This is a genomic window from Pseudomonas sp. IT-P171, assembly GCF_949767765.1.
GTDB classification, from domain to species: Bacteria; Pseudomonadota; Gammaproteobacteria; order Pseudomonadales; family Pseudomonadaceae; genus Aquipseudomonas; species Aquipseudomonas fluorescens_B.
Genome location: NZ_CATKQN010000058.1, coordinates 288,063 through 343,901 on the forward strand (window position 1 = coordinate 288,063; position 55,839 = coordinate 343,901).

Annotated in this window: 55 protein-coding genes and 1 pseudogene (2 of these 56 running past the window's edge); 28 read left to right on the forward strand and 28 right to left on the reverse strand. The window is 60.7% G+C overall.

Features of this window, described 5'->3' with window-relative positions:
• The 8 genes from ACM6I5_RS27460 to gcbA form a co-directional block, all read right to left on the reverse strand.
• Positions 1-829, reverse strand: the 5' portion of a protein-coding gene (locus ACM6I5_RS27460; protein ID WP_414885056.1) for a DUF3426 domain-containing protein. The gene continues 404 nt to the left of window position 1, outside the view; only the first 829 of its 1,233 coding nucleotides appear in the window; it begins with the start codon at positions 827-829; its stop codon lies beyond the left edge, outside the window.
• A 30-nt stretch (positions 830-859) separates the two neighbouring features.
• On the reverse strand, positions 860-1,738 hold the full coding sequence (prmA, locus tag ACM6I5_RS27465) for a 50S ribosomal protein L11 methyltransferase (protein WP_414885057.1): 879 nt from the start codon (positions 1,736-1,738) through the stop codon (positions 860-862).
• A 327-nt stretch (positions 1,739-2,065) separates the two neighbouring features.
• Positions 2,066-3,424, reverse strand: a complete 1,359-nt coding sequence (gene accC, locus ACM6I5_RS27470) for an acetyl-CoA carboxylase biotin carboxylase subunit (protein WP_017336341.1) — start codon at positions 3,422-3,424, stop codon at positions 2,066-2,068.
• Between the two features lie 17 nt (positions 3,425-3,441).
• Positions 3,442-3,903, reverse strand: a complete 462-nt coding sequence (accB, locus tag ACM6I5_RS27475; protein ID WP_017336342.1) for an acetyl-CoA carboxylase biotin carboxyl carrier protein — start codon at positions 3,901-3,903, stop codon at positions 3,442-3,444.
• Between the two features lie 48 nt (positions 3,904-3,951).
• Positions 3,952-4,404, reverse strand: coding sequence for a type II 3-dehydroquinate dehydratase (gene aroQ, locus ACM6I5_RS27480; RefSeq protein WP_017336343.1), 453 nt, complete (start codon positions 4,402-4,404; stop codon positions 3,952-3,954).
• A gap of 132 nt (positions 4,405-4,536) precedes the next feature.
• Positions 4,537-6,276 (reverse strand): protein-disulfide reductase DsbD, encoded by a 1,740-nt coding sequence (locus tag ACM6I5_RS27485; protein WP_414885058.1) that lies wholly within the window; start codon positions 6,274-6,276, stop codon positions 4,537-4,539.
• Between the two features lie 165 nt (positions 6,277-6,441).
• Complete coding sequence (locus ACM6I5_RS27490; RefSeq protein ID WP_414885059.1) at positions 6,442-8,388, reverse strand: methyl-accepting chemotaxis protein; 1,947 nt, start codon at positions 8,386-8,388, stop codon at positions 6,442-6,444.
• Between the two features lie 52 nt (positions 8,389-8,440).
• Entirely contained in the window at positions 8,441-10,111 is a 1,671-nt protein-coding gene (gene gcbA, locus ACM6I5_RS27495) for a diguanylate cyclase GcbA (protein WP_017336346.1), read from the reverse strand.
• 326 nt (positions 10,112-10,437) lie between these two features.
• Here gcbA and ACM6I5_RS27500 point away from each other — a divergent pair, with 326 nt between their 5' ends.
• From ACM6I5_RS27500 to ACM6I5_RS27550, 11 genes are all read left to right on the forward strand, one after another.
• Positions 10,438-11,589, forward strand: a complete 1,152-nt coding sequence (locus ACM6I5_RS27500) for a DUF2515 family protein (RefSeq protein WP_414885060.1) — start codon at positions 10,438-10,440, stop codon at positions 11,587-11,589.
• Positions 11,586-12,269: a hypothetical protein gene (locus tag ACM6I5_RS27505; protein ID WP_017336348.1), complete on the forward strand. Its 684-nt coding sequence runs from the start codon at positions 11,586-11,588 to the stop codon at positions 12,267-12,269. The genes ACM6I5_RS27500 and ACM6I5_RS27505 overlap by 4 nt, the downstream gene beginning before the upstream one ends.
• 14 nt (positions 12,270-12,283) lie before the next feature.
• Positions 12,284-12,790 carry an Hcp family type VI secretion system effector gene (locus ACM6I5_RS27510; RefSeq protein ID WP_414885061.1) on the forward strand — a complete coding sequence of 169 codons (507 nt, stop codon included), beginning with the start codon at positions 12,284-12,286 and terminating at the stop codon, positions 12,788-12,790.
• Positions 12,787-13,263: a hypothetical protein gene (locus ACM6I5_RS27515; protein WP_414885062.1), complete on the forward strand. Its 477-nt coding sequence runs from the start codon at positions 12,787-12,789 to the stop codon at positions 13,261-13,263. The genes ACM6I5_RS27510 and ACM6I5_RS27515 overlap by 4 nt, the downstream gene beginning before the upstream one ends.
• 153 nt (positions 13,264-13,416) lie before the next feature.
• Positions 13,417-14,484: a DUF2333 family protein gene (locus tag ACM6I5_RS27520; RefSeq protein ID WP_017336350.1), complete on the forward strand. Its 1,068-nt coding sequence runs from the start codon at positions 13,417-13,419 to the stop codon at positions 14,482-14,484.
• 3 nt (positions 14,485-14,487) lie between these two features.
• The gene (locus ACM6I5_RS27525) at positions 14,488-15,036 is read left to right on the forward strand and encodes an NUDIX hydrolase (protein WP_414878214.1); all 549 of its coding nucleotides are present in this window, start codon (positions 14,488-14,490) and stop codon (positions 15,034-15,036) included.
• Between the two features lie 291 nt (positions 15,037-15,327).
• Positions 15,328-15,699: a translation initiation factor Sui1 gene (locus ACM6I5_RS27530; RefSeq protein ID WP_007947660.1), complete on the forward strand. Its 372-nt coding sequence runs from the start codon at positions 15,328-15,330 to the stop codon at positions 15,697-15,699.
• A gap of 218 nt (positions 15,700-15,917) precedes the next feature.
• Positions 15,918-17,831 (forward strand): arginine decarboxylase, encoded by a 1,914-nt coding sequence (gene speA, locus ACM6I5_RS27535; RefSeq protein WP_017336352.1) that lies wholly within the window; start codon positions 15,918-15,920, stop codon positions 17,829-17,831.
• A gap of 233 nt (positions 17,832-18,064) precedes the next feature.
• Complete coding sequence (locus tag ACM6I5_RS27540; protein WP_414885063.1) at positions 18,065-19,381, forward strand: type VI secretion system Vgr family protein; 1,317 nt, start codon at positions 18,065-18,067, stop codon at positions 19,379-19,381.
• Entirely contained in the window at positions 19,378-20,160 is a 783-nt protein-coding gene (locus ACM6I5_RS27545; RefSeq protein WP_414885064.1) for a DUF4123 domain-containing protein, read from the forward strand. The genes ACM6I5_RS27540 and ACM6I5_RS27545 overlap by 4 nt, the downstream gene beginning before the upstream one ends.
• An 18-nt stretch (positions 20,161-20,178) precedes the next feature.
• Positions 20,179-21,054 (forward strand): alpha/beta hydrolase, encoded by an 876-nt coding sequence (locus tag ACM6I5_RS27550; protein ID WP_031318341.1) that lies wholly within the window; start codon positions 20,179-20,181, stop codon positions 21,052-21,054.
• Here ACM6I5_RS27550 and ACM6I5_RS27555 read toward each other — a convergent pair.
• Both ACM6I5_RS27555 and ACM6I5_RS27560 read right to left on the reverse strand, forming a co-directional pair.
• Positions 21,048-22,397: an MATE family efflux transporter gene (locus tag ACM6I5_RS27555; RefSeq protein ID WP_414885065.1), complete on the reverse strand. Its 1,350-nt coding sequence runs from the start codon at positions 22,395-22,397 to the stop codon at positions 21,048-21,050. The genes ACM6I5_RS27550 and ACM6I5_RS27555 overlap by 7 nt on opposite strands.
• 202 nt (positions 22,398-22,599) lie before the next feature.
• A complete protein-coding gene (locus tag ACM6I5_RS27560; protein WP_017336357.1) occupies positions 22,600-22,893 on the reverse strand; it encodes a hypothetical protein in 294 nt (97 codons plus the stop codon).
• Positions 22,894-23,072: 179 nt separating this feature from the next.
• Here ACM6I5_RS27560 and ACM6I5_RS27565 point away from each other — a divergent pair, with 179 nt between their 5' ends.
• Genes ACM6I5_RS27565 through ACM6I5_RS27580 form a run of 4 tightly spaced genes read left to right on the forward strand, consistent with a single transcriptional unit; the run spans position 23,073 to position 25,360 of the window.
• A complete protein-coding gene (locus ACM6I5_RS27565; RefSeq protein WP_414885066.1) occupies positions 23,073-23,375 on the forward strand; it encodes a MazG-like family protein in 303 nt (100 codons plus the stop codon).
• A complete protein-coding gene (locus ACM6I5_RS27570) occupies positions 23,375-24,124 on the forward strand; it encodes a methyltransferase domain-containing protein (RefSeq protein WP_017336359.1) in 750 nt (249 codons plus the stop codon). Before ACM6I5_RS27565 ends, ACM6I5_RS27570 begins: the two co-directional genes overlap by 1 nt.
• A 12-nt stretch (positions 24,125-24,136) precedes the next feature.
• A complete protein-coding gene (locus tag ACM6I5_RS27575; protein WP_414878219.1) occupies positions 24,137-24,748 on the forward strand; it encodes a DUF4136 domain-containing protein in 612 nt (203 codons plus the stop codon).
• Between the two features lie 54 nt (positions 24,749-24,802).
• Complete coding sequence (locus ACM6I5_RS27580; protein ID WP_017336361.1) at positions 24,803-25,360, forward strand: DUF4136 domain-containing protein; 558 nt, start codon at positions 24,803-24,805, stop codon at positions 25,358-25,360.
• Between the two features lie 97 nt (positions 25,361-25,457).
• Here the strand turns inward: ACM6I5_RS27580 and ACM6I5_RS27585 are convergent, their stop codons facing one another.
• Together ACM6I5_RS27585 and ACM6I5_RS27590 are read right to left on the reverse strand one after the other, a co-directional pair.
• On the reverse strand, positions 25,458-27,446 hold the full coding sequence (locus tag ACM6I5_RS27585; RefSeq protein ID WP_414885067.1) for a sensor histidine kinase: 1,989 nt from the start codon (positions 27,444-27,446) through the stop codon (positions 25,458-25,460).
• Between the two features lie 280 nt (positions 27,447-27,726).
• Positions 27,727-28,098, reverse strand: coding sequence for a DUF6124 family protein (locus ACM6I5_RS27590; RefSeq protein WP_414885068.1), 372 nt, complete (start codon positions 28,096-28,098; stop codon positions 27,727-27,729).
• A gap of 491 nt (positions 28,099-28,589) precedes the next feature.
• Here ACM6I5_RS27590 and ACM6I5_RS27595 point away from each other — a divergent pair, with 491 nt between their 5' ends.
• Both ACM6I5_RS27595 and ACM6I5_RS27600 read left to right on the forward strand, forming a co-directional pair.
• Positions 28,590-28,997, forward strand: coding sequence for a DUF6124 family protein (locus tag ACM6I5_RS27595; RefSeq protein WP_414885069.1), 408 nt, complete (start codon positions 28,590-28,592; stop codon positions 28,995-28,997).
• 89 nt (positions 28,998-29,086) lie between these two features.
• Positions 29,087-29,413 (forward strand): hypothetical protein, encoded by a 327-nt coding sequence (locus tag ACM6I5_RS27600; RefSeq protein ID WP_414885070.1) that lies wholly within the window; start codon positions 29,087-29,089, stop codon positions 29,411-29,413.
• A 120-nt stretch (positions 29,414-29,533) separates the two neighbouring features.
• Here ACM6I5_RS27600 and ACM6I5_RS27605 read toward each other — a convergent pair whose 3' ends face one another.
• Positions 29,534-30,388, reverse strand: coding sequence for a MaoC family dehydratase (locus ACM6I5_RS27605; RefSeq protein WP_414885071.1), 855 nt, complete (start codon positions 30,386-30,388; stop codon positions 29,534-29,536).
• A 2-nt stretch (positions 30,389-30,390) separates the two neighbouring features.
• Positions 30,391-31,743, reverse strand: coding sequence for a 3-oxoacyl-ACP reductase (locus ACM6I5_RS27610; protein ID WP_414885072.1), 1,353 nt, complete (start codon positions 31,741-31,743; stop codon positions 30,391-30,393).
• Positions 31,744-31,907: 164 nt separating this feature from the next.
• On the opposite strand from ACM6I5_RS27610, the gene ACM6I5_RS27615 reads away from it, so the two are divergent.
• Both ACM6I5_RS27615 and ACM6I5_RS27620 read left to right on the forward strand, forming a co-directional pair.
• On the forward strand, positions 31,908-33,185 hold the full coding sequence (locus tag ACM6I5_RS27615; RefSeq protein ID WP_017336381.1) for an acetyl-CoA C-acetyltransferase: 1,278 nt from the start codon (positions 31,908-31,910) through the stop codon (positions 33,183-33,185).
• A 115-nt stretch (positions 33,186-33,300) separates the two neighbouring features.
• Entirely contained in the window at positions 33,301-34,092 is a 792-nt protein-coding gene (locus ACM6I5_RS27620) for an AraC family transcriptional regulator (protein ID WP_414885073.1), read from the forward strand.
• A gap of 152 nt (positions 34,093-34,244) precedes the next feature.
• On the opposite strand, the gene ACM6I5_RS27625 is transcribed toward ACM6I5_RS27620, so the two are convergent.
• Both ACM6I5_RS27625 and ACM6I5_RS27630 read right to left on the reverse strand, forming a co-directional pair.
• Positions 34,245-35,012, reverse strand: a complete 768-nt coding sequence (locus tag ACM6I5_RS27625; protein WP_390959830.1) for a methyl-accepting chemotaxis protein — start codon at positions 35,010-35,012, stop codon at positions 34,245-34,247.
• Positions 35,013-35,102: 90 nt separating this feature from the next.
• A pseudogene (locus ACM6I5_RS27630) lies at positions 35,103-36,191 on the reverse strand (cache domain-containing protein); the annotation flags it as partial.
• A gap of 446 nt (positions 36,192-36,637) precedes the next feature.
• Between ACM6I5_RS27630 and ACM6I5_RS27635 the strand changes: the two are divergent.
• Together ACM6I5_RS27635 and ACM6I5_RS27640 are read left to right on the forward strand one after the other, a co-directional pair.
• Positions 36,638-37,531, forward strand: a complete 894-nt coding sequence (locus ACM6I5_RS27635) for a PA4780 family RIO1-like protein kinase (protein ID WP_017336384.1) — start codon at positions 36,638-36,640, stop codon at positions 37,529-37,531.
• Positions 37,532-37,599: 68 nt separating this feature from the next.
• Complete coding sequence (locus ACM6I5_RS27640; protein WP_414885074.1) at positions 37,600-38,817, forward strand: MFS transporter; 1,218 nt, start codon at positions 37,600-37,602, stop codon at positions 38,815-38,817.
• Here the strand turns inward: ACM6I5_RS27640 and cueR are convergent.
• From cueR to ACM6I5_RS27655, 3 genes are all read right to left on the reverse strand, one after another.
• On the reverse strand, positions 38,771-39,184 hold the full coding sequence (gene cueR, locus ACM6I5_RS27645) for a Cu(I)-responsive transcriptional regulator (protein ID WP_017336386.1): 414 nt from the start codon (positions 39,182-39,184) through the stop codon (positions 38,771-38,773). The two genes, ACM6I5_RS27640 and cueR, sit on opposite strands and share 47 nt — an antisense overlap.
• Positions 39,181-41,574, reverse strand: a complete 2,394-nt coding sequence (locus ACM6I5_RS27650; RefSeq protein WP_414885075.1) for a heavy metal translocating P-type ATPase — start codon at positions 41,572-41,574, stop codon at positions 39,181-39,183. Before ACM6I5_RS27650 ends, cueR begins: the two co-directional genes overlap by 4 nt.
• Before the next feature lie 96 nt (positions 41,575-41,670).
• Entirely contained in the window at positions 41,671-42,054 is a 384-nt protein-coding gene (locus ACM6I5_RS27655; RefSeq protein ID WP_017336388.1) for a hypothetical protein, read from the reverse strand.
• Positions 42,055-42,201: 147 nt separating this feature from the next.
• On the opposite strand from ACM6I5_RS27655, the gene ACM6I5_RS27660 reads away from it, so the two are divergent.
• Positions 42,202-42,399, forward strand: a complete 198-nt coding sequence (locus tag ACM6I5_RS27660; protein WP_017336389.1) for a heavy-metal-associated domain-containing protein — start codon at positions 42,202-42,204, stop codon at positions 42,397-42,399.
• A gap of 133 nt (positions 42,400-42,532) precedes the next feature.
• Complete coding sequence (locus ACM6I5_RS27665) at positions 42,533-43,729, forward strand: multidrug effflux MFS transporter (RefSeq protein WP_017336390.1); 1,197 nt, start codon at positions 42,533-42,535, stop codon at positions 43,727-43,729.
• Positions 43,730-43,737: 8 nt separating this feature from the next.
• On the opposite strand, the gene ACM6I5_RS27670 is transcribed toward ACM6I5_RS27665, so the two are convergent.
• The 3 genes from ACM6I5_RS27670 to ACM6I5_RS27680 form a co-directional block, all read right to left on the reverse strand.
• Positions 43,738-43,908, reverse strand: a complete 171-nt coding sequence (locus tag ACM6I5_RS27670; RefSeq protein ID WP_017336391.1) for a hypothetical protein — start codon at positions 43,906-43,908, stop codon at positions 43,738-43,740.
• Between the two features lie 134 nt (positions 43,909-44,042).
• Positions 44,043-45,056 (reverse strand): zinc-binding alcohol dehydrogenase family protein, encoded by a 1,014-nt coding sequence (locus ACM6I5_RS27675; protein WP_414885076.1) that lies wholly within the window; start codon positions 45,054-45,056, stop codon positions 44,043-44,045.
• A 33-nt stretch (positions 45,057-45,089) separates the two neighbouring features.
• On the reverse strand, positions 45,090-45,383 hold the full coding sequence (locus ACM6I5_RS27680) for a putative quinol monooxygenase (protein WP_017336393.1): 294 nt from the start codon (positions 45,381-45,383) through the stop codon (positions 45,090-45,092).
• Positions 45,384-45,501: 118 nt separating this feature from the next.
• Between ACM6I5_RS27680 and ACM6I5_RS27685 the strand changes: the two genes are divergently transcribed.
• The 3 genes from ACM6I5_RS27685 to ACM6I5_RS27695 all read left to right on the forward strand — a co-directional run bounded on the left by ACM6I5_RS27685 (position 45,502) and on the right by ACM6I5_RS27695 (position 48,990).
• Positions 45,502-46,431 carry a LysR family transcriptional regulator gene (locus ACM6I5_RS27685; RefSeq protein WP_017336394.1) on the forward strand — a complete coding sequence of 310 codons (930 nt, stop codon included), beginning with the start codon at positions 45,502-45,504 and terminating at the stop codon, positions 46,429-46,431.
• A gap of 316 nt (positions 46,432-46,747) precedes the next feature.
• Entirely contained in the window at positions 46,748-47,482 is a 735-nt protein-coding gene (locus tag ACM6I5_RS27690; protein ID WP_017336395.1) for an ArsR/SmtB family transcription factor, read from the forward strand.
• Positions 47,483-47,607: 125 nt separating this feature from the next.
• On the forward strand, positions 47,608-48,990 hold the full coding sequence (locus ACM6I5_RS27695) for an MFS transporter (protein WP_414885077.1): 1,383 nt from the start codon (positions 47,608-47,610) through the stop codon (positions 48,988-48,990).
• 114 nt (positions 48,991-49,104) lie between these two features.
• Here the strand turns inward: ACM6I5_RS27695 and ACM6I5_RS27700 are convergent, their stop codons facing one another.
• Positions 49,105-50,058 (reverse strand): adenosine deaminase, encoded by a 954-nt coding sequence (locus ACM6I5_RS27700; RefSeq protein WP_017336397.1) that lies wholly within the window; start codon positions 50,056-50,058, stop codon positions 49,105-49,107.
• A gap of 192 nt (positions 50,059-50,250) precedes the next feature.
• On the opposite strand from ACM6I5_RS27700, the gene ACM6I5_RS27705 reads away from it, so the two are divergent.
• Positions 50,251-51,339, forward strand: a complete 1,089-nt coding sequence (locus ACM6I5_RS27705; RefSeq protein ID WP_414885078.1) for a calcium:proton antiporter — start codon at positions 50,251-50,253, stop codon at positions 51,337-51,339.
• Positions 51,340-51,400: 61 nt separating this feature from the next.
• Here ACM6I5_RS27705 and ACM6I5_RS27710 read toward each other — a convergent pair whose 3' ends face one another.
• The 3 genes from ACM6I5_RS27710 to ACM6I5_RS27720 all read right to left on the reverse strand — a co-directional run bounded on the left by ACM6I5_RS27710 (position 51,401) and on the right by ACM6I5_RS27720 (position 54,074).
• Positions 51,401-52,759 carry an 8-oxoguanine deaminase gene (locus tag ACM6I5_RS27710; RefSeq protein ID WP_414885079.1) on the reverse strand — a complete coding sequence of 453 codons (1,359 nt, stop codon included), beginning with the start codon at positions 52,757-52,759 and terminating at the stop codon, positions 51,401-51,403.
• Positions 52,760-53,011: 252 nt separating this feature from the next.
• A complete protein-coding gene (locus ACM6I5_RS27715) occupies positions 53,012-53,698 on the reverse strand; it encodes an SDR family oxidoreductase (RefSeq protein ID WP_017336400.1) in 687 nt (228 codons plus the stop codon).
• Between the two features lie 25 nt (positions 53,699-53,723).
• Complete coding sequence (locus ACM6I5_RS27720; RefSeq protein ID WP_414885080.1) at positions 53,724-54,074, reverse strand: MerR family transcriptional regulator; 351 nt, start codon at positions 54,072-54,074, stop codon at positions 53,724-53,726.
• An 85-nt stretch (positions 54,075-54,159) separates the two neighbouring features.
• Here ACM6I5_RS27720 and ACM6I5_RS27725 point away from each other — a divergent pair, with 85 nt between their 5' ends.
• The gene (locus ACM6I5_RS27725; RefSeq protein ID WP_414885081.1) at positions 54,160-54,585 is read left to right on the forward strand and encodes a hypothetical protein; all 426 of its coding nucleotides are present in this window, start codon (positions 54,160-54,162) and stop codon (positions 54,583-54,585) included.
• Between the two features lie 460 nt (positions 54,586-55,045).
• On the opposite strand, the gene ACM6I5_RS27730 is transcribed toward ACM6I5_RS27725, so the two are convergent.
• Both ACM6I5_RS27730 and ACM6I5_RS27735 read right to left on the reverse strand, forming a co-directional pair.
• The gene (locus tag ACM6I5_RS27730) at positions 55,046-55,627 is read right to left on the reverse strand and encodes an IMPACT family protein (protein ID WP_017336403.1); all 582 of its coding nucleotides are present in this window, start codon (positions 55,625-55,627) and stop codon (positions 55,046-55,048) included.
• A gap of 7 nt (positions 55,628-55,634) precedes the next feature.
• Positions 55,635-55,839 carry the final stretch of a TetR/AcrR family transcriptional regulator gene (locus ACM6I5_RS27735; RefSeq protein ID WP_017336404.1) on the reverse strand. The gene runs 446 nt beyond the window's last position, so the window shows 205 of its 651 coding nt (coding positions 447-651); the start codon falls outside the window, past its right edge — the gene reads right to left on this strand; its stop codon occupies positions 55,635-55,637.

Genomic DNA, 55,839 nt, shown 5'->3' on the forward strand with positions numbered 1-55,839 from the left:
GGTAGGCGATGTACTGGCCGACGAGCGCGCCGGCACCGAGCAGAATCAGCAGCAACCAGAGAAGCCGTCGACCCCAGGGGGATCGGCGTTTCTGCCAATCGAGTTGCAGCGGGTCGTCGGTCAGGTCTTGCAGAACCTCGGCACGCATCGCCGGCTCGCTGCGTTCGCGACGCTTGCGCAAGGGTTCGATCGAGGGCAGGTCGTCGTCGAACTCGTCAGTGGTGTCGGCCGCTGACAGGCGTTCGTGATGAAGCGGGGCGTCGAGCGGATCGTTCAGGCGTAGTTGCGGCGGCAGAGGCTCGTCGTCCAGTTCCACCGGCTCCAGGGACAGCGAGGGCTCGGTGCGCGAGGGTGTGCTCGGCTCGACGGTCGGTTCTGGCGTGATCGTGGCTTCGGCCGCTTCGGCGCGATCGGCAGCCGATTCGCTGAACAGGCTGTCGGACCAAGGCTCTTCGTCGGGCTCAGTGGTATCCCGACGGGCACTCAGATTGTCTTCGCGGTGGCGTCCGAACTCGGTAGTCGGCTGGATTTCCCGCTGTTCGAGCCGGGCGAGTTCTTCGTCCAGGTCCAGGCTGTCCAGGTCGAGTTCAGCGGCAGACCACTGCTTCTGGCTGATGGCCCGTGGTTCTGGCTCGGCGGTCTCGACGATGGCCGGAGCAACCGGGGGGATCACGTCCTTGCCTGCCTGCTCAAGCAACTGCTTGGCGGCGTTGAACACCTGCAGGCATGAGCCGCAACGAACCACCCCACGGGCCACGCTCAATTGAGCATGGCTGACGCGGAAGCTGGTTTGGCAATGCGGGCACTGGGTGACGAAGCTGTCGGTCATGCGGCGATCCGGATTATGCAGGCGCTCATTCTAGCGCCGACGGCCAGTGATGCGCACCCAGCCATCGCGATTGGCGATCGGGTCCAGATCGAAATCACGGGCGTAGGCGTTGGCAACCTCTTCGCCTTGTTCGGCAAGAATGCCGGACAGTGCCAGGCGGCCACCCGGCTTGACCAGGCTGGACAGTTGCGGCGCCAGGGACACCAGCGGGCCGGCGAGAATGTTGGCCACCAGTACGTCGGCCTGAACTTGCGGCAGGTCCTCGGGCAGATACAGCGGGAACAGCGCTTCGGCGATGTTGTTGCGCCCGGCGTTGTCGCGCGAGGCTTCCAGCGCCTGCACGTCGATGTCGGTGCCGACGGCTTGTTTGGCACCCAGCAGCAGGGCGGCAATCGCCAGGATCCCCGAGCCGCAACCGAAGTCCAGCACGTTGCAGTCTTTCAGGTCCTGGCCGTCGAGCCATTCCAGGCACAGCGCGGTGGTCGGGTGCGTGCCGGTGCCGAATGCGAGGCCCGGGTCCAGCAGAATGTTCACGGCGTCGGGTTCTGGGGCGGCGTGCCAGCTTGGAACGATCCACAGGCGCTGGCCGAAGCGCATTGGCTGGAAATCGTCCATCCAGGTGCGTTCCCAGTCCTGGTCTTCGATGACTTCGCTGTGATGCTCGGGCAGCGGGCTGCCGGTCAACAGCTGCAGATGCGCCAGTACGCTGGCCGCTTCGGTGCCACCTTCGAACAGGGCCAGCAGGTGGGTGTGCGACCACAGCGGGGTGGTATTGAGTTCCGGTTCGAAGATCGGCTGATCTTCGGCGTCCATGAAGGTCACCGACACGGCGCCCACTTCAAGGAAAGCGTCTTCGTAGGTTTCGGCTTGTTCTGGGCTGATGGCGAGACGGACTTGCAGCCAAGGCATGGCGGGCACCTTTGAAAAATATTGATTGCAGCCTAGCGGGCTGCGAGAAGCGCACAAGTTTACGCGAGCGCGACGCAGAAGACGACCGGGTTGCCAGGGTTCAGCGGTTAACAAATCACTTGTGGCGAGGGAGCTTGCTCCCGCTGGGGCGCGAAGCGGTCCCAAAATGGCCCAACCGGATCTGTCTGGCACCGCCCTGTTGAATGGTCCTTGCGGTCGCTGCGCAACCGAGCGGGAGCAAGCTCCCTCGCCACAATGGTTTTGCGTGGAGCATTCTGCAGAAACAACAAAGCCGCCCGAAGGCGGCTTTGTTGTTCGGGCTAAAGCTTAGTGCTTGTCGCCAGCCAGCTTGTGTTCCAGGTAGTGGATGTTGATCCCACCCTTGCAGAAGCCTTCATCGCGGACCAGATCGCGGTGCAGCGGGATGTTGGTCTTGATCCCGTCGACAACGATTTCGTCCAGCGCATTGCGCATGCGCGCCAGCGCTTCGTCACGGGTTGCGCCGTAGGTGATCAGCTTGCCGATCAACGAATCGTAGTTCGGCGGAACGGCATAACCGCTGTACAGGTGCGAATCGACGCGAACGCCGTTGCCGCCTGGGGCGTGGAAATGCTTGACCGTGCCTGGGCTTGGCATGAAGGTTTTCGGGTCTTCGGCGTTGATCCGGCATTCAAGTGCGTGACCGCGGATGACGACGTCTTCCTGGGTGTACGACAGCTTGTTGCCAGCGGCGATGCTGAGCATCTCCTTGACGATGTCGATGCCGGTGACCATTTCCGAAACCGGGTGCTCAACCTGAACGCGGGTGTTCATTTCGATGAAATAGAACGCGCCGTTCTCGTACAGGAACTCGAAGGTGCCCGCGCCACGGTAGTTGATGTCGATGCAGGCTTTGACGCAGCGTGCGAGGACTTCAGCCCGTGCTTTCTCGTCGATGCCCGGTGCCGGCGCCTCTTCGAGAACCTTCTGGTGACGACGTTGCAGCGAGCAATCGCGGTCGCCCAGATGGATGGCATGGCCCTGGCCGTCGGAAAGTACCTGGACTTCCACGTGACGTGGGTTGGTCAGGAATTTTTCCAGGTAGACCATCGGGTTGCCGAACGCCGCGCCAGCTTCGGAGCGGGTCAGTTTCGCCGAGGAAATCAGGTCTTCTTCTTTATGCACGACGCGCATGCCGCGACCACCACCGCCGCCAGCGGCTTTGATGATCACCGGATAACCGACTTCGCGACCGATGCGCAGAGCGGTTTCTTCGTCTTCCGGCAGCGGGCCGTCAGAGCCCGGAACGGTTGGAACGCCAGCAGCGATCATCGCGTGCTTGGCCGACACCTTGTCACCCATCAGGCGAATGGTGTCGGCTTTCGGGCCGATGAAGGCGAAGCCGGAGTTCTCGACCTGTTCAGCGAAATCAGCGTTTTCCGCAAGGAAACCGTAGCCTGGGTGAATGGCGGTAGCGCCAGTCACTTCAGCCGCGGCGATGATAGCCGGGATGTGCAGGTAAGAGTGGGCGGCCGAGGCCGGACCGATGCAGACGGATTCGTCTGCCAGGCCCAGGTGCATCAGCTCTTTGTCAGCCTTGGAGTAAACGGCGACGGTCTTGATGCCCATCTCTTTGCAGGCACGCAGAATCCGCAGTGCGATCTCACCGCGGTTGGCGATCAGAACTTTTTCCAACTTCGCAGTCATCAAAGTTTCTCCGCGGTTCAAACGATGGTGAACAGCGGTTGGTCGTACTCAACCGGCTGGCCGTCTTCGACGAGGATGGATTCGATCACACCGCTGGTTTCAGCTTCGATGTGGTTCATCATCTTCATGGCTTCGACGATGCACAGGGTGTCGCCTTTCTTCACGGTCTGGCCGACTTCAACGAAGGACGGCGAGCTTGGCGAAGACTTGCGATAGAAGGTGCCGACCATCGGCGAACGGGCAACGCTGCCGTTCAGGACAGGGGCGGCCGGGGCGGCAGGCGCGGCAGCGGCGGCAACCGGAGCAGCAGCAGGTGCTGGAGCCGGAGCGTGCATTGGAGCCGGTGCGTAGTACTGCTGAGCCGGGGTCTTGCTATGGCGGCTGATGCGTACGGACTCTTCGCCTTCCTTGATCTCGAGCTCGTCGATGCCGGACTCTTCCAGCAATTCGATCAGTTTCTTAACTTTACGGATATCCATGAATCATCAACTCCCAAGGGTCGGTCAGGGGCGTTTAACGCTTGTTGTTCAAGCCGTTGCCTGTCTTTCAAGCTGCTCTAGTGCGGCCTCCAGGGCCAGTCGATAACCGCTGGCGCCAAGGCCGCAGATCACTCCCACCGCTACGTCGGAGAAGTAAGAGTGATGGCGGAAAGGTTCGCGTTTGTGCACGTTAGACAAATGCACTTCGATGAATGGGATGCTCACCGCCAGCAGCGCGTCACGTAATGCGACACTTGTGTGCGTAAAAGCTGCTGGGTTGATCAGAATGAAGTCCACACCTTCGCTGCGGGCAGCGTGGATGCGGTCGATCAATTCGTACTCGGCGTTGCTTTGCAGGTGCAGCAAATGATGGCCGGCTTCACGAGCACGGCGTTCCAGGTCCTGGTTGATCTGCGCCAGTGTCGTAGCGCCATAGGTGCCCGGTTCACGGGTGCCGAGCATGTTCAGGTTGGGGCCGTGCAGAACCAATAGGGTCGCCATCTGCTGTTCCTTGTTATCCGCTGTGCATTTGTCAGAACCCGGCGACTATGCCGCAAAGCCTTTGTGACTGTCCAGTTCTATGCAATAGCCAGCACGATGGCCGATGTTTGCGCGAAATATGTGACCGGGTGATTAAATCCGGTCATTTGCTTTCGCGACACGTTCGGCGAAGTCCGTGGCGTTGATCTCGCCGATCACTCGCACCTCGGTGCGTTCGACACCGTCCTTGCCGAAAAACATCAGCGCCGGTGGGCCGAACAATTTGTAGCGGTCGAGCAGCGCACGTTGCTCGGCGTTGCTCGCAGTGATGTCGAAGCGGATCAGCCGATAGCCCTTGAGGCGTTCGACGACCTTCGCGTCGTTGAGCACTTCGTGTTCGATGACTTTGCAGCTGATGCACCAGTCGGCGTACCAGTCGAGCAGCAGTGGGGTGCCGGACGATCTGGCGTCCGCGAGGGCGCGATCCAGTTCAGCCGGGGTGGTGATGGTTTGCCAGTTGCCGGTGTGTTGCGGCTGCCCGTTGCCATTGACGATACGCGGCTGGCCGATGGGATTGAGCGGATCAGTCTGGCCGCTGAAGGCGCCATACCAACACGCCAGCGCATAAAACAGCAGGAACATGCCGAGCAATTGACCGACACGTTTTCGCGGCGGTTTGTAGACGAACTCCAGCGCACCCATGAACAGGCCGACGCCACCGGCCAGCAAGCCGATCAGCAGCAAGGTGATCTGCCCCGGCAACACCCGACTGAGCAGACCGATCGCCAGCCCCAGCAACAAAACGCCAATCGCGTTTTTCACGTAGACCAGCCACGGCCCGCTTTTCGGCAGCCAGGCTGCACCGCCGGTGGCCACCAACAATAGCGGGGCGCCCATGCCGAGGCCGAGCATGAACAGCTTCAGCCCGCCGCCCAGCGCATCGCCGCTGGCGCTGATGTACAGCAACGCGCCGGCCAGCGGTGCCGAGACGCAGGGCGAAACCAGCAGACTGGAAACCACGCCCAGCACCGCCGCACCCCATAACGAGCCACCTTCGGTGCGACCGGCGATGCGGTCCAGTCGGCTGCTGATCGCCTGCGGCAACTTGAGTTCGAAGACGCCGAACATCGCCAGGGCAAACACGGCAAAAAACATCGCGAACGGCACCAGCACCCACGCCGATTGCAGCCTCGCCTGAAGATTGAGCTGTGCGCCGAACAGCCCCATCAACGCACCGAGCAGGGCGAAACAGGCGGCCATCGGCAGCACATACGCGAGAGACAGATTGAAGCCGCGCAAGCCACCGACCTGGCCACGCAACACCACGCCGGACAGGATTGGCAGCATCGGCAATACGCAAGGGGTGAACGTCAGGCCCAGGCCGGCGAGGAAGAACAGCGCCAGTTCCCGCCAGCTCCAACTCGTGGTCGCGCCGCTGCTGCCATCGATACTCAGGCGTTCGGTTTCAGGCGGATAGCACAGGCCTTTATCGGCACAGCCCTGATACGTCACGGCCAGCGTAAAGGCGCGTTGATCGGTGCGTGGCAGTTCTATATCGAGGATCCCGTGGTAAACCTCGACATCGCCAAAATATTCATCGTGCTTTTGTTCACCCTTGGGCAATTGCGCCGTGCCGAGTGCGAGATCGGCGGGGTCGGCGCGAAACTGAAAGCGATGGCGGTAGAGGTAGTAACCCTCGGTGGCGACGAAACGCAGCTTTATCGATTGCGGCGTGCTTTCGACCAGACTGAGCTGAAAGGCTTCGCGCACCGGCAGGAAGTCGGCGCTGTTGTTGATCGAGCCCAGCGTGGCGCTTGGCCGACTCTCCAGCAGCCCGGCGGCGTTGGCCGGCAGGGCGAGAACAAAAAACAGCAGGCAAAGCAAACGGCGCATGACAATCTCGCGTATCGGAGGTGCGGGAATGATAGCGGAGTCGTCGCGGATGCGTATGTAGGCGCTGTCGAGTGAAACGAGGCTGCGATCTTTTGACGTTGATCCAAAAACCAAAATCAAAGATCGCCGCCTCGTTTCACTCGACAGCGCCTACAGGGAGTCTGGTCAGACGCGGAAGGCTTGAACGGCTGTATGCAACCGCCCTCCCAGCACCAACAAATGCTCCCCTTGCTCACGTCCCTCACCGATGCGCAGCAGGTTATCCCCACCCAGCTGGTGAATCCGCTCACTGTGATCGCGGATCTCGCTGACCGCGCCGCTTTGCTGAGCGGTGACATCGGCGATGCGTACGGCAGTGTCGGAAATGGTCTGGATCGCCCCGACGATTTTATCCAGCGCGCCGTCAGCGGCCTGGGCCTGATTGGCCGTTGCTTCAGCATGCTCAACCTGCGCACGCATGCCTTGCACCGATTGCTGCGCCGCCGTTTGCAATCCGGCGATCAAGACCTGAATCTCGGCCGTGGCGCCAGCGGTGCGTTGCGCCAACGAGCGAACCTCTTCAGCGACGACGGCAAAACCACGGCCCATTTCCCCGGCGCGAGCCGCTTCAATGGCTGCGTTCAAGGCCAGCAGGTTGGTCTGGTCGGCAATCGAGCGAATCACCGTCAGCACGCCGCCGATGGTGGCCGATTCCGAGGCCAGGTGTTCGATCATCTGTGCATTGCCTTGCACTTCATCGACCAGTGCGTGCAGCCCGGTGAGGCTCAGGCCGATGACTTTTTGCCCATGTTCCACCGCCAGCCCGGCATGGCGGCTGGCGTCGGCAGCCTGGCTGGCATCACCGGCCACTTGTTGAATGGTCGCTTCCAGTTCGCCGAGAGAATCACGGATGAGCGCCGTGTCACCCGCCTGATGCTCGGCGCCGCTGTGCAGGTCATTGCTCAATTCGGCCAGGGTGCGGCTGCTGCCGGCGACCTGTTCGGCGTTAAGGCGAATGGTCCCGACGAGATCGACGAGGTAGGCGCGCAGACGGTTGAGCGAGGCTTGAATGTCATGCAGCTCGCGATTGGTCTTGCCCAATTCAATGTCCCGGCTGAAGTCGCCTTCGGCCCAGGTCGAAAGCGCCGGCGCGAGGTTGGTCAGTGTTCGGGCCAGGCGTCGTTGCAGGGTGTCGATGAGCAACGCGATCAGCAGGATCAGGCCGATCATCACGCCTTGCATCAGCCGCACTTCGCTTTGGATCTGCCCATGCTGGGCGCGGACCACCGGTTCCAGCCCGGCGATGGTCTGTTGTACCGCAGCGATTTTCAGGTGAGTCGCGGCGCTGAGGTCGGTACGTTTCTGGATCTGCTCACGGGTGCGCGCAAGCTCCGCGGGATAGCGGGTTAGCAGGCTGTTGAGTTCGCGTTTGAGCCCGACGCCAGCATCTTCGGTCACGGTTTTTTCGGTGTTCTCCAGGCCCATCATCGCGGCGAAATCATCGGTGCCCGATTCACCTTTACTGGCAACGCCGAGTAGCGGCAGGGCATCCAGACGTTCTGCTTGAGCGCGGATGTTGGTGACTTCACGCTCAACATCCGCAGCCAGTTCGCTGCGACCGCTGCTGACCAGTTTGTCCCGGGCCAGCGACAGTTTGCCCAGGTGTTGGGATGCATTAAGCAGAGGCGTCAGATAAGTCGCGTTATCGCTGGCGTACTGGCTGAGCTGATCGAGGCTGGCACCGAGCTCGCGTTCGGCTTGCAGCAGCAGTGCCTGAGGATCTCCCGCGAGTTTGCCGGCGGCCAACAGGTCGGTTTTGCTGAACTCATCCAGGTTCGTCAGGCTGGGGCGCAAGGTGTCGGCCAATGCCGGCGGCAACTCCACGAGCTCCTTTTGCAATGCGTCTATGGCCTGGCTGGCGCTGCTCAGGCGCAAGGCATCACCGCTGGCGAGGTAATCCTCGACGTTGCGCGCCACTTCATTTTGAAACTGCTGTGACAGCCCCAGGTAACGCTCCATCAACAAATACGGGCGTTCCAGGGCTTTTTGCGACCACCAGAGCGTGGCGCCGAGGGCCACGCACACGGCGACTAAAAGGAGGGTGTTGAGATTGGTCAGCAGCTTCAGGCGCATCGCGGGACTACCAACGGCAGAATGGTAAGTCCCTGAAGTTATTGCGTTTCTGTTACAGGGTTATGACTGACTGGGTGGATTCCGATGAAAAGGTGGCATTTTGCTTTGATGCCCGCGCCGCCTGTACGCGGTTGCGCCCGGCGTGCTTGGCACGGTACAGAGCCTCGTCCGCCTGGCTGGCCATCATCAGGCCGTCGGAGTCTTCGCCCAGCTCGACCACCCCGGCGCTGAAGGTGCACCAGAGATCCTGCGGCTGCGCGGGGTAATGAATTTCCGCAAAGCGCTGACGGATTTCATCGAGGACGTTGTAGGCGGCTTCGATATCGGTGTCCGGCATGACGATGGCGAACTCTTCGCCGCCGTAACGGCCGATGAAGTCAGTCTTGCGCAGGCGTTGCTTGAGAAACAGCGCCAGGCTCTTGATCACGCGGTCGCCCATCGGGTGGCCGTGACTGTCGTTGACCCGTTTGAAGTGGTCAATGTCGAGCATCGCGAAGCTCAAAGGCTTGCTCTCGCGGCGGGCGCGAAACGAGCAGTCTTCGAGCAATTGCAGAATGTGCGTGTGGTTGTACAGCCCGGTGAGGCTGTCGCGGACCATCCGCGCTTTGAGATTGCGCGCGCGCGCTGCGCGGTTGCGCACCGTGGTGATCAGGTGGCGCGGCTTGATCGGTTTGGTCAGGAAGTCGTCGCCGCCCTCGCTCATGGCGTCGAGCTGCTTGTCCAGATCGTCTTCGGCGGACAGGTAAATGATCGGCACGCTGACGTAGCGGTCGTTGTGACGAATGACCTTGGCCAGTTCGGTACCGGTGCAGGTCGGCATGTACATGTCGAGGATGATCAGGTCGGGCTGGAAGTCCGCGAGTTCAGCCATGGCCTGGATCGGCTCGATCAAGGTCCGCGTGACGATTCCGGCGCTGTTGAGCAGGCGCTCGGTATGCAAGGCCTGTGCGCGGGAGTCGTCGATGATCAGCACTTTATAAGGTTCGTATTGCGCAACGCAGGTCAGGACTTCGATCTTTTCCAGCAGGCTCGAGGCTTCGAGGGTGCCGGTCAGGAACTCCTGGCCGCCGGCACGCACCGCCGCGAGGCGGGTCGGGGTGTCGGTTTCGAGCAGGCTGAAAAACAGCAGTGGCAACGGTTCATCCAGACCGACCTGGGCTTCGGCGGCCAGTTTCAGGCCGATGCCGGGACCGCTGAAGTCCACGTCCATGACGATTGCGGCGGGCAAGCGTTCGACCATCGACGAACGAAAGGCCGCCACGCTGTCGAGGGATTGGGCGCTGAGTCCAAAGAATTCAAGCTGCTTGGCCAGGCGCTCGGCACGGTCGTGATCCTGGAGCATCACGTAGATCGGCTTGCGCAGCGGCGGCAGGAAGGTTTGTTCGAGTTGATCGCCATGTCGCAGGCCGGTGCGCGACAAGCGCTGCATCAGGCGATTGAGATCAGTGATCAGGCCGCTGCTCAGGCGTCCGCGATTGGCATCGACGGCTTCCAGCGACTGGCCGATGTGGCGCGCCAGCTGGATGTGTTCCGGTTGTTCGAAACGCTCGGCGAAACGCTGCAGGCGCAGGTTGGCCTCGCTCAGTTCCGATAAATCGGTGACGGACCACTCGCTGCGTTGCAGGCGCTGCCAGATCTCAAGAATTTGACGTGCCTGATGAATTACCCGCTGGGCAAAGTGGTGCTTGAGGCGCTCACGGCTGGGGTCTTCTGGCTCGGTCATATCCTGACTACTAGTTAGGGTGCATGCTGAGATCGACTGGTGGCTCTATGCTAGCACCTCTTTTCGTTTGCATGAGTGTCGTACGTCAATAATCTGCAAAGCGACGTCATTCAGTTTCTGACTGGCTGGTCTGAAAATGCCTGAAGGTTATTCCGAAAGGCCCGTGGGCTGGGTGTCTCAGGGCACTTTTCGTGTTTTTGTGCGAAGCGTCCGTAAGCTTGGCGAGTGTTATTTGTCAGGGAGTTCTGGTTTTTGGCTTGCTGGATTCGAGCCGGGTTTTCGGCGTGTAGGGTGTCAGGGAAACCCTTAGACGCCATCCACGAATCATGACCCAGTGTTTCAAAGACCAACCCAGCGATCAGCAGCGCCTCAACCACAACAGCACCCCCATCGCTGACTGTGAATGCAAAGAGGAGCTGCTTTATGGCAGCAAGGCACTCATTACCGACGTGCCGATTCTTACTTGCGCCTGCCTATGGCGACACTACCAGCGCGAGGCGGAAGAGATTGTCGCACCCGGTGGGGTACTGATTGCCGACCCGGTAGAGCGCAACCGCGTGATCAACGCTGCCTACGCTCGCCTGTGGCTGCACGATTCAAGGTTTCAGTGGGCCGGGCTGGCGGCATTTGCCTCCAAGCAGGTCGGCTGCGGATTACTGCATGCGGCGGACAGTATCGACCTCATTCGCAAGGAGTACGAGGCGCGGCAGCGTGTGCGCGATAGCCGCAGCGAGTTCGGGTTGCTGACGCCAGACAAGATGGCCGAGCAGGCGGATGAGTTGCGTGGCTATAAGGAAGCGGATGCGCGTAATCCTGTGCCCTCTGTGGACTTTCGTTCAACGGGTGAGGACTTGTCGCTGGTGCAGCAGCAGTTCCGGCATGTGCACGACATGATGGCGCTGGGGAATACCACGCTGTTTCTGGATATTTATCCGTTGCATGAGTTTTATGCGAAGCGTGGGTTCAGAGAGTTGAAACAGTGCTTGGGAGCACGAGCGGGAATATTTGGGCATCCGAAGTTTCCGGTGCTGTGGCCGGTGGGGGAGGAAAAGCTCGAATTCGGGCTGGATTACACCGAGATTTTTCTGGGTTTTGAGGCGATAGAGGACGGAGATATTGCCGCAGGTGTTAAGCATTTGGCGCGGCATGAGCAGAAGAATATCCTCCAGCCAACGATTTACCAGGACCGCCAACTGGTAGCTTTGCTGCGTGCCAATCACGCCTCCTACGTTACGGGGTTTCCTTCAGGCGTTGCCCAGGCGATTGAGTTGACCCTTACCAGTCAGTGTCAGCGTGTCGGGGACGGGCGCACCGTCGATTTTGGCGACAACCCACTGGCGGACTTGTCCGACATCAATCAGCGAATGGCATTCGTGCTCCAGGCAGCGACACGCTTTGATCGGATGCTCGGTGACCACAACCGTTATGCATTGGAGCAGTCAATCAACGAGATCGCAGCAAGCGGTAGTAGTCAATGACTCTTCGATCACATTGGTTCGGCTGGCGCTGCGGCGCCTTTCTTCTTGTCCTGGCTGGCCTGACGTGGGCCGTCATACACCGCCTGACGCAACCTCTCTGGGATGAACCCGAAATCGTCGTGGAAATGGGGGGGACGTATGAAAACCTGCTCAGAAACTCTTCAGCTCCCTTTAGTCCGGAGATCCGTGACCGCATCTGGTTCGGCATTCCCATGACCGACGCACGATTGCGATTTGTTGATCCACAGTTCGGATTCACCACGCCGGCGGCGCGCTTTTTCACTGTCAATTTTGACGACAATGTCATTTCCGGTATCCGCATGTCCCCGCAGGTCGAACCGCTGCTAATCGATGATGCCCTCGAGGTAGTTCTCGATCTGCAAGACCAATGGCGTGAAAAAGGTTGGGTGGCAAAAGGGCTGCGAAACAATCCCACAATCTCCGATACCCCTGAGTGGCGGGCCTACTTGAGTAAAGGAATTCTCTCCGGACGATCCTATTGGCAGGCGGGCGACAAGTATCAGGCCATGCTGATAATGGGGCGTTTCGAGGATTATCGAAATCCGAGTCAGGAACGCTACCTCATCACCTTGGACCTCGGTAAAGCCTGGCGGCCCTTTGACGAAATCGAAGACATGTACGACGAGCCCAGTCACTTCCCCGCCCCACAACCCAAATAAAAAGGAGCCCCACCATGCCAACTCCCGCCTTCATGACCCTGCGCGGCGAACGACAGGGCCTGATCAGCGAAGGTGCCTTCACCGAGGCGTCGGTGGGTAACACCTTCCAGAAGGGACGTGAGGACCAGATCATGATCCAGGCTCTGAGCCACGGCATTTTCGTGCCGAAAGGGTCGGGTGCAGGTCGTCGGATGCACAAGCCCTTGATCATCACCAAGACCATCGACAAAGCGACACCGCTGATCAACAACGCTTTATGTTCTGGAGAATTGCTGAAAGTGTGCCGCGTCGAGTGGTATCGCACCTCGGCTCAGGGAATTCAGGAACACTTCTATACGATGGAGCTGGACGACGCGGTCATCATCGGCGCGGAAGTGCTCATGCCTCATTGCCAGGATCCCGGCACTGCCCACGTCACTCAACTGGAGAAGGTTCACTTCAGTTATCGCCGGATTTACTGGCGGCACGAAATCAGCAGAACCATGGGCGCCGATGAGTGGAGCACCGAGGTGCAAGAGTGAGGTTGGTCAACGAGTTCGAGCTGTCCGAGTGGGAGCGCCAACACGCCTGGCCCACTGAGCAGGCGCTGGAACTGGTGCGCCAGGCGCTGATGGATCGACAGCCTATCGATGGGCTGGACGAGTTGCGCATCGGGCTGGTGATCGACACTGACAGCGAAGTGCTTGACCAGATCGAGCGGGGAGAGTGGTGGTTGGTCAGGCCTGAAGCCGATTACGCTGACTGGGTCATGCCGGAGCGGAGCTTTGATCCTGCGATCATGGAGCTGATGCAAAATCCGCCCGCCCAGGCCACAAGATCGCCAAGGCTCTTTCGCCTCCTGGACAGCGTAACCGGTGAGCCGCTGGCGCAGCGTCACTATATTGCGACGTTGGATGGGGACACGGCGCCGCGCAGAACTGACGGAAAGGGCATCGCGCATCTTTTTCTATCGGCGGAGGTTCAGCCAATCTCAATGAAGGTCACTGGCGTTTAACACGGGCAGGGCGGCTCGGGTTCATGGACACGGTTTTCACCGCTACCTGACGGTAATTTACCCGGATAACCTGACGACGGGTGCCGGGCAAAGGCACGTTGTTGTATGGTTGTGGTCGAACCGATGAACTCAAGTGATTGAAAGGATATCGCCATGCTGGACTGGAAGAACCGCGCGGGCAGCGCGCCTGAACGTGCCGCCGAACCGAAATCGGCCACCCGCAGCTACATCGGCGGCCTGTTGTTCAGCCGGGCGCTGGCCACGTTGATCGGCCTCTACCTGATTGTGGCCGTTGCGCTTGGCTGGTACTGGAGCCAGGAGCCGGCGCTGTTCCCGGTTCAACAGAATGCCCAGGTGGCTGCCGAGAAAGAAGGCAAGCAGATGGTCATCGGCTACACCACGGTCGAAACCCTCAAGACGGTTGCCGACACCTTGTTGACCAAACCGGGCGGTTACATTTCCAACGATCGTTTCCCGCCGGGCCTCTGGATGGATAACACGCCGAGCTGGGAATATGGCGTGCTGGTCCAGGTCCGCGACCTGACGCGTGCGTTGCGTAAAGACTTCGCCCGTTCGCAATCGCAATCGGCGGAAGACTCCGATCTGGCGAAAGCCGAGCCGCGTTTCAACTTCGACAATAAAAGCTGGGTGCTGCCGTCCAGTGAGTCCGAGTACCTGGAAGGCATCAATTCCCTGAGCCGCTATCAGGCGCGCCTGTCCGATCCGACGCAGAAAAACGCGCTGTTCTATGCCCGCGCCGACAACCTCAACAACTGGCTGGGCGATGTGGGCACCCGCTTGGGTTCGCTGTCACAACGTCTGTCGGCCAGCGTTGGCCGGGTCAAACTGAACACCGCGCTGAAAACCGAAGTGGTCGCGCCGGGTCAGGTGCCACAGGTGGACGAGGAAGTCGTCGAAACACCGTGGATGCAAATCGATAACGTGTTCTACGAGGCTCGCGGCCAGGCCTGGGCGTTGTCCCATCTGCTGCGCGCCATCGAGGTCGATTTCGCCGATGTGCTGGCGAAAAAGAACGCGACGGTCAGCGTGCGCCAGATCATTCGTGAGCTGGAAGCCTCGCAAGAGCCGGTCTGGAGCCCGATGATCCTCAACGGCAGCGGCTTTGGCGTGCTGGCCAACCACTCACTGGTCATGGCCAACTACATCTCCCGGGCCAACGCAGCGGTGATCGATCTCCGTCAACTGCTCAATCAGGGCTGAGTCATGGTCGATAGCGCCAAAGAGGCCGCCCATCGCGCAGCCTCGGATGCCGAACAGATCGCCTGGGTCGACGAGCAGGACAACCTGCTCGGCGCTCTGGTTCGCTCCGACCTGCGCGAGCGCGGGCTGATCGGCCGCGGCACGTACATCATGCTGTTCAATTCCGTCGGTGAGCTCTGCGTGCATCGGCGCACGTTGAGCAAGGCGATTTATCCCGGTTACTGGGATGTGGCGGCAGGGGGCATGGTGCTGGCCACCGAAACCTACGCTGAATCGGCCGCCCGTGAACTGGAAGAAGAGCTCGGTGTGAGCGGTGTGGAACTGACCGCCCATGACCATTTTTTCTTCGAAGACACTGGTAATCGCCTTTGGTGTTCGGCGTTTTCGGCGGTGTGGGACGGCCCGTTGATCCTGCAGTCGGAGGAAGTGCTCGAAGCGCGCTTTATTCCCGTCGATCAGGTCATGCTGGAAATCCAGCAAAAGCCTTATTGCCCGGACTCTTTGGCCGCCTTGAAGCGCTATCTCCGGGCTCGCGGGGAAGACGTCGCATAAGAGGCATAAATTGGCGCCGATTGGCTCTTAGCAATCGGCGTTTTTGCCGTTACACTGCGCGACCTTTTCAAGCTGAACCGGCATTGCTTTTTGTAGGAGCTGCCGCAGGCTACGATCTTTTGACATTGCTTTTGATTCAACATCAAAAGATCGCAGCCTCGTTGCACTCGCCAGCTCCTACGCAGGGCTGTACCGGTTCAGTAGCGCTGCCCCTGCCTGAGTGGGGCTTCGCGGTCGATGGCACTTGCCCAAGTGCCGCGACCAGTCTTTGTCCTCCCAAGAGGATTGCCGGTGGCCAAAAAAGCCGCATCCTTCGCCGCCCTTGGTGGCCTGGTATTTTCCACCGACGCAGGTCGTCATTGCCCGGAGTGCAGTAAACCGGTGGACGCCTGTATCTGCAAACAGACCGTTATCCCCGCCGGCGACGGCATCGCTCGCGTGCGTCGCGAAAGCAAGGGGCGTGGCGGCAAGACGGTGACCACCATCACCGGCGTGCCGCTGGCCGAAGACGCGCTCAAGGACCTGGCCACCACGTTGAAGAAGCGCTGTGGCACCGGTGGAGCGTTGAAAGACGGAATCATTGAAATCCAGGGCGATCATGTCGAGCTGCTGTTGGGCGAGCTGATCAAACTCGGTTTCAAGGCGAAGAAGTCCGGCGGCTAGCAGCCTCTGTGAAAACCACCCCCGGCTTGATCCGGGCCTGATTCAACCCGGGTCCGCCGTCGCCTACATGGTTTTCACAGAGCCTGTTCTGACCGGTTTCTAAACTCACTGCGGTCAGCGAGGTCTATCCCCTCGTTGACGAACCGTCATTTTCATCCTTTAGACTGCGCCGGCCTGAACCCAGGCGACGCTCTATGACTTCTTTATAGGGGACTTCAATGTCCGTACGACGCACACGCAAAGACGATGGCAGCCAATGGACAGTTGCGGACAGCCGCAGTGTTTACGGGATTCGCCATTGGGGGGCCGGGTATTTCGCGATCAATGATGCCGGTCGCGTCGAGGTTCGTCCGAACGGTCCGACCAGTTCGCCCATCGATCTGTTCGAACAAGTCGACCAGCTGCGCAAGAGCGGCCTGTCCTTGCCGTTGCTGGTACGTTTCCCGGACATTCTGCAAGACCGCGTGCGTCAGCTGACCGGCGCGTTCGACGCCAACATCGAGCGCCTGGAATACCAGAGCAAATACACCGCGCTGTACCCGATCAAGGTCAACCAGCAAGAAGCGGTGATCGAGAACATCATCGCCACGCAAAACGTGTCGATCGGCCTCGAAGCCGGTTCCAAGCCTGAGCTGCTGGCGGTACTGGCGCTGGCGCCGAAGGGCGGGACCATCGTCTGCAATGGTTACAAGGACCGCGAGTTCATCCGTCTGGCGCTGATGGGCCAGAAGCTGGGCCACAACGTGTTCATCGTGATCGAGAAAGAATCCGAAGTTGGGCTGGTGATCGAAGAAGCCGCCTCGCTGAAGGTCAAGCCGCAGGTCGGCCTGCGTGTGCGTCTGTCGTCCCTGGCCTCGAGCAAGTGGGCAGACACTGGCGGCGAGAAATCCAAGTTCGGTCTGTCGGCGGCGCAATTGCTGTCGGTGGTCGAGCGTTTCCGCGCGGCGGGCCTTGACCAGGGCATTCGTCTGCTGCACTTCCACATGGGTTCGCAGATCGCCAACCTGGCGGACTACCAGCACGGCTTCAAGGAAGCGATTCGTTACTACGGCGAACTGCGCAACCTCGGCCTGCCGGTGGATCACATCGACGTCGGTGGCGGTCTGGGCGTCGACTACGACGGCACGCATTCGCGCAACGCCAGCTCGATCAACTACGACATGGACGATTACGCCGGTGTCGTGGTCGGGATGCTCAAGGAGTTCTGCGACGCGCAGAGCCTGCCGCACCCGAACATTTTCTCCGAAAGCGGCCGCTCACTGACCGCGCACCACGCCATGCTGGTGGTGCAAGTCACCGACGTCGAGAAACACAACGACGACGTGCCGCAGATCGAAAACAAGGAAGCGCTGCCGGAAACCGTGCAGTGGCTGGTTGACCTGCTCGGCCCGACCGACATCGAAATGGTTACCGAGACCTACTGGCGCGCCACACACTATATGAGCGACGTGGCCACCCAGTACGCCGACGGCAAGCTGACCCTGGCCGAAAAAGCCCTGGCCGAGCAATGCTACTTCGCCGTGTGCCGTCGCCTGCACAACTCGTTGAAGGCCCGTCAGCGTTCCCACCGTCAGGTGCTCGACGAACTCAACGACAAGCTGGCCGACAAGTACATCTGCAACTTCTCGGTGTTCCAGAGCCTGCCGGACACGTGGGCCATCGGCCAGGTCCTGCCGATCCTGCCGTTGCACCGTCTCGACGAAGAACCGCTGCGTCGCGCCGTATTGCAGGATCTGACCTGCGACTCCGACGGCAAGATCAAGCAATACGTCGACGAGCAGAGCATCGAGACCAGCCTGCCAGTGCACGCACTGAACGAGGGCGAGGATTACCTGCTGGGGATTTTCCTGGTCGGCGCCTATCAGGAAATTCTGGGCGACATGCACAACCTGTTCGGCGACACCGACTCGGTGAACATCTACCAGAATGCCGACGGCAGCGTATACCACGCGGGTATCGAAACCCACGACACCATCGAAGACATGCTGCGTTACGTGCATTTGTCGCCGGAAGAGCTGATGACTCACTACCGCGACAAGTGCGCCAGTGCACGCATCACCGCCGCCGAACGTACCCAGTTCCTCGACGCATTGCGTCTGGGCCTGACCCGTTCGTCTTACCTGTCTTCTTGAGGTAAGTCGCCGCGCTCATCAGGTTGTCTGAAATTGTTCCGCATGCTGCGGAAATTTCGGATGACCTGGTGCGGCGGTTCTCTATTTCCCCGCGAAATTGCCCACACTCCCGGCTATCAAAGCCATATGGTCTTCTTTTCGCGTAGGCCATTTCCTAAGTTGTACTTCGGCACTCTACTCAGCCATGGCTCTCGGCGAGAATCCCCGGCCGCCCCTCCTGTAGAGAATCGCCGATGTTCGATCCAGTCAACGAACCTTCATTTCGTCTGGACGTAGCCGGTCTGCCCGACCCTTTCGAAGTTCTGGCCTTTACCGGTAGAGAAGCGATCAGCGAGCCCTTTGTGTTCGATATGGACCTGCTGATCGATGACCCGACGCTCGACCTTGCGAGCTTGCTGTACCGCCCGGCCGCTTTACATTTCGGGCCGGAGGGCAGCACGGTGCATGGTCTGTTGCATGAACTCGTCCAGCGTGACCATGGCCCGACAGTCAGGCTTTGCCATGTGCGTCTGAGGCCCAGGCTGGCTTGCCTTTCCCAGCGTTTCAGTCGACGCATTTTCAACGACGTCTCGGTGCCCGAGATTCTCAGCCAGGTGCTCAAGGAGCACGGCATCACGGGTAAGGATCGACGCTTCGAACTGAGTGGCGATTACCCGCCCCGTGATTTCTGCACGCAGTATCGGGAGTCGGATTTGCAGTTTCTCCAGCGCCTGTGCGCCCAGGAGTGCCTGCATTATCACTTCGAGCATCACGCACGCGGGCACTGCGTGGTGTTTGGTGATGGTCGTGGCCATTTCCGTCCCGCTGCGAACGCGCCGTTCCAGGTCGATGGCGAGCAACCGGCGGTGCGGCAGTTTCAGCTTCAGGCGGGGCAGCGTACCGTGCCGGGTGTGGAAGGTCGTACAGACTTGCCGACGTTGCGCAGTGGTCAGTTGATGCCGTTGTCCGGCCACCCGGTAGCCGACTGGAATCATTTGTGGCTGCTGACCCATGTCGAACATCAGGGTAGTCAGGATCCAGTGGCTCCCTACAGTAATCGGATCCGTGCGCTTCATGGAGCCACCTCCTTCGTCCCGCCTCCCTGTGCGGTGAAACCGCGGATGCACAGCCTGCAACGAGCCTGGGTGGTCGATGTCGATGAACCTCGGCCGGATCCCTCTCGGCCAGTGGCCGTGCAGTTCGACTGGCTCTATCAGGGCGAAGGCGCGGCCCCCAGCCATTGTTGGCTACCGCTGGCCGCTGAGCTGGAGGGTCCGAGCGTCTCGCTGCTGAGCGAGGGCACCGAGGTGGTGGTGAGCTTTATCGAGGGCGATCCGGATCAGCCGCTGATTTGCGGGTTTCTTCATACGCCGTCGCGGGTCGAGGTGGTCGAGGAACCCAGCCCGCCAGAGGCCGGCCCACTCCATGACGGTTTGCTGGAACTGCTGCGCTCGGGTGAACCCTTGGTGCTGTTGTGTCTGTTACCCGGCGGCGGCAGCTTCAGCCACTGCTCGCAGGCGCTTTGCACCTGTCGGGCGGCGACGCTGTTTGGCCAGAGCGGTGCTGCATGATTGGCGCAACCCCGCAATGGCTGTTGCTGGACGTCCCGAGTGCGACTCAGGCGAGCGCAACACTGCAACAGGTATTCTCGCAGGCCGAGCGGTTCTGGCTGTTCGAGGGCACCGAACTGCAGGCGTTGCGTGAAGACGGCCCGGCGCTGGTCGACCTTCGAACGTGCCCGGCGCTGGCCGAGTTGTGCTACAGCGATACTCAGGTCTTGCGTGGCTTGCTGATTGTCAGCGAGGTGTCGTCATCACGATTGCTGGCGCATTTACGCCGCATGCTCATCGTGACTTGCGGGCTGCACCATCGAGCCTTGTTGAGTTATTACAATCCGAACACGGCCAGTTACTTTTTCGACGCCTGTGATGCCCGGGAGCTGAGTCGCTGGCTGGGACCGATCAGTCAGTTGCACTGGTTCGGCGGGACGTGGGCCGATCGAGCGATCGGCAGTCAGGGCTGGCAGCAGTTGTTCAACCCGGGGCTCGCCGTGAGCCCGCTGGCGGTCGAAGAAAGCCTCAGCCCCCGTCAGCGGGAAACCCTGCAAACCTGCCTGCTGGAACAGCATGCCTGGCACTGGAGCCAATCCACCGGGACCGATTACCGCCGCTTGTGGTCCCATGTGCAGGAAGGGCTGGCGCTGGGTTTCAGCGAACGGCCGGTACTCGATGGCTGGCTATGGCTACGCTTGCAGTACCCCCGCGCTTCGCTGGTGCCGCCATTATCGGGGCTGACCCAGCAGGAACGCCTCGATAGCCTGCGCATTCGGTGGCAGAACGATCAACCCTGAATACGAGGTACGGCATTAATGACGAGCACTCTGCGGCGACTGTTCTGCCTGGCAATGGGCGGGTGTCTGCTGTTGGCGATGACGGCGTGCTCGCCACTGAAATTGCTCAATGCCCTGACGCCCGACGGGAGTTTCGACAAGACCGAGGGCATCGCCTACGGTGCTGATCCGCGGCAAAAACTCGATGTGTACGTGCCGAGTCATCCCGTGGCGAACGCCCCTGTTGTGGTGTTTTTCTATGGCGGCAGCTGGAACAGCGGGTCCCGCAGCGATTACGGGTTTGTCGGCGAGGCTTTGGCGTCTCGGGGGATTGTCGCGGTGCTGGCAGACTATCGGTTATATCCGCAGGTGCGTTATCCGCTGTTCCTGGAAGATGGCGCAAAAGCGGTTGCCTGGACACACGAACACATTCGGCAGTTTTCCGGGAATCCGCAGCGGCTATATCTGATGGGCCACAGTTCCGGGGCGTACAACGCTGCGATGTTGGCGCTGGACCCCGACCTGCTCGGCGCGGTAGGCCTGTCGCCACACAATCTCAGCGGCTGGATCGGTCTGGCGGGACCGTATGATTTTTTGCCGATCAAGAATCCGGACGTACGCCCGGTATTTTTCTGGCCGGATTCACCGCCGCAGTCGCAGCCGATCAATCACGTCAGTCGTGGCTCGCCACCAGCCTTGTTGATGGCCGCGACGGACGATGAGCTGGTCAACCCGGCGCGCAACACCGGCGGCCTGGCGCGCAAGCTGCGCGAGGCGGGCGTACCGGTGCAGGACCTGTACTTCTCGCGTCCCGGCCACGCCACGCTGGTAGCGACCCTGTCACGACCGATGCGCGGTCTGGCGCCGGTGCTGGAGCAGGTCGCCGCGTTCGTGAAGGCGACGCCGGGTCAATGAGCCCGGCCGCTGAACCAGCCGTCGTTGTTGCGCAGAAACCAGGCAATCACACCAAGGGCCAGGCTGCGCAGCACCATGAACAACAGGAAGGTTATCCACAGTCCGTGGTTGCCCAAACCTTGCAACGCCCAGCCAAACGGCAAAAGCAGAATCACGGTCAACAGCATGCCGTTGCGCATTTCCCGAGCGCGGGTGGCGCCGATGAACAGCCCGTCGAGCAAGTAGCTCCAGACCGCGATCAAGGGCAGGGCGGCGAGGTAGGGCAGGTAGATGAACGCCGTATCGCGCACGCTCTGAATGTCAGTCTGCATCTCGATGAACAAGTGCCCGGCGAACAGAAACAGCACGGCAAACCCCAGGCTCGCCAACAACGACCAGCCACAGGCAACGACCAGTGAGCGGCGCAGGGCATCACGGTCGCGAGCGCCAATGGCATGTCCGCACAACGCTTCCACCGCGTGGGCCAGGCCATCGAGCGCATGGGCGGTCAGCAGCAGCCCGTTGAGCAACAAGGCGTTGGCCGCGACGGTGGCGTCACCCAGTCGTGCGCCCTGTACGGTGATCAGGAAAAACACTGATTGCAGCAACAGGCTACGGATGAATATGTCGCGATTGACCGCCAACAACGGTCGCCAACTCTGCCACAGCGCCAGTGCGGCCCAGGCGATGTGGCCGGGGTAGGCGCGCAGGGCCTTGCGGGTCATCAGCAGGCCGATCAGCGCGCTGGTCCATTCGGCGATTACCGAAGCCCGGGCCGAACCGACCACGCCCCAATCCAGGCCGAGGACGAACCACAGGTTCAGCGCAATGTTGACCAGGTTGGTGCTCAGCAGAATCGCCAGTGGTGCCCGGGCGTTTTGCGTGCCGAGGAACCAGCCGACCAGCGCATAACTGGCCAGCGCGGCCGGGAGGCCGAACAACCGCGTGTGAAAGAATTCGCGGGTCAGTTGGTCCAGCTCTGCCGAGGGTTGCATGAAGTGCAACGCGACTCCGCTCAACGGGATGCCCACCGCCCCCAATGCAATGGCCAGAACCATGGCCAGCAACAGCCCCTGCAACAGAATCTGCCGCAACGCTGCGCCATCCCCGCGTCCGGCGGCCTGGGCGGCAAAACCGGTGGAGCCCATGCGCAGAAAGCCCATGGCCCAGGCGAGAAAGGTATACAGGCTGGCCCCGACCGCGACAGCGCCCAGTTGATGGGCGTGAGGCAAGTGGCCGATGACCGTGCTGTCGACCAGCGCCACCAGTGGCACGGAAATGTTCGAGAGAATCATGGGCGCGGCGAGTGCCCAGACCCGGCGATGGGTCGGGCGGTCGCGCCAGTCGGCAATCAGGTTGGACATGCAGGCTCCTTGGAGAGCCGGCATTGTAGCGATACATGCGAATCCGCAGCATCAATTGTGGCGAGTGAGCTTGCCCCGCTGGGTCGCGAAGCGGCCCCACCCCCCGACTTCGAGTGTATGCAGACACACCGCGCTGGCTGATTTACGACTGCTTCGCAGTCGAGCGGGAGCAAGCTCCCTCGCTACAGTGTTTGTGCGAGGGCTAGTGGATTATCCAGCTAAGCAGCCACAACCCCAGCAGCAACCAGATGATCCCCATGATGACCGACGCATTCATGAACGCCCGGATCGCCGACCACAACAGCATCAGCCCCAGGATCAACGCAATGATGCTGATGATCGATGTGTCCATGCCCAGCGCGCGGGACAATCCTTCGACAAAATTGCTGCCGGCATGGCTCAACAGATTGAACAGGCCGCTGAGGGCGTCAACGATAAAGCGGATGACTGAACCGATTGCCTGGCCGAGCCATTCGAAAAAACTTTCTACCTGCATGTCGTTAACGTCCTGATGTAAGTGGTTGAGCCTTGGGCCATTGAACGCGCTGGCGAGTTCCCTGTAGGAGCTGCCGGAGGCTGCGATCTTTTTGATTATGGAGCAAAGAAACGCGCCTTACCGAGATGCTTGCCTTCCTCAGTCATCCCCCCGAAGCTATACGCCTTCAGGAGAGCCCGATGAACCTTGTTGAACTGACCGAACGCCTGCACGCCATCCGTGACCGCAATGACTGGCGGAAATTTCACAGCCCGAAAAACCTGGCCATGGCCGCGAGCGTGGAAATGTCCGAACTGGTGGAAATCTTCCAGTGGCTGAGCGAAGACCAGTCACGCCAGTTGCCGGCGGACAAACTGGCCCATGCCGGGCAGGAGGTCGGTGACATCGTGCTCTATCTACTGCTGCTGTGCAGCGAGTTGGGGCTGGACATGAATGAAGTGGTGCGCAGCAAACTGGCGGACAGTGAACGGAGGTTCAGCTGATGAGTGACCGTCATTTCGATCAACTGGCAACCCGTTTCGCCGAAAAGATCTACGGCGGCGCCAAGGGCGCGATCCGCCTGGCGGTGCTTCAGGCCGACCTGGCCGAAACCCTGCCTGACCGTCCGCTGCGTGTGCTCGACATCGGCGCCGGCCTTGGCCACATGTCGTTGTGGCTGGCCCAGCGCGGTCATGACGTGACGCTGGCAGAGCCCGCCGAGCCGATGCTGGAAGGCGCCCGCCAGCGTTTTGCCGACGCCGGCCAGACGGCTACTTTCATTCAGGCGCCGTGGCAGGATTTGCTCGGCCAACTCACCGAGCCCTACGATCTGGTCCTGTGCCACGCGGTGCTGGAATGGCTGGCGGAACCCCATGCAATCCTGCCGGTACTGCATCAATTGACCAAGCAGGATGGCTGGTTGTCCCTGGCCTTCTACAACCGCGATGCGCTGATCTATCGCAACCTGCTCAAGGGGCACTTCCGCAAAATGCGCAAGAACGACATGGCGGGTGAAAAGCAGAGCCTGACCCCACAGCAGCCGCTTGATCCGCGTGAATTGGCGGCGCAACTTGAAGGCCTGTGGCAGGTCGAAACCCAGAGCGGGGTGCGTGTTTTTCACGACTACATGCCGGTGGAGTTCCAGGCCCGCGCCGAACTCGTGGACTTGCTGGAAATGGAACTGGCCCACCGTCGTCACCCAAGTTTTGCCGGGCTTGGGCGCTACTTGCACTGGATCTGTCGGCCGGTCTGATCGGAGCGCGAAATGAAACGTCGTTCAGGGTTACTGGTGATCTGTCTCGGGTTGGCTGCCTGCCAGGGCACCAATCCCTACGTGGCAAGTTCCAAACCGTTGCCGCCGGCGCCACCCGAGGCGGCCAACACCTTCGATCGCAGCGCCTACCCGGCTGCGCCGCGTGACTACGGTCGCTACCGCAGCTGGGCGTGGCTCAACGGGCGCATGCCCGCGGGGTCGGCCTGGGCGGATTCGGCGCAAGTCGCCGAGGCCGTGAGCAATGCCCTCGATCAGCGCGGTTTGCGGCCGCTGCATGACAATCGCCCGGCGGACTTGTTTGTCAGTGCCAATCTGCATCTGGAAACCCGCTTGCGTCAGGTCCGGGACGACTATGGTTATTACGGCGGCTATGGCGGTTACAACCACCACGGCAGCGGTTATGGCATGTACAACACGGTGCCGATCGTTCGCACGTATTCGGAACAGGTCGTGGTCGTGAGGGTGGACCTGTTCGATGCGCAAAGCGGTCAACCGGTGTGGAGCGCGAGCGCCGAAACCGCCAACAAGGGCAGCCAGAGCGCCCGCGCCGATGCCATACGGGAGGCTGTGGAAAAGGCCATGTCGGCGTATCCTCCCAGTTAGCTTCTGCAATCAGGAAGCGTTCCGCAGGTTCATGTCTTCAATCGGAGAATCATCATGTTCCGCCGTCTCGCTTTACTGGCAGTGGCCGCGCTCCTGAGCGCCTGCGCCGCCAACCAGGTCAATCATGACTTCGACGCCAGCCGCGACTTCGCCGCCTATCGCAGCTGGAGCTGGAAAGACCCCGCCCTGCAATATCGCCCCGATGACCCACGGATCAAAAGCGACCTGACCGAACAGCGCATTCGCCAATCGGTGGCCGATCAGCTGGATCAGCGTGGCCTGCGCCCGGCCGCTGCGGGCAAGCAGGGTGATTTGAGCGTGCAAACCTACCTGATCGTCGAAGACCGTCAGCAACAAGTGACCACCAACTACGGCGGCGCGTGGGGTAACCCGTGGAATGGCTACTGGGGCGGGCCGATGTACAACGAAACCCGCAACATCAGCTACAAAGTGGCAATCATTCAGATCGACCTGCTCGACGGCAAGGACGGCAAACTGGTGTGGCGCGGCAGTGACGAACAAATCCTCAGCCGCTCACCGAACCCGTCGGATCGCAGCACGGCGATACGTGAAACGGTCGGCCGGATACTGGCCAACTACCCGCCCAAATAAACACCGGGAGCGCATTTGTGGCGAGGGAGCAAGCTCCCTCGCCACAAGGGGATTTTTGTAGTCAGGGAGAGCGGGTTGGCGGTCAGAAAGGCAAAGCCTATCGTGTGCTCGGGGCGTGCACGACAATTGGCAGCTCAATACAGAATCGCGCGCCCTCGGCCGAGTTGCTCGTGCGCAGTATTCCACCCATGTTCTCGACGATACCGTGGCTCACCGACAACCCCAGCCCGGTGCCCACGCCCACCGGCTTGGTGGTGAAAAACGGTTCGAAGATCCGCTCCAGTAATCGCGGATCGATACCGCCGCCGTTGTCCTCGACCCACAGTCGCACTGACTGTTCGTCACGCTCGGCGTGCACCGAAATCCACGGCTTGAAAGCCCGATCCGCTTCGCATTTGCTCAGCACTGCGTCCTGTGCGTTGACCATCAGGTTGATCAGCACCTGTTCCAACTGATCGACGTAACCCCGCACCTGAACCTCGAAACCGATTTCGCTGACCCTGAGCTCGACGCCTTTGCCCCGCAAGCCTTCAGCCAGCAGCGACAGCGTGCCCTCGATGGCCTCAACCGGATTGAACGGATGCTGTTCGACCTCCGAGCGCCGGCCGAACACCCGCATGTGGTCCACCAACCGCGCCGCACGCTGGACCTGGGCATTGATGCGGTTGAGTTTGTCGGTCAGATAGTCGACCTGTACCTCTCCGTTGCTCAAGCGCTGGAGCACACTGACGATGGCCATCTGCATCACGTTCAACGGCTGGTTGATTTCATGCGCCAGGCTTGTGGCCATTTCGCCGAGGGCGGCCATTTTCGCGCTCTGGGCCACTGCGGCGTCCTTTTGCTGATTTTTAATGTCGCTGATGTCGAGCATGAAGCCCACCAACCGCCGGTCTTTGCCGACGCCCATGGCTTGGCCTTGCAGGCGATACCAGGTTGGCGTCTCGGGGTGATGCAGGCGCACGCAGAGCAATAAAGGCGTGCCGTCATCCTGCAAGTCTTGCAGGCGACTGCGCAGCTCTTCGCGGTCGGCGGGGTGGATATGCTCAAGCCAGTCGCGCAAGGGTATGCGTTGGCTGATCAGATTCAGGGGGCTGACCAGCGACGGCGCCAACTGCACCTCGGCACTGTCGCTGAAAATTTCCAGCCAACCGGAGCCGAGCAGGGCTTGCAACGATTCCAGTCGTTCCAGTTGCAGATGGTGCTGATGCTCGCGCAAGCGTTCCAGCAATGGCCCGGCGAGCGCGGCGACGAGCTGCAGCCAATCACGTTCGGCGACGTCGGGTGCACGTTGCTGCACCGGGTAGAAGCCACAGAGCAACCACGCGACCACGCCTTGCGCATTGTGATAGGGCACCGCAAACCCATCGGTACTGCCAAAGAGGCTGTGCAGGCGCGGGTGCTCGCCGTGGGTCAAATGCTGAGGGGCAGAGCCGTTCAAACTGTCGAGCCCGGTGCCCAGGCGCTGACCGTTTTGCCACAGTGGGGGGGCATCGAAGGCCGTGTAATGCTGGTGGATCTGCCAGCCGTCTTCCTGTTCATCCAGCAACGCCACGGCCAGACACGGAATCTGAAAATGCTGCGCCAGGTGTTGCAGTTGCTCTACCAGTACTTCGGGCAGGCGCGTCAGGCTGCACAGGCGCAACTGGTCGCCGATCTGTGTCGCGAGCAATTGGCAGTGTTCGCGGCTGCGCGCTTGCCGGCGTTCGTGCAACAAGTCGCCGATGTCCAGCAACTGCAACAGCCAGGCATCGGCCAACGGCTGCACCCAGCCGCGCAGGTGCAGGGGTTGTCCGCTGAGGCTGTAGAAGTCCAGGTCCAGACTTTGTCCTTGCCAGTCGGCCGGCGTGCCTGCGATGGCGAGGCTGCTGTGCGGCATGAGGAAATCGTGTAGAAGCGGCGCCTGCGCGGCAGGGTGCTGTTGGGCCAGGCCATGGCGCAGTGGGCCGGCCAGATGAACTACCCGGCCTTCGGCGTCCAGGCGCATCTGCAGGCCGACACCCGCTACACTCCGGGCGCTGGAGGATTCCGGTGGCGGTGGCGGATGGCGGTTGAGCAGGCGCCCGAACAGCTTGTCCCCGGAACTCAAAATTGCACGCTCGAACGGGCGGTGGCGTCGGTGGCGACATTGAAATTCAGTACGACGGGAATCCGGGCCAGTTGCCGGTTCAGCTCCGTGCTGGCCATGGCACTTTTTCGCTTGCGGGGGAGGCTTGTTTTCATGAGTGCGTCTACCCTGACTATCACTATGTAATGTCAGCATAGAATCATTCAGCAAAAACGGACGTTTTTTACCGGATGCGGAGCTTTGTCCTGCTTCAGAGCATTTGACGAGGGAGCCATGCTCCCTCGTCAACGTGGGATAGCGGCTACTCAGTTGGCTCGAGTTGATCCAGCGCCCGGTTTACCGCTAGCTCACCCAGCATGATGACCTGCGCAATGCCCAGCAGGGAATTGCGACTCGGCCCCTCCATATGATCCGCCAAATCCATGGTCATGACATTGGCCGACGCCAGCGATTCGCAAGCATGGGCCAGCAGCGTTTCGGTATCGAGTTCTGGGTTTACGATGAACATGGTGGGCAGCTTCCGCGGAGTGGCTTTGATGTGAGCGTGTTGTGCGGCGGGGTTAAAGTAGAAGTCGAGGGCCCGATTGATGGCCTCGCGGTCTTCTTTTGAGTCGGGGGACAGGTATTGCGTTGTCGGATCAGTTTCCGGCGGGTTTGGTGAAGGCTTGATCATATGCTGAGTTTCCTGAAGGAGTGCCACCCCTCTTGCGACTAAACAAAGGGGAGGCAGCTGTACGCAGGTTAGTCGACCGGGAAACTCAGCAATCCGGCGCGCCCGAGAGCGCCCCACGTACAGCCACCATCAAGTACAGGCAATTAATGACCTGCATGACAGATGCACGCACAACTGAGTTAACACGAGCGACTAAACCCGACCACCGATGAGCAGTGGCACGAATCAAGTTACCGGCGTCCCTCAAGGCGCACAAGCCGGCGGATTCTGGCGTAACCGTAGGCAATGACGCAAGGTCTTGTAGCTCCAGGGAAGCAATACCAAACACTATTAAACACGAACCCTTGGGCAGGTGAGTTTTCCCGTAATGCAAGGCTCATAACCGTTTAATTGATTGGGAAAAATGAGGAGGTGTCTGACGTATTTTTAAGGTTGGCTGTCGGAAGCGCGGTGTATAGCGTGATGTCTCCTTCACTGAGCGGAGACGCATTATGAGCGATGGCACAGGCAACCCCTTGGCGTTAGCAGAAGCTGAAAGTACCTCTCCATACATTTCCTTGGATTCAAAACGACTCCACCATGCTGCCGAACGCGCCATGGACTATTACCTCAAACCCTCTACATCCCAACCTTCCAGCTCGCCGCGCAAACCCAGTACGGTTTTCGTCGTGGCACCGGACGTCAACCCCGAAGCGCTACTGGCCCAAGCTTGCGAATCGCTGGCGTCGGCAAGTGTAATGGCCAGTGATTTTGCTGCGTTGTTGGACGGCGCGCAGCGCAACACGATGATGGCACTTCAACAGATCATTATGCTGGGGGAGCTGGCGGTAAATCGGATGCTGGACAACGTGGAACCGCCGCAGCCGTCCAGGGCGGGCTGCTCATCATTAGACACGTAGGATTCATCTGTCTGCCTGGTCGCCAGCAGCGCTGGCTGCTTGAACCGCAACAGCTGATTTCTGGACGGTTGATCACAAGGAGTGTTGATATGGAAATCCGGCAATACAGTAAGTTTGACGTCACCGTTACCTCCATTTTCAAAGGCTTGGCAGCGAGCTATCCGGCCCCCTGTCAGTTGGATGCGACCGTTGTCGGCTATGACGCCAATACTGGTAACCCGCCGATTCATGCATCTGCCACTGATAGGCAGACTTCGACCTGTCCGACCGAAGATGAAAATTTTTTTGCTGACATCGTTCGCTGGTTGGCTTCACAAAGCTATCTGGTTTTCGATACAGAGGATGCCTGTAGATTCTCGGGTGTTTTGGTGACGGAAAAGGGGTTGAAGCTTTTCGAAGCATTGCCTTCCCAGTGACTCTTCAGGCATGAAAATCGCCGCTTCGGGACCTGATCCTTGAGTCAATTGAGGTGGATGGGAGGTTTCAAGCGGCTGCATTCGGCGGCACTAGTGACGCAGCGCGTGGTAGTGATGACGTCAGGCAACCGGCCGCCAATGTCCGACCATATGTTCCAGACCCCCGGCACCCGCCAGCTGAAAATCGCCACTGGACCCCGCCGCACTGGCGAGCAACGTCACCTCCGCGGGCAACCGCACCGGCTTGCGAAACTGCACGGCAATCTCGACGTTGGCGGTCGGTAAATGATCGTTTAGCGCCGCGAGTGTCCTCGCCTTGTTCCACAATCCATGGGCAATGGCGGTCGGGAAGCCGAACAGCTTGGCGCTCGCAGCACTGAGGTGGATCGGGTTGTAATCGCCGGACACTTTGGCGTATTGCCGGCCAATGTCCGCCGGCGCTTTCCAGTGGGTGACCTCAGTCAGCGCTAGTGTCGAGATCAGCACTTCCTCGACCGGCTCACCTTCGAGTTTTACGCCGCGACAGAGCATCTGGCTTTCAGCTTCCCACAACACCCCCAGCTGATCGTCGATCGTCGTCACCAGATCGAAGGTTGCACCCTTGCCGTGGGGCTGCAGGTTCTGCACCTGCACGCTGACCCGCACGCGATTCACGCCGCCCATGGGCCTGTAGACGCGAATGCGGTTGCTCAGGTGAATCAACCCCAGCAGCGGGAACGGGAAATCCTTGTCAGTCAGCAGTTGCATCTGCAACGCGAACGCCAGGATGTGGGGATACGTCGGCGGCAACAAACCGTTGTCGGCAAACCCGCAGACGTTGCGATAAGCCGCCAGACGTTTCGGATCGACATCGACCCAGCAACGCAAACCCGAATCGGGCAACGTGGAGCCGGTGATCTTGCGTCGCGTCGCGGCCTGCACATACAACCCGGGCAGGCTTGGTTCGCGGTTGAGCGTGTGCCAATCGGTAATCATCACTAAGCCCCCAAAACACTTTGTCCGCAGACGCGCAGCGCTTGCCCGGTGAACGCGCCGGTGCCCGGTTGCGCCAGCCACGCCACCGCTTCGGCGACGTCTTGCGGCAGGCCGCCCTGGCCCAGCGAACTCATGCGCCGGCCCGCTTCACGCAGGCCGAACGGAATGTGCGCAGTCATTTGCGTCTCGATGAACCCCGGCGCCACCGCGTTGATGCTGATGCCGCGTTCGTTGAGCAGCGGCGCCCAGGCTTGGGCCAGCCCAATCAACCCGGCCTTGCTCGCCGCGTAATTGGTTTGCCCGCGATTGCCGGCGATGCCGCTGATGGACGCCAGCAAAACCACCCGGCCGTTGTCGCGCAGGATGCCACTGTCGAGCAAGGCCTTGGTCAACACCTGTGGGGCATTGAGGTTGACCGCGAGCACTGCGTCCCAGAATTCCGGGGTCATGTTGGCCAGGGTTTTATCGCGGGTGATACCGGCGTTGTGCACCACAATGTCGACGCCGTCAGGCAGTTGCTCGATCAACTGCGTGCCGGCGTCTTCGGCGCAGATGTCCAGGGTGATGCTGCGCCCGCCAAGGCGTGCGGCGAGGGCGTCGAGATCGGTTTTTGCCGCGGGCACGTCGAGCAGGATCACGTCGGCGCCGTCACGGGCCAGGGTTTCGGCAATCGATGCACCTATGCCGCGTGCGGCGCCGGTGACGAGTGCCTTGCGCCCCGACAACGGACGCGTCCAGTCCGTCACCGGCGTGGCGCAGGGGCTCAGGTGAATCACTTGTCCGGAGACGAACGCGCTTTTTGGCGAAAGGAAAAACCGCAGCGGGCCTTCCAGTTGATCCTCGGCACCTTCGCCGACGTGAATCAGTTGCAAGGTGCCGCCACTGCGCAGTTCCTTGGCCAGCGAACGACTGAAACCTTCCAGGGCACGCTGAGCGCTGGCAGCAAACGGATCGCTCAACGTCTGTGGTGCGCGCCCGAGAATGACCAGGTGCGCGGAGTCCTCGAGGTTTTTCATCAGTGGCTGGAAGAACTCGCGCAGCTGTTTGAGCTGATCGGTATGCATCAGATGACTGGCGTCGAACACCACTGCCTTCAGCTTCGGGCCGTGACCGGGAATCCACGCGGTGGCGATCGAGGGTTCGCTGTCGTAGCTGTAAATCGCATCGGTCAGGCGGTTGGCGAAAGCGCTGACATTCTGCGCCAGCGGCCCGCCGCCGATCAGCAGCGCCCCTTCGACAGGGCGCAGTCGACCTGCCTGCCAGCGTTCCAGCCGAACCGGCGTCGGCAGACCCAGGGCGCCGACCAGACGGTGGCCGATGGATGAATTGGCGAAGTCGATATAGCGATCAGACATGGAACGCGCTCCAGTAGCTGGGGTTCAAAGTGTGGACCACGAATGGCAATCAGTCGTTCGATTCACGAGATAAGGCCTACGCTTGGACATTGCGGAGGTTTTCAGGAACACGCAGACCCTGTGGGAGTCGCAGTGTTTTTTAAATTGTTCATCAGGAGCTTTTCATGACTCAACTGCGCCGCGTCGCGATTATCGGCGGTAACCGGATTCCCTTCGCCCGCTCCAACGGGCCGTACGCTACCGCGAGTAACCAGGCGATGCTCACCGCCGCGCTCGAAGGCCTGATCGAGCGTTTCAACCTGCACGGTCTGCGCATGGGCGAAGTGGCTGCGGGCGCGGTGCTCAAGCATTCCCGGGACTTCAACCTGACCCGCGAATGCGTGCTCGGCTCACGGCTGTCACCGACCACCCCGGCCTATGACATTCAGCAAGCGTGTGGCACCGGTCTGGAAGCGGCGTTGCTGGTGGCCAATAAAATCGCCCTGGGCCAGATCGAGTGCGGTATTGCCGGCGGCGTCGATACCACGTCCGACGCGCCGATCGGCATCAACGAAGGTTTGCGCAAAATCCTCCTGCAGGCCAACCGCGCGAAAACCACCGCCGACAAACTGAAAACCTTTTTGCAACTGCGCCCCGGGCATCTCATTCCGGAATTTCCCCGCAACGGCGAGCCACGCACGGGCCTGTCGATGGGCGAGCACTGCGAGTTGATGGCGCAGACCTGGAACATTCCGCGCGCGGAGCAGGATCAACTGGCGCTGGAGAGTCACCAGAAAATGGCGGCGTCATATACCGAAGGCTGGCACAACGACCTGATGACGCCGTTCCTGGGCCTGACCCGCGATAACAACCTGCGCCCGGACCTGACCCTGGAAAAACTCGCTTCGCTCAAACCCGCCTTCGAGAAAAGCGCCAAAGGCACGCTGACCGCCGGCAATTCGACGCCGCTCACCGACGGCGCGTCGCTGGTGCTGTTGGGCAGTGAAGAATGGGCGAAGGAGCGCGGCTTGCCGATCCTTGCGTATTTACGCGATGGCGAAGCGGCGGCGGTGGATTTCGTCAACGGCGCCGAAGGGCTGTTGATGGCGCCGGTCTACGCGGTGCCACGCCTCCTGGCGCGCAATGGCCTGACCTTGCAGGACTTCGATTACTACGAAATCCACGAAGCGTTCGCCGCGCAAGTGCTCTGCACCTTGAAGGCCTGGGAAGACCCCGAGTACTGCAAAACCCGCCTCGGCCTCGACGCGCCACTGGGCTCCATCGACCGCAGCCGGCTCAACGTCAAAGGCAGTTCACTGGCGGCGGGGCATCCGTTTGCGGCTACCGGCGGACGTATTGTGGCCAGCCTGGCCAAGCTGCTCGACGCTGCAGGCAAGGGGCGAGGGCTGATCTCGATTTGTGCGGCTGGCGGGCAGGGTGTCACCGCAATAGTTGAGCGTTGAATCAAGACCTGTGGGAGCGAGCAGGCTCGCCCCACAGGGGACCAGCGGTGTTGAATGCGGGAGTGGCTTGGCCTAACGTCGACTCTTTAGCAACCTTGCAACACAAGGCTCATCAATGCCGACTAACGGACAACTCTCCCTCGAACGGACAATTCCCGCACTGACTTTACTGCCGCGCCCCCTCTACGCGCGGGCGGAAAGCCTCAACGCCGGTTCGTGGACCTCGTCTCATCGCCATGACTGGGTGCAATTTTCCTACGCGATCAGCGGCGTTCTCGGCGTGCACACCGCCGAGGGCAGTTTCTTTGCGCCGCCGCAGTGGGGGATCTGGATTCCGGCGGATGTCGACCATCAGGTCGTGACCTCGATGCGCGCCGAGATGCGCAGTCTTTATGTGCGCCGAGAGGATTGCCCTTGGGCGGACGACCGCTGTCGGGTGCTGGAGGTGACGCCGCTGGCCCGGGAGTTGATCAAGAGTTTTTGCCTGCTGCCCGTGGAATATCCACAGGGCGACAGCCCGCAAGCACGGTTGGTGAGTGTGTTGCTGGACCAGTTGGCGAATCTGCCCGAAGTCGGTTTCTCGCTGCCGTTGCCGCGTCATGAGCGCTTGCTGGGTCTGTGCAATGAGCTGATCGAAAGTCCTGAGCGGACTGTGACCTTGCAGGAATGGGCGCAGCGACTGGGCACGTCGGAAAAAACCCTGATGCGCCTGTTTCAGCGTGAAACCGGGTTGAGTTTTCGCGGCTGGCGTCAGCGGATGCGACTGCTGTCGTCGTTGAATGTGCTGGAGGAGGGTGACAGCGTGACGAATGCCGCGCTGTCTTGTGGGTACGACTCGACGTCGGCGTTTATAGCGGCGTTCAAAGGGTTGTTCGGGTTTACCCCCGGGGAATTGTTTCGACAGTAATTGTGGCGAGGGAGCTTGCTCCCGCTGGAGCGCGAAGCGGTCCCAGATCAGTCCACGCGGAGTCTCAGGATGGTCCGCATTTTCCAATTTTCACGACTGCTTCGCAGCCGACGGGAGCAAGCTCCCTCGCCACAGTTATAAGTGATTTTGGATCAGGTTCTGAAACGACGAACCAACCCGTCCAGTTCATTCGACAATCCGGCCAGGCTCTGGGAATCCAGCCGCGCCGAGTTCGCCAGTTCCGCCACCAACTGCGCATCGCCATGAATCTGGCTGATGTGCCGGTTGATGTCTTCCGCCACCTGGTGCTGTTGTTCTGCTGCCGTAGCGATCTGGGTGTTCATGTCGCGGATCACGTCCACCGATTCACGAATCTGCCCGAAGCTGCTGCGCGCCTCGCCGATGCGGGTCACCGACTGCTGGGACACTTCCAGGCTCGCGTGCATCTGCTGAGTGACCTGGCTGGTGCGCTTGGCAAGGTTGCCGAGCAGGCCGTCGATCTCCGCCGTGGAATCGGCCGTGCGTTTGGCCAGCGCCCGCACTTCGTCCGCCACCACCGCAAAACCGCGACCTTGTTCACCGGCCCGTGCAGCCTCGATGGCAGCGTTCAGTGCCAGCAGGTTGGTCTGTTCGGCGATCGAACGAATGGTTCCGAGAATCGACTGAATGTCATTGCTGTCGCGTTCCAGCTGTTGCATCGACTGGGCCGATTGTTCGATTTCCTGGCTCAGTCGATCGACGCTGGTCACCGCCGCATCGATCTGCTGCTGACCTTCTCGCGCCTGGCGCTGGCCACTGTCGGCCGACTCGGCGGCCTGGCTGCAGGAGCGCGCGACTTCGTTGGCAGTGGCGACCATTTCATGGAACGCGGTGGAGACCATGTCCACGGCTTCACGCTGGCGCCCGGCCGCTTCGGCCATGTCGCTGGAGACCTGGGTCGAGCTCTTGGAGGTGGCGAGGATTTTGGTCGCGGCGCCGCCGATGCTTTGGATCAGGTTGCGAATCGCCGCCAGGAACTGGTTGAACCAGTTGGCCAGTTGCGCGGTTTCGTCGCTGCCACGGACGTGCAGGTTTTTGGTCAGGTCGCCTTCACCCTGGGCGATGCCTTCCAGGCCATCGGCCACGCTGCGGATCGGACGCACGATGACGCTGGCGAAACTGGCGCCGACGATGGCGAAGACCACGGCCAGCACGGCGGCGATGATTGCGATCAACCAGGTCAGTTGGGTCGCGGTGCTCATCACGTCGCTCTGCTTGATCAGGCCGATGAAGGTCCAGCCCAGTTGCTCGGACGGCCAGACGTTGGCCATGTAGCGCTCGCCATTGAGTTCGACTTCGACCAGGCCTTTACCAGCCTTGGCCAGTTGCGCATAACCCTCACCGAGGCTGCCCAAAGCCTTGAAGTTGTTTTCCGGTTGTTTCGGATCGACCAGTACGGTGCCGGAGTTTTCCAGCAGCATCAGGTAGCCGGTTTCACCGAGCTTGATTTGCTTGACCAGTTCAGTGAGCTGCTTGAGCGACACGTCGATGCTGACCACGCCGCCGTTGGTGCCCAGCTTGTTATCGATGGTGCGTACGGTACTGACGTAGGACGTGTCATTTTCGGCCCAGTAATAGGCCTCGGTACGGAACGGCTTGCCCGGTTTGGCCTGGGCCGCCTTGTACCACGGACGCTGGCGCGGGTCGTAGTTCGCGAGCTTGGCATCGTCCGGCCACGACACGTAGCCGCCGGCTGCCGTGCCGAGGATGGCGTAGGCGTAGGACGGATGGGCGTTGCCCAGGTCCTGCAGGAAGCCGAAGATTTTTTTGTCCATCTCGCCCTGGGGAATGCTGGCGGCGTTGGCATTCATGTAGGTCTTGAGGCTGTCGTCGGAGTTCGTGATCAGCGGCTGCCTGGCCAGGTATTCGACGTTCTGGCTGATGCCGTCGAAGAACAGTTGCATGGCATTGCTGACCTGACGGATTTCGCGACCGCTGTTGTCGACGAATTCGTCCTTGGCATCACTGCGCAGGTTCAGCACAACGAGGGTGGCGACCAGCACCACGGGCAAGCAGGCGATGATTGCAAACGCCCACGTCAGCTTTTGTTTGATGTTCATCCGCGCTCCAGATTTTCTTGTAGGCCCACGCAGTGCAGATGACTCGCGGAATTATTGGCAGCCGTAAACGTACTTTTCGAACCCCTATCCCTTGGGGGCACCATCGTTTTCTATCGGAACGATCGTCGGACAATTCACTTTGTTACAGATGACTTCGGCTGCGGAAGGAGGAAATTTAGGGCTGTTGGAAAAAATCCTGCGAAGGGTGGCGACCGGTATGTCGGATTCTGTCGCAAATCCCCTTGCATCCCTTCTCCAACAAGTGCTGCCGGCTCGGCTATGATCCTTGGCGGTCGATGAACCTCGGCGGGTTTGTCGGGTTTTTCCGGCACATTGTGTGCATCCGCAACGTTCATAGGTCGGCAACCCCTCCCCCGAACGAGTGGATTGCCGTATAACGAATGACTTTCGCGTGTTTGGTAATAAAGGACCCACAATAAAAGCTGATGAAGACTCCAAAACGCATTGAACCCCTGATCGAGGACGGTCTGGTCGACGAGGTGCTGCGCCCACTCATGAGTGGTAAAGAAGCAGCTGTTTATGTGGTGCGCTGCGGCAACGAGTTACGTTGCGCGAAGGTCTACAAGGAGGCGAATAAACGCAGTTTCCGTCAGGCGGCCGAGTACCAGGAAGGCCGCAAGGTGCGCAACAGCCGTCAGGCCCGTGCGATGGCCAAGGGCTCCAAGTTCGGCAAGAAAGAAACCGAAGACGCCTGGCAGAACGCCGAAGTGGCGGCGTTGTTCCGTCTGGCCGGCGCCGGTGTCCGGGTCCCTCAGCCTTACGACTTCCTTGAAGGCGTGCTGTTGATGGAGCTGGTGGCCGATGAGTACGGCGATGCCGCGCCGCGTCTGAACGACGTGGTGCTGGAGCCGGATCAGGCGCGCGAATACCACGCGTTCCTGATTTCGCAGATCGTGCTGATGTTGTGTACCGGCCTGGTGCACGGTGACCTGTCCGAGTTCAACGTACTGTTGACCCCGACCGGCCCGGTCATCATCGACTTGCCGCAAGCGGTGGACGCGGCGGGCAACAACCACGCGTTCAGCATGCTGGAGCGTGACGTGGGCAACATGGCGTCCTACTTCGGGCGGTTTGCCCCGGAGTTGAAAAAGACCAAATACGCCAAGGAAATGTGGGCGTTGTACGAAGCCGGCACCTTGCACCCGGCCAGTGTCTTGACCGGCGAGTTCGACGAGCCGGAAGAGTTGGCCGACGTCGGCGGGATCATGCGCGAAATCGAGGCGGCACGCCTGGATGAAGAGCGCAAGCAAGCGGTCCGCGCGGCAGATGACGCGCCACCGAGCAAAACCGAAGAACCGCCTCCGCCCTGGATGCAGTGATCGGTTGACGAAAAACCCGGCTTCGGCCGGGTTTTTTGTCAAACGCTAAACCCTTTGCAGGATTGAATGTGGACACCTCCACCCGCAACGCCCAGTTGATCATCGCCGCCCGTCTGGTCTCGGACTTCGGCGCGTTCCTCAACATGGTCGCCCTGGCCACCTACGTCTACCTGCTCAGCAACAGCGCCATGAGCGTTGGCATCTTCCTCGCCAGTCGCGTGGGTGGAGGGATTTTTGCCAGCCTCATCGGCACCCGCTTCTATCGCCGCTGGGCCGGGCGTCTGCCGCTGATTGTCTTCGATGTGCTGCGCGCCGGATTGCTGGGGCTGCTGCTGGTCTTGCCGGTTACCCAGCAAGCGCTGCTGCTGCCGGTCATTGCCTTCGGGCTTGGCTTGGGCAACTCAATGTTTGCCATCGGCCTCAACAGTCAGCTGCCGCACTTGATCGAGGGCGATCAACTGCTCAAGACCAACGCCTGGATCACCTCGGCGTCATCGGCAGCCATGGTCGGCGGAAGTCTGGTGGCCGGGGTGTTGGTGGCAGCGTTTGGCTTTGAGGTGGTCTTCGCACTGAACGTAGTCACTTACCTGTTGGCCGCGTTGTTCATCCTGCCGCTGCGGTTTTCCGGACCGTCTCCCAGCGCCGAGCCCGATCACGAACGAGGCGAATGGTCAGCCCTGCGCCAGGGGCTGCGCGCTACGCCGGTGGTGGCGGCGATGCTCGCGGTCGCGATGGCCGATACCTTGGGCAGCGCCGCACACAACGTGGGTTTGCCGATCATTTCAAAACTGCTGACACCCGAATCCGCCAGCACCACGCTGGGCCTGATGCTGGCGGTATGGGCTTGCGGAAAACTCATCGGTGCACGGATCGCCAGCCGCCTCAAAGGCTCGGATAACGTGAACCTGGAAAGACGGTTTTTCTTCGGTGTGCTGCTGATGTCCTGCGGCTTCATCCTGATGTTCCAGCAACAGACCCTCTACGGCTTGCTGCTGTTCTCACTGCCGGCAGGGTTGGGCGACGGTTTCTCTGAAGTCGGCCTGATGTCGCGCCTGCAACGAGAACCGGACAGCCTGCGCCTGCCGATTTTCAGTTTCCTGACGTTGTTGCAGATGACCGGGTTCGGTGTCGGCATGCTGATCGCTGCACCGTTTTACGCGTGGTGGACGCCCGGCGCAGTGGTGCTGTTGTTCCACGGCATTCCCCTCACCACCTTGCTGCTGGTGAAGGTGCTCGCGATCAGGAGCGAGCGGGTACGGCGCAGCAACCCGACTCAAGATTTTTGAGGATCGGGCAGTCCGGACGGTGATCGCCATGGCAGTGCTCGACCAGGTCCTGCAAGGTATCGCGCAACTGACCGAGTTCGAGGATTTTCTGGTTGAGCTCGTCGATGTGCTGACGAGCCAGGGCCTTCACGTCAGCACTGGCGCGCTGACGGTCCTGCCAGAGGGTCAGCAGTTTGCCGACCTCTTCCAGGGAAAACCCCAGGTCCCGCGAACGCTTGATAAACGCCAGCGTGTGCAAGTCGTCATCGCCGTACACCCGGTAACCGCTGTCGGTGCGATGGGCCGCCTTGAGCAGACCGATGGACTCGTAATAACGAATCATCTTCGCGCTCAGGCCACTTTGGCGGGCTGCTTGGCCGATGTTCATCGGTTGTCCTCCAGATCCTTCGGTTTCCAGGTCTTCAACAGTAGCGCATTGCTCACCACGCTGACGCTCGACAACGCCATCGCCGCGCCGGCCAGCACCGGGTTGAGGAAACCGAACGCGGCCAGCGGAATGCCGATCAGGTTATAGACGAAGGCCCAGAACAGATTCTGACGAATCTTCGCGTAGGTCTTGCGGCTGATTTCCAGCGCGGCCGGCACCAGTCGCGGGTCGCCACGCATCAGGGTGATGCCGGCCGCGTGCATGGCGACGTCGGTGCCGCCACCCATGGCGATGCCGATGTCGGCGGCGGCCAGGGCCGGGGCGTCGTTGATACCGTCGCCGACCATCGCCACCACCCCGGTTTTCTTCAGTTCGGCGACGGTGGCGGCTTTGTCGGCCGGCAGCACCTCGGCGTGGACATCCTGGATGCCGAGCGCTTCGGCGACCACTTTGGCGCTGCCGCGATTGTCGCCGGTCAGCAGGTGACTGCTGATGTGCCGGGCGCTGAGTTGTTGCACCGCTTGCAGCGCGCCGGGTTTGAGGGTGTCACCGAAGGCGAACAGGCCCAGGACGGTTGGTTGCGGACTTTGCTCGATCAGCCAGGACAGGGTCCGGCCTTCGGTTTCCCACGCGGTTGCAGAGTCGGCCAAAGGACCGGCGCTTAATCCGCTCTCTTCCAGCAAGCGTCGATTGCCCAGCGCCAAACGGCGACCATCGAGGTTGCCGGCAATGCCCCTTCCGGTCAGGGATTGGCTGTCGCTGACATCGGCCACGGTCAATCCGCGTTCGACGCAAGCGTCCAGAACCGCTTTAGCCAAGGGGTGTTCACTGCCGCGTTGCAGCGCACCGGCCCATTTCAGCAAGGTCGCTTCGTCACCGTCGACGGCACTTAAATGGGCGATGCGTGGCGCACCCGAGGTCAGCGTGCCGGTCTTGTCGAAGACTACGGCGCTGACTTCATGGGCTCGCTCCAGTGCCTCGGCGTCCTTGATCAGAATGCCGTAGCGCGCGGCCACGCCGGTGCCGGCCATGATCGCGGTTGGCGTGGCCAGACCGAGCGCACAAGGGCAGGCGATCACCAATACCGCGACGGCATTGATCAGCGCCGTTTCGATGGGCGCGCCGTACAGCCACCACCCCATCAGTGTCGCCAGTGCAATCAGCAGGACCGTTGGCACAAATACCTGGCTGACTTTGTCCACCAGTTTCTGAATTGGCGCTTTTGCGGCTTGCGCGTCTTCCACCAGACGGATGATTCGCGCCAACACGGTTTCCGCGCCCAAGGCCTGGGTACGAACCAGCAACCGGCCTTCACCATTGATGGCGCCGCCGGTGACCTTGTCGCCAGGCTGTTTCGGCACGGGCAGGCTCTCGCCGCTGATCAATGCTTCGTCGGCGTGGCTCTGGCCTTCGACCACTTCGCCATCCACGGGGAATCGTTCGCCGGGTTTGACCAGCACCAGATCATTCAGGCGCAAAGCGCTGATGGCGACGTCCTGTTCGCGGCCGTCGATCACTTGAATGGCCCGCTCCGGACGCAATGCCTCAAGGGCGCGGATGGCGCTGGCGGTCTGGCGTTTGGCGCGGCTTTCGAGGTATTTGCCCAACAGGACCAAGGCGATCACGACGGCCGAGGCTTCGAAATACAAATGGGGCATGCGCCCGGCGGCGGTGGCCCATTCGTAGAGGCTCAAGCCATAACCGGCGCTGGTGCCGAGGGCGACCAGCAGGTCCATGTTGCCGGCGCCGGCGCGCACTGCTTTCCATGCTGCTACATAAAAGCGGGCACCGAAGACGAATTGCACCGGCGTGGCCAGCGCGAACTGCACCCACGCCGGGAGCATCCAGTGCACACCGAACGGTTGCAGCAGCATCGGCAACACCAGCGGCAAGGCGAGGGCAATCGCCATGATCAAGACCCAGCGCTCACGGTGCAGGCGCTGTTGTTGAGTGTCGGTTGTCGGGTGTTCGACCTCCCAGACGCTGGCGTTGTAGCCAGCCTTGGTCACGGCCGCGATCAAGCTTTGCGGATCGACCTGGCCGAGCAGTTCGAGGTGGGCGCGTTCGTTGGCCAGGTTGACGCTGACACTTTTTACCCCCGGCACCTTGGCCAGCGCCCGTTCGACCCGACCGACGCACGACGCGCAGGTCATGCCGTCGATACTCAATTCCAGACTCTGCTGCGGCACGCTGTAACCGGCTTGCTGCACAGCGTCCATCAACGCCGGCAGACTGTCGCTGGGTGCTTGAACGCGGGCCTGCTCGGTGGTCAGGTTGACGCTGACGGCAGAGGCGCCGATGACTTTGCTCAAGGCACGCTCGACACGCCCGGCGCAACTGGCACAGGTCATGCCGGCAATCGGCAGATCGAATGTGGTGGTTTCGGACATATCGGTCGCGCTCCCTGTAGAAGATGTCTACAGGATCAACCTTGCCATGCTGGCAAGGTCAAGCGCCATGTCTCAGATCAAAAGATCGCAGGTGAATCAATATCCGAGGTCAGCAGGCTTCAGGTACATCCCTTCCTGCGTCATCGCAATCCGGAACTTCAACACATCCCCGGCCTTGAGCGTGATGTCCTGCGACCCCGGTGCCAACATCCCCGGATTGCAGCCCGGCGCCTGGCCCGGCAGCAGCTTCAGGCGCAAGGAAACATTGCCCGGCGGCAGGTTGAACGATGTGCTTTGCTCCTGAAAAAGCCGCGCCGACAGTTGATCCTGGATGTACACGCCGATTTCGCAGTTGGTCGAGACTTCCAGGCGCTCGCGGGAAATGATCAGCACACCGTAATCCTCCCCGGCAGCATTGACCGAGGGCACGGCGGCGAAAAGGCTGAGGAAGCCAAACAGGCTGAGAGCTGACCAGCGCATGGCTGAATCTCCTGAGATCGAGTCATAGATGCACGCAGCTTGGCCGAGCGCGACGCCGATTGCCAGCCCGGCAGATCACATCAGAACTTGACCTTGCCATGGTGGCAAGCTCGAGACTGCTCGCAATCCCACTAAAGGAGTCATTCCATGCAAGTGTTCAACGTTCAAGGCATGTCCTGCGGTCACTGTGTCAAAGCCATCACTCAAGCGCTGCAAGCGAGGGATCCCGCGGCCAGCGTGCGGATTGATCTGGCGGCAAAGGAAGTTGGCGTCGAGAGTGCGTTGACTGCGGATGAAGTGATCGCAGCGATCAGCGAAGAAGGTTATGAAGTGAAAGTCGCCTGAGGCCAAACGCAATCCCATGTGTGCGGGCATGCATTTATCCAGGGGTTTTTAATAGTTAGCGAGCTATCGGAATGTTCAAGGTGTCCCCACGCGGCTAGACTGTGGAGCTGCCGACTTCAGCCCTGGATACCTGATGAACTTCCGTACCATTTTGATACTTGGCGCCCTGAGCGCTTTTGGGCCGCTTGCAATCGACTTCTATCTGCCGGCGTTCCCGGCCATGGCGCTGGCGTTCGGCACCGATGAACAACACGTTCAGCTGACGCTGGCGGCGTATTTCCTCGGTTTGTCCATTGGTCAGCTGATGTACGGCCCGGTAGCGGATCGGTTTGGCCGGCGCATTCCGCTGTTGACGGGTGTCGGTCTGTTCACCGCCGCTTCGTTGGCGTGCGCCTATGCGCCGAACCTTGAATGGCTGCTGGGCGCGCGTTTTGTCCAGGCGCTGGGCGGTTGCGCGGGGATGGTGATTTCCCGGGCGATTGTCAGTGACAAATGCGATGCGGTGGGTTCGGCCAAAGTCTTTTCCCAGCTGATGCTGGTCATGGGCCTGGCGCCGATTCTCGCGCCGATGCTCGGCGGTTTGCTGGTCAATACCACCGGCTGGCAGTCGATCTTCCTGGCGTTGAGCGGTTTCAGTGCCTTGGCGGCGGTGGCCGTGGCGCTTGGCTTGCCGGAAAGCATGCCCGCGCATGTGCCCCGTCAACCGCTGTCGGGCGCGCTGCGTCAGTACGGTCGCCTGTTGTCGGACCCGGTGTACCTCGGCCACGCCCTGACCGGTGGCATCGCCATCGCCGGGATGTTTGCCTACATCGCCGGTTCGCCGTTCGTCTTCATCAAACTCTACGGCGTACCGGCCGAGCATTTCGGCTGGTTGTTCGGCACCAATGCGGCGGGTTTCATTCTGGTGGCGCAGGTCAACGCGCGACTGCTCGCCAAGCGTGGCCCTGCTTTTTTGCTGGCGCGGACGGTGTGGATTTATCTGGCGGCCGGCCTGACGTTGCTGGCTGTCAGTTCGCTGCACACCGAACAGTTGTGGCCGCTGCTGATTCCACTGTTCATCTGCATCGCCAGCCTCGGCTGCATCCTCCCCAACGCGTCGGCCTGTGCCATGAACGGGCAGGGCGCCCGCGCCGGGAGTGCGTCGGCGATGCTCGGGTGCCTGCAATTCAGCGTCGCCGCCGGGGCTGCGTCGCTGGTGGGTATTTTGTACGACGGCAGCGCCGTGCCGATGGCCATGGTCATCAGCCTGTGTGGAATTCTGGTGGTGAGCGTGGCGATGCTCACCCGGCGTTTGCAAAATGCCCGGGCGTTGGTGCAAGCCCAGGTATGAGGCAGGTCTCAGCCAACAGCGCGCTGCTGTTGGACGGGAATCTGATGGGGGGCGTGCAAGCGTGCTTCTAGGGTTCGGGTGAAAGCGCGAGCTTCGGCTTCGCTACGGAACGTCACCGCGTGTTGGTCCAGGCGGACCTGCCACTGGGATTTTGCCAATTCTTTTATCAGGATCTTCATTGCTGACCTCCTCGGTTAAAAGATTGCATCGCAGAGTTCTGGATTGTAGACCTGAATACGATCGCAATTATGACAACGGTCAACCTTCGGACTGACGGTGTCGTCCATCCGGACGACACTTGTATCAATCTGTGTCAGAAGCCTTCGAGCACAATCTTGCCCTTGGACTTGCCGCTTTCCAGCAACTCATGGGCTCGCCGCAGATTCGCCGCGTTGATGGTTCCGAAGTGCTCGCCCACCGTGGTTTTCAATGTGCCGTCATCGATCAGTCCGGCCACGCGGTTGAGCAGTTTGTGCTGCTCGATCATGTCCGGCGTTTCGAACAGCGAGCGGGTGTACATGAACTCCCAGTGCAGGGACAGGCTCTTGCGTTTGAGCTTGGTGACGTCCAGCGCTTTCGGGTCATCGATCAGCGCGAGTTTGCCTTGTGGCGCCAGGGCCTCGACCAACTGATCGAGATGCTGATCGGTCTGGGTCAGGCTGGCGACGTGGGTCACCTGCGCAACGCCTGCGCGTTTCAGTTCTTCACTGAGCGGCTGGCTATGATCGATCACCAGGTCGGCGCCCAACTCACGCACCCAACTCTGGGTTTGCGCACGGGAAGCGGTGCCGATGACTTTCAAACCGGTGAGCTGACTGGCCAGTTGCGTCAGGATTGAACCGACACCGCCGGCCGCCCCGACGATCAGCAAGCTCTGGCCTTCATCGGTGTTGCCTTCGCGCACTTGCAGGCGTTCGAAAAGCAATTCCCAAGCGGTAATGGCGGTCAGCGGCAGCGCGGCCGCTTCGGCAAAACCGAGGGTTTTCGGCATATGGCCGACGATCCGCTCATCCACCACGTGCAGTTCGCTGTTGCCGCCGGCGCGGGCAATCGAGCCGGCATAGAACACCTTGTCGCCGGCCTTGAACAAGGTCACTTCGCTGCCGACGGCCTTGACCACGCCGGCCACGTCCCAGCCCAGCACTTTTGCCGCGCCGCCTTCGGGCTGGACGTTCTGGCGGACCTTGGTGTCCACCGGGTTGACCGAGATGGCTTTGACTTCCACCAGCAGGTCACGGGGGCCGGCGACCGGTTCCGGCAGTTCGATGTCTTGCAGGGATTTTTCGTCGCTGAGCGGCAACGAGGCGTAGTAGGCAATGGCTTTCATGAGGAGGGTTCCGAACAGTAATAGAAGAAGGGATCAAGCCACGGAGCGCAGGCGCTTGAGATCGAAGTGTTCGATCAGGTCGCCGGCCTGGGCGCGAAAGTTCTGGATGTGTGCGCTGGCGTCGTGGGCTTGCAGCGCTTCGTCGCTGCTCCATTGTTCAATCATGTAGAAGGCCAGCGGATTGGCGAGGTCCTGATGCAGGTCGTATTGACCGCAACCGGCTTCGGCGCGGGTCGGCTCCAGCAGTGCACGCAGGTGTTGCTCGAGCGCGTCCTGTTGGCCGGCTTTGGCGATCAGGGTGGCAATGGCGGTGAAAGGCTGGGACATGGTCGACTCCAGGAGCAGGATGATTTCGATGCAGCAGATGATTGGCTATTTCTCTGCGAGATAAAACCCGCTAAAAGAGCAGTCTCTTTCAATATTTTTTTGATAATCGAGGCTGTAAATGCTGCGTTTCGATGACTTGCAGTTGTTTGTCCGGGCGGCGGACCTGGGCAGCCTGTCAGCGGCGGCGAGGGGAATGGACATGTCGGCGGCGGTGGCGAGTGCGGCGTTGAAGCGCATCGAGCAGCAACTCGGCGCCCGATTGCTCGCCCGCTCCACCCGCAGTCTGCGCCTGACGGCGGAGGGCGAAGGATTTCTCGAGTATGCCCGGGCCGCGCTGAGCAACCTCGACGAGGGCCGCCGATTATTGGCCAGCGGTCAGGATCAGGTCAGCGGGGTGCTGCAGCTGTCGGCGCCGTCGGATTTCGGTCGCAACCTGCTGCTGCCCTGGCTGGACGAGTTCCAGCGTGAACACCCCAAACTCACGGTGCGCTTGTTGCTGGGCGACCGCATCGCCGATCTGTTCCGCCAACCGGTGGACATTGCCCTGCGCTACGGTGAGCCGGAAGACTCCAGCCTGGTGGCGCTGCCCATCGCCCCGAATAACCGCCGCGTGCTGTGTGCCGCCCCGAGCTACCTGGCCCGGCATGGCGAACCGCGGCAACTGGAGCAACTGGCGCAGCACAATTGCCTGCTGTTCATGCTCGGCAGCCGGGTTCACGACCATTGGAGTTTTCACGACGGCAAACGCGAAGTCAGCCTGACCGTCAGCGGTGATCGCTTCAGTGACGATGCCGACGTGGTGCGCTTGTGGGCCGTGGCGGGTGCCGGGATCGCCTACAAATCCTGGCTCGATGTCGCCGCCGATGTGTTGGCCGGCCGCCTGAAAGTGCTGATGCCGGAGCTGCTCTGTGAGCGCGCACCGCTGAATTTGCTGTGCGCCCATCGCGCACAATTGAGTAAGCCGGTGAACCTTTTGCGGGAAATGCTTGCCAGCCGATGTACTCGATTAGGCAGTCAATTTCCTGTGTTGGCGCATGTCGATCATTAGTCGCAGGCAAATAGCGAAATTTCCCTCAGGATCAATCACCACCAATGGTTTCCGGGGGGCAGGAACCGACCGGCAACGGGCTTATACTAGCGCCCGCCTCATGTACGCACCGTCGACCTCGCCATGGCGAGTCCGCGTTCGAGTCGGTCAGGCTCCACCGTCAATCCAAAGCCTTTGCAAGGTCTTCGAAGCAATGGCTTGTGTGAGTGGATGGCTTTGCCCGGTTTATGGCGGTTTCCACGTCTTGGCCGACGACACATTACTGGTCAAGATGTCTCTGAGCAGTAGACGAAACGATTCAACAGGGAGTGAATACATGGAACATGCACCTTGCATCAGCCAGATCGCCACGTTGCTGGCTGACCCAAAGCGCAGCGCAATGATGTGGGCCTTGATGGACGGCGCTGCGCGGCAGACCGAAGAGCTGGCATTGCTGGCCCGCCTGTCGCCGTCTTCGGCCAGTGCACACCTGGGGCGTTTGTCCGCCGGAGGTCTGTTGAAAGTCGAAACCCGCGGCCGCAAGCGATTCTTCCGGTTGGCCGCACCCGAAGTCGGGGCCGCGATAGAAGCGCTGGCCAGTGCGACGATCGCCAGCACACCTCGGGACATTCCCGATGTTTTCAGCCGCACCCCCGCCATCCCCAAACGTCAGGCCGCGCCCTCGTCCTTGTTGCGCGCACGGCTCTGCGACGATCATTTAGGCGGCACGCTGGCCGCCGATCTGTACCAGCGTTTGCTGGATGCGGGCTGGATCGAACAGTTCGATCATCGGGTGTCGATCACGCACAAGGGCGCCACGCAACTGGCGACACGCGGCGTTTTCGTCCAGGCGCTGGCGCAGAGCACCAGCCGAGCCGCCTGTGCCTGTCCTGACTGGAGCGAAAGACGTCCGCACATGGGCGGTTCACTGGGCGCGGCGTTGCTGCAATTGTTCATGCAGTCCGGCTGGCTGAGCTTGCCGAACGATTCGCGCGCCTTGCACGTCACCGTGACGGGGCAGCGTGAAATCCACCGTTTCGCCAAGGAGACCGAGCTGGAAATGGCGTTGTAGACGCATCGGGATCGACGTCCGGGGGCACGGGCGTCGTTCAGAGCTGCGGCCAGGTCGCATCCAGCAATAACCCCCGGCGACCATCGCGCACACTCGTTCAGGGACTTTCGAACGGGGGATGTGGCATGGAAACACGAGGCTTCAGCGCGGCAGAACGATTGGAACGGCTGCCCATCAGCGGCTATCACCGGATCATTTTCATCATCATCGCCCTGGCGTTTTTCTTTGACTCCATGGACCTGGCGATGATGACGTTCCTGCTCGGCTCGATCAAAACCGAGTTCGGCCTCAGCACGGCGCAGGCCGGGTTGCTCGCCAGTTCGAGTTTTTTCGGCATGGTCGTGGGCGCATCACTGTCCGGCATGCTGGCGGACCGTTTCGGCCGCAAACCGGTGTTCCAGTGGAGCATTGTGTTGTGGGGCATCGCCAGTTACCTGTGCTCCACGGCGCAGAATGTCGAGACGCTGACGCTCTTCCGCATACTCCTGGGAATTGGCATGGGCATGGAGTTTCCCATCGCCCAGTCGATGCTTTCGGAATTGATTCCGGCGAAAAGACGTGGGCGTTACATCGCGTTGATGGACGGTTTCTGGCCCTTGGGGTTTGTCGCGGCCGGGGTGCTGTCGTATTTCCTGTTACCGGTGATTGGCTGGCGGGATATTTTTCTGGTGTTGGCGGTGCCGGCGGTGTTTGTCCTGGTGATTCGCTTTTTCATTCCCGAGTCACCGCGCTGGCTGGAACAGGCCGGGCGTGATGAGGCGGCGGACAAGGTCTTGCTGGGTATCGAAGCGCGGGTCCGGACGTCGCTGGGTCATGGGGATTTGCCTGAGCCGATCCGCTTGCCGCGTGTGGCAAGTACGCCGGGCAACTTCTTTTCAGCTTTGCAGCAGATCTGGTCGCCGCTGTATCGCCAGCGCACGATGATGATCTGGAGCGTCTGGTTCTTTGCCTTGCTGGGGTTCTACGGGTTGACGTCGTGGCTCAGTGCACTGCTGCAGCAGTCGGGTTTCGCCGTGACCCAGTCGGTGTATTACACCGTGCTGATTTCCCTCGGCGGGATTCCCGGTTTCCTCATGGCGGCTTGGCTGGTGGAGCGTTGGGGCCGTAAACCGGTGTGCGTGGTGACGTTGCTCGGCGGCGGGGTGATGGCGTTTCTTTACGGTCAGAGCGCAGTGTTTGGCGGCAATGTCGGCTTGCTGATCACGTCGGGGCTGTTGATGCAGTTTTTCCTGTTCGGCATGTGGGCAGTGCTCTACACCTACACGCCAGAGTTGTACCCGACGTCGGCGCGGGCCACGGGTTCCGGTTTTGCGTCGGCGATTGGCCGAGTGGGTTCGTTGCTTGGGCCAATGGTGACCGGGCTGGTGTTCCCGATGACCGGGCAGGGTGGCGTGTTCGCGCTGGGGGCGATGTGTTTTGCGATCGCGGCGGGGGTGGTGTGGGTGTTCGGGATGGAGACGCGGGGCAAGACGCTGGAGGAGTTGAGCGAAGTGGTAACCGTCGGCTAAACACAAACCCTGTGGGAGCGAGCTTGCTCGCGATAGCGGATTCACATTCACCAATGACGCTGGATGTGATGGCCTCATCGCGAGCAAGCTCGCACCACATTGGGTCTTCAGCAGTTACGGTTTTACCAACCGCGCATCCAGGCTGTTTTGCGCCAATCGCTTGGCCTGATCCTGGGTCATGCCCAGATCGGTGTACAGCGCATGGAAGTTCTCGGTCACATACCCGCCGAAGTACGCCGGGTCATCCGAGTTCACGGTGACTTTCACGCCGCGCTCGAGCATGTCGAGAATGTTGTGCTGTGACATGTGATCGAACACGCAAAGCTTGGTGTTCGACAACGGGCACACCGTCAACGGGATCTGCTCATCAATGATCCGCTGCATCAGGCGCTCGTCTTCGATGGCGCGCACGCCATGGTCGATACGCTGGATTTTCAGCAGGTCGAGGGCTTCCCAGATGTATTCCGGCGGGCCTTCTTCACCGGCGTGAGCGACGGTCAGGAAACCTTCGTGACGGGCACGATCAAACACGCGCTGGAACTTGCTCGGCGGGTGACCCATTTCCGAACTGTCCAGGCCGACGGCCACGAACGCGTCGCGGAATGGAAGCGCCTGGTCGAGGGTCTTCTGTGCTTCGTCTTCGCTCAAGTGACGCAGGAAACTCAGGATCAAACCGCTGGTGATGCCCAGCTGCTGTTCGCCGTCCTTCAACGCGGCGGCGATGCCGTTGAGCACGACTTCGAACGGGATGCCACGGTCGGTGTGGGTCTGCGGGTCGAAGAACGGTTCGGTGTGAATCACGTTCTGCGCCTTGCAGCGCAACAGGTAGGCCCAGGTCAGGTCGTAGAAATCCTGGGAGGTGCGCAGCACATCGGCGCCCTGGTAATACAGGTCGAGAAACTCTTGCAGGTTGTTGAAGGCGTACGCCTTGCGCAGGGTTTCGACATCGCTCCACGGCAGGGCGATCCTGTTGCGTTCGGCCAGGGCGAACAGCAGTTCGGGCTCCAGCGAACCTTCGAGGTGCAGGTGCAGTTCTGCCTTGGGCAGTGCGTTCAGCCAATCGTACATTTGTTCAAATCTCATCAGGTGCAATGACGGCATTCTACAGATGCTCGCTGCAACAATTGGTAAAACCTGACCAAGAGGTTCATTGGCCGGCTGTCATCCATTGCTGGGCTAAGGTGTAACGAAACGTTAGCGCCGCTCCACAGTCAGTAGCTCATCACACTGATTCCGCTCCATTCGGCAAAAAGGCCTGCAATGCTCACATTCCTCAAGCAAGAAAAATTTCTGCTGTTGGCCCTGATCGCCGCCTTCATCGCTTACCCGATGGAACACTGGATGCTGCACAGCGGCCAGCCCATAGCCCTGACTGCCGGTCTCGTGCTGATCGCCTTCATCGTCGCCGCATCCATGCGCGTCGCCCATCACGCCGAACTGCTGGCGGAAAAAGTCGGCGATCCCTACGGCACGATGATCCTGACCCTGGCGGCGGTGCTGGTGGAAGTGGTGATCCTGGCGATCATGATGAGCAACGAAGCCTCGCCGACGCTGGTGCGCGATACGATTTACTCGGCGGTGATGCTCGACATCAACGGCATCATCGGCCTCGCGGCATTGATGGGCGGGATCAAGCACGGTGAACAGTCCTACAACGATGACTCGGCGCGCAGCTACAGCGTGATGATCCTCACCGCCATGGGCGTTTCCATGGTGGTGCCGGAGTTTGTTCCCGAGGCGAACTGGAAGCTGTATTCCGCGTTTACCATTGGCGCGATGGTCGTGCTTTACACCCTGTTCCTGCGCATGCAGGTCGGGCCGCACAGTTATTTTTTCAGCTACAGCTATCCGGAAAAACGCCGCAAAAGAGTCCCGGAGGAAGCACCTGAATCGGTCAATCTCGCGCTGAGTATCGGGACGTTGGTGTTGGGTGTGGTGGTGATCGGCGCATTGGCCGAGGTGATGTCCAAGACCCTCGACCTGGGCCTGGAAGGGACGGGCGCACCGCCGGTGATCACGGCGATTCTGGTGGCGTCGATTTCCGCGGCGCCAGAGATTCTGACGGCGTTGCGCGCAGCGCTGGCCAACCGTATGCAGTCGGTGGTGAACATTGCGATGGGCGCATCGCTGTCGACGGTGATCCTGACGGTGCCGGTGATGGAAGCGATGGCGCTCTACACCGGTCAACCGTTTCAGATGGCGATGACGCCGGTACAGACAGTGATGATCTTCCTCACCCTGATCGTCAGCGCGATCAATCTCAATGACGGCGAAACCAATGCCATCGAAGGGATGACCCACTTCGTGTTGTTTGCGACGTTCATCATGTTGTCGCTGCTCGGTCTCTGAACTTTCCACAAATCCAACGTGGGAGCGGGCAAGCCCTCTCCCACATTGGGTTCGAGTTGTATCAGGTACCGGCGATCAACTGCCGGGCCGCCTGGCTGTGATCCGCAATCAAACCCTTCAGATCAAGCCCCTCGACCTGCCCGTCAACCACTCGCCACTGGCCACCGACCATCACCCGATCCGCCCGGTCCGCACCACACAGCAGCAACGCCGACACCGGATCATGACTGCCGGAAAACCGCAGCTCATCCAGCTTGAACAACGCCAGATCCGCCTGCTTGCCCACTGCCAGCTCACCAATATCGGTACGCCCGAGCAAACTCGCCGAGCCCTTGGTCGCCCATCCCAGCACCAATTCCGGGGTGATCTTCTCGGCGCCATAACGCAAGCGCTGAATGTAAAGCGCCTGACGGGTTTCGAGCATCATGTTCGACGCATCGTTGGACGCTGAACCGTCCACGCCCAGCCCGAGCAACGCGCCGGCGGCGGTCAGGTCCAGTGTCGGGCAAATGCCGGAGGCCAGGCGCATGTTCGAGCTCGGGCAATGGCAAATGCCTGTGCCGGCCGCGCCGAGGCGGGCGATTTCGTCCGGGTTGAAGTGGATGCCATGGGCGAGCCAGGTGCGCGGGCCGAGCCAGCCGACGCTGTCCAGGTAATCCACGGTACGCAGGCCGAAGCGCTGCAGGCAGAAGTCTTCTTCGTCGAGGGTTTCGGCCAGATGCGTGTGCAGGCGCACATCGAGCTTGTTCGCCAGCTCGGCGCTGGCCGACATGATTTCCGGGGTCACCGAGAACGGCGAGCACGGCGCCAGGGCGATCTGGATTTGCGCGCCATCGCCACGCTCGTGATATTCGGCGATCAGGCGCTGACTGTCGTCGAGAATCACTTCGCCTTCCTGGACCGTTTGCTGCGGTGGCAGGCCGCCGTCCTTTTCGCCGAGGCTCATTGAGCCGCGCGTGAGCATGGCGCGCATGCCCAGTTCGCGGACACTCTCGACCTGCACGTCGATCGCATTTTCCAGGCCCTGCGGGAACAGGTAATGGTGATCGGCCGCTGTGGTGCAGCCAGACAACAACAACTCGGCCAGCGCGACTTTTGTGGCGAGGGCAAGTTTTTCCGGGGTGAGTCGTGCCCAGACCGGGTACAGGGTTTTCAGCCACGGGAACAACGGCTGATTGACCACCGGTGCCCAGGCACGGGTCAGGGTTTGATAGAAGTGGTGATGGGTGTTGATCAGTCCCGGCAGGATCACATGCTCGCGCGCATCGAAGACTTGTCCACAGGGCGCGGAAGGTTGCTGGCCGGCGGCGAGCACTTCGACGATCAGACCGTCTTGCACAACCAGCCCGCCACGGGCATCGAGGTCATTGGCAGTGAAGATCGCGAGGGGATTTTTTAACCAAGTACGGGTCGCAGGCATGTTGGCCGGCTCCTCTGAAAGTGGGTTCAGGTTAGCCAGCTCAGTGATTACCCTGTCTGCTGATCCAGGGTCGCCGCAAGGGACGAGGTGCGGAGTTTCAAACAAAACCGCGTGGTGGGCAAGCCCGGCCCGACCAGACGATAAAAATCCTGTGGGATCCGGGCTTGCCCGCGATGCATGCACCTCGGTCTTTCAGGTCTTCCCAGGTGACGCCATCGCAGGCACGCCAGCTCCCACAGGGGGACGCAGTGACTACCAGGGAATGGTTTCACCTCTGTAATTCACAAAGTGATGCCCGCCCTTGCCGACATACGCATTCACCTGATCAACCAGCCCACGCGTGCTGGTTTCCACATCGATATCAGCGCCTTCGCCGCCCATGTCGGTCTTCACCCAACCCGGATGCAGCGACAGCACGGTCAGCTTCTGCTCGCCCAACTGCGTCACGAAACTGCTGGTCATGGAGTTCAGTGCCGCCTTGCTCGCCTTGTACAACGCCAGCTCCGGCGCGTCCGGCATGGTTACGCTGCCGAGCACCGAGCTCATGAACGCCAGCACGCCGCTTTCCGGGCGGATTTGCCCGACAAAACGTTGTGCCAGGTTGATCGGTGCCACCGCGTTGGTAAAAAACAACTGGCCCACTTCAGCCAGCGTCGCGCCGCCCGGTGTTTGTACTTCCGGCCCCTTGACCCCGGCATTCACGAACAGCAGATCAAACACTTCGCCCTTGAGTTGCTGGCTCAACGCGATGACTGCCTGCTGATCATCCATGTCGAGTTTTTCGATCCGCACCGTTCCCAATGCCTTCAAGGCGTCGGCATTCTGCGGGTTACGCACAGTGGCGGTGACTTGCCAGCCGTCGGCGAGCAGGGTCTTCACCAGACCGAGGCCCAGGCCCCTGGAGGCGCCGATGATGAGTGCGGTTTTTGCCTTGGACATGAGTGGCTTCCTTGAGAAGTGAGAATCACGGATTCAATGGACAACGTTGACCAAGACGTTGCTGCAACTCGTGTCGCAGCGCGCCAAGTTCATCCATTCGGGTTTCGATCAGTTTGAGTTTGTCTTGCAGCAGTTGGGTGACGGCGCTGTTCGGGTCGGGCGACTGCCACAACGTGGCGACGCTATTGCCGATTTCGCCCAGGGTAAAACCCAGCCGTTGAGCGGTCTTGATGTACAGCACCAGTTGCACCACGTCCGGCGGATAATCGCGATAACCGTTGGCGCTGCGTTGCGCGGCGATCAATCCGCGTTGTTCGTAGAAGCGCAGCGTGTCGCGGCTGACCGCGCTGGCCTGGGCTAATTCACCGATGCGCATCCTGACGTCTCGAGAGGGGGGCTTGACCCTGGAGCATACTCCAGGCTTTAGCCTTGTTGCTCCCTGAATTTATGGAGCAATGCCGATGTGGACTTCAACGCAATATCGCCGGTTGGTGCGTGGTAGCGCCTGGTATGACTTGATCGTGACGGCGGCGTTTGTCACGCCGTGGACATTTGCGGCGTTGCACGGCGTTTTGACGGGGGTGAGCCGGGCGTTCGACTTACCCGGAGAACTGCCGGCATTCGAACCAATGCACATGCTGATGGCGAACCTTTTTGGATCGATTGTGTGCATTTGGGCCGTGCTGAGGATTCGTGATCCGCAGCAGGTGTTTGGTCGGTATGACGCCGTGGGCCGGTTTATTTTTTCGGCTTGGCAACTCTATGCCTTGCTGCATGGCGCCAGTTCGCTGTTGGTGATTTTTTTGTTCTTTGAATTGGCGTGGGGTGTGGTTCAGGTCCTGCCTGTGGATAAAACAGTGACCTGGCCATTGAGACAGGAAATTTGAAATCTCATGGCGACCAAGGCCTCAAGGGCGCTGCCTCGCCACCTTTCAATTGGCAAGCAGGCACCACTTGAGGGCGAAGTCGGTGGTCGAGCTCTGTTTTTGCTCATCAAGCTTTGGTCAAAAAACGAGCAACCCGGCGCGAGCCATGCCGGACATGGGGCCGCGACAGCCATGAACGGGTTATCCACAGATTGCTCCACAGTATTTGTGCGCAAGCGCAAAGGTCGGGCATAAGCGCTGAGCGGCTTTCTTCTAAAGGTGATAAATCACGCTAACTGGTTGTTTTTACGTGGATTTAGTCTTGGTGGTGGCAAATTGGGCGAAAAATGAGCAATGCCCGCAAAGCCGCATGACAGAAGGGTTACAGCGGTATGTGCTCAGGTTATCCACAGCCGGGTGCACAGTAGATGTGGGCAACTGTGACAGTTCGACGAAAGGGCAATGGGCGTTGTTGGTGCGATCAGCGTTGCAACAGAATGCGTCCGCGACTCAAATCTGCGAGCTGGGTTTGCAGGGTTTCGATCTGCGCTTCGCCCATTGCTAACTGCAGCTCTACACCGTTCGCCGTGAACGTCTCTTCCACTACCAGGCCACCGAGCTCCGCCACCCGAAGCTTCACCAGCGTCAGTTCAGCAAACCCGCAGGCGCAACTCACCGGCACTCGGCTGATCAGCTCTATCTTCGGCGCTGCTTGCAGGCACTTGTTGGCGCCACCGCCATACGCCCGTGCGAGCCCGCCGGTGCCCAGTTGAATGCCGCCATACCAGCGGATAACCAGCACGGCGACCTGATCGCAATCCTGCGCCTCGATCGCCGCGAGAATCGGTCGACCCGCCGTGCCGCCCGGTTCGCCATCATCGGTGCTGCGGTATTGAGCGCCGAGCTTCCATGCCCAGCAGTTGTGCGTGGCATTCAAATCACTGTGCTGTTCGATAAATGCCTGGGCTTCAGCAGGGCTGCTGATCGGCGCGGCGAAGGTGATGAAACGGCTCTTGCGAATCTCTTCGCGGTATTCGCAAAAGCCGCTGAGGGTAAAAGGCATAAGAGTCTTAAATAGCTGGAGTCAGGCCGCAGCCTTTGAGAATGATGCGGATCAGGTTATCGCTGGCATCTTCCATGTCTTGCTTGGTCAACTTGGTTCGGCCGCTGACCCGGCAAATTTGCGTGGCGAAATCGGCGTAATGCTGGGTGCTGCCCCACAACAGGAAGATCAGGTTGACCGGGTCGACCGGGTCCATTTTTCCGGCGTCGATC

Coding starts and splice junctions, on each gene's coding strand:
- ACM6I5_RS27540 (WP_414885063.1), top strand. CDS start 18,065: ATGTTCGATCCAGTCAACGAACCTTCATTTCGTCTGGACGTAGCCGGT.
- ACM6I5_RS27660 (WP_017336389.1), top strand. CDS start 42,202: ATGCAAGTGTTCAACGTTCAAGGCATGTCCTGCGGTCACTGTGTCAAA.
- ACM6I5_RS27670 (WP_017336391.1), bottom strand. CDS start 43,908: ATGAAGATCCTGATAAAAGAATTGGCAAAATCCCAGTGGCAGGTCCGC.
- ACM6I5_RS27565 (WP_414885066.1), top strand. CDS start 23,073: ATGAACCTTGTTGAACTGACCGAACGCCTGCACGCCATCCGTGACCGC.
- ACM6I5_RS27520 (WP_017336350.1), top strand. CDS start 13,417: ATGCTGGACTGGAAGAACCGCGCGGGCAGCGCGCCTGAACGTGCCGCC.
- ACM6I5_RS27505 (WP_017336348.1), top strand. CDS start 11,586: ATGACTCTTCGATCACATTGGTTCGGCTGGCGCTGCGGCGCCTTTCTT.
- ACM6I5_RS27625 (WP_390959830.1), bottom strand. CDS start 35,012: ATGGCCGAAGCGGCCGGGCGCCAGCGTGAAGCCGTGGACATGGTCTCC.
- ACM6I5_RS27695 (WP_414885077.1), top strand. CDS start 47,608: ATGGAAACACGAGGCTTCAGCGCGGCAGAACGATTGGAACGGCTGCCC.
- cueR (WP_017336386.1), bottom strand. CDS start 39,184: ATGAACATCGGCCAAGCAGCCCGCCAAAGTGGCCTGAGCGCGAAGATG.
- ACM6I5_RS27610 (WP_414885072.1), bottom strand. CDS start 31,743: ATGTCTGATCGCTATATCGACTTCGCCAATTCATCCATCGGCCACCGT.
- ACM6I5_RS27675 (WP_414885076.1), bottom strand. CDS start 45,056: ATGAAAGCCATTGCCTACTACGCCTCGTTGCCGCTCAGCGACGAAAAA.
- accC (WP_017336341.1), bottom strand. CDS start 3,424: ATGACTGCGAAGTTGGAAAAAGTTCTGATCGCCAACCGCGGTGAGATC.
- ACM6I5_RS27665 (WP_017336390.1), top strand. CDS start 42,533: ATGAACTTCCGTACCATTTTGATACTTGGCGCCCTGAGCGCTTTTGGG.
- ACM6I5_RS27730 (WP_017336403.1), bottom strand. CDS start 55,627: ATGCCTTTTACCCTCAGCGGCTTTTGCGAATACCGCGAAGAGATTCGC.
- ACM6I5_RS27700 (WP_017336397.1), bottom strand. CDS start 50,058: ATGTACGATTGGCTGAACGCACTGCCCAAGGCAGAACTGCACCTGCAC.
- ACM6I5_RS27555 (WP_414885065.1), bottom strand. CDS start 22,397: ATGTCCAACCTGATTGCCGACTGGCGCGACCGCCCGACCCATCGCCGG.
- prmA (WP_414885057.1), bottom strand. CDS start 1,738: ATGCCTTGGCTGCAAGTCCGTCTCGCCATCAGCCCAGAACAAGCCGAA.
- ACM6I5_RS27605 (WP_414885071.1), bottom strand. CDS start 30,388: ATGATTACCGATTGGCACACGCTCAACCGCGAACCAAGCCTGCCCGGG.
- ACM6I5_RS27615 (WP_017336381.1), top strand. CDS start 31,908: ATGACTCAACTGCGCCGCGTCGCGATTATCGGCGGTAACCGGATTCCC.
- ACM6I5_RS27490 (WP_414885059.1), bottom strand. CDS start 8,388: ATGCGCCTGAAGCTGCTGACCAATCTCAACACCCTCCTTTTAGTCGCC.
- accB (WP_017336342.1), bottom strand. CDS start 3,903: ATGGATATCCGTAAAGTTAAGAAACTGATCGAATTGCTGGAAGAGTCC.
- ACM6I5_RS27655 (WP_017336388.1), bottom strand. CDS start 42,054: ATGCGCTGGTCAGCTCTCAGCCTGTTTGGCTTCCTCAGCCTTTTCGCC.
- ACM6I5_RS27545 (WP_414885064.1), top strand. CDS start 19,378: ATGATTGGCGCAACCCCGCAATGGCTGTTGCTGGACGTCCCGAGTGCG.
- ACM6I5_RS27680 (WP_017336393.1), bottom strand. CDS start 45,383: ATGTCCCAGCCTTTCACCGCCATTGCCACCCTGATCGCCAAAGCCGGC.
- ACM6I5_RS27560 (WP_017336357.1), bottom strand. CDS start 22,893: ATGCAGGTAGAAAGTTTTTTCGAATGGCTCGGCCAGGCAATCGGTTCA.
- ACM6I5_RS27705 (WP_414885078.1), top strand. CDS start 50,251: ATGCTCACATTCCTCAAGCAAGAAAAATTTCTGCTGTTGGCCCTGATC.
- ACM6I5_RS27595 (WP_414885069.1), top strand. CDS start 28,590: ATGAGCGATGGCACAGGCAACCCCTTGGCGTTAGCAGAAGCTGAAAGT.
- ACM6I5_RS27620 (WP_414885073.1), top strand. CDS start 33,301: ATGCCGACTAACGGACAACTCTCCCTCGAACGGACAATTCCCGCACTG.
- ACM6I5_RS27485 (WP_414885058.1), bottom strand. CDS start 6,276: ATGCGCCGTTTGCTTTGCCTGCTGTTTTTTGTTCTCGCCCTGCCGGCC.
- ACM6I5_RS27685 (WP_017336394.1), top strand. CDS start 45,502: ATGCTGCGTTTCGATGACTTGCAGTTGTTTGTCCGGGCGGCGGACCTG.
- aroQ (WP_017336343.1), bottom strand. CDS start 4,404: ATGGCGACCCTATTGGTTCTGCACGGCCCCAACCTGAACATGCTCGGC.
- ACM6I5_RS27600 (WP_414885070.1), top strand. CDS start 29,087: ATGGAAATCCGGCAATACAGTAAGTTTGACGTCACCGTTACCTCCATT.
- ACM6I5_RS27570 (WP_017336359.1), top strand. CDS start 23,375: ATGAGTGACCGTCATTTCGATCAACTGGCAACCCGTTTCGCCGAAAAG.
- ACM6I5_RS27550 (WP_031318341.1), top strand. CDS start 20,179: ATGACGAGCACTCTGCGGCGACTGTTCTGCCTGGCAATGGGCGGGTGT.
- speA (WP_017336352.1), top strand. CDS start 15,918: ATGTCCGTACGACGCACACGCAAAGACGATGGCAGCCAATGGACAGTT.
- ACM6I5_RS27575 (WP_414878219.1), top strand. CDS start 24,137: ATGAAACGTCGTTCAGGGTTACTGGTGATCTGTCTCGGGTTGGCTGCC.
- ACM6I5_RS27710 (WP_414885079.1), bottom strand. CDS start 52,759: ATGCCTGCGACCCGTACTTGGTTAAAAAATCCCCTCGCGATCTTCACT.
- ACM6I5_RS27510 (WP_414885061.1), top strand. CDS start 12,284: ATGCCAACTCCCGCCTTCATGACCCTGCGCGGCGAACGACAGGGCCTG.
- ACM6I5_RS27650 (WP_414885075.1), bottom strand. CDS start 41,574: ATGTCCGAAACCACCACATTCGATCTGCCGATTGCCGGCATGACCTGT.
- ACM6I5_RS27715 (WP_017336400.1), bottom strand. CDS start 53,698: ATGTCCAAGGCAAAAACCGCACTCATCATCGGCGCCTCCAGGGGCCTG.
- ACM6I5_RS27525 (WP_414878214.1), top strand. CDS start 14,488: ATGGTCGATAGCGCCAAAGAGGCCGCCCATCGCGCAGCCTCGGATGCC.
- gcbA (WP_017336346.1), bottom strand. CDS start 10,111: ATGACCGAGCCAGAAGACCCCAGCCGTGAGCGCCTCAAGCACCACTTT.
- ACM6I5_RS27580 (WP_017336361.1), top strand. CDS start 24,803: ATGTTCCGCCGTCTCGCTTTACTGGCAGTGGCCGCGCTCCTGAGCGCC.
- ACM6I5_RS27725 (WP_414885081.1), top strand. CDS start 54,160: ATGTGGACTTCAACGCAATATCGCCGGTTGGTGCGTGGTAGCGCCTGG.
- ACM6I5_RS27500 (WP_414885060.1), top strand. CDS start 10,438: ATGACCCAGTGTTTCAAAGACCAACCCAGCGATCAGCAGCGCCTCAAC.
- ACM6I5_RS27590 (WP_414885068.1), bottom strand. CDS start 28,098: ATGATCAAGCCTTCACCAAACCCGCCGGAAACTGATCCGACAACGCAA.
- ACM6I5_RS27720 (WP_414885080.1), bottom strand. CDS start 54,074: ATGCGCATCGGTGAATTAGCCCAGGCCAGCGCGGTCAGCCGCGACACG.
- ACM6I5_RS27635 (WP_017336384.1), top strand. CDS start 36,638: ATGAAGACTCCAAAACGCATTGAACCCCTGATCGAGGACGGTCTGGTC.
- ACM6I5_RS27690 (WP_017336395.1), top strand. CDS start 46,748: ATGGAACATGCACCTTGCATCAGCCAGATCGCCACGTTGCTGGCTGAC.